This is a genomic window from Amycolatopsis sp. La24 (assembly GCF_029087445.1).
Classification (GTDB): domain Bacteria; phylum Actinomycetota; class Actinomycetes; order Mycobacteriales; family Pseudonocardiaceae; genus Amycolatopsis; species Amycolatopsis nivea.
The window spans coordinates 279,437-334,341 of the sequence record NZ_JARACH010000001.1 but is presented as its reverse complement, the minus strand read 5'-3'; the positions used below and the strand labels follow the sequence as shown (position 1 = coordinate 334,341).

Sequence of the window (54,905 nt, the reverse complement as noted above, 5' to 3'; positions counted from 1 at the left end):
CGGTCGAGGCCGAGCAAGGCCGCGACCTCCCGCGCGTTGTCCACCCGATCGCCGGTGAGCAGCCCGATCGTGGCGATCCCGGCCGCCCGCAGCCGGCGCGTCGTGCGGGCCGCGTCGGGGCGGACCCGGTCCTTCGCCAGCAGCGCCGCCACCGGCTCGCCGTCGCACTCGACCCAGAGCACGGACGCCAGGTCGAGCCGTCCCCGGCGCGCGGCACTGCGCGCCCAGGCCGGCGTCTCCCGGCCGGCGGCCGGCCTGCCCACCCGGACCAGCCGCCCGCCGACGCGCCCGGCCACCCCGGAACCGGGCACCTCGCCGACCTCGACCGCCGGGACGCGTTCGATCCCGGCCGATTCCGCGGCCCGGACGACCGCCGCGGCGAGCACGTGCGGCGAGTAGTACTCGACGCTCGCGGCCAGCCGGAGCACCTCCTCGACGGGGTGCCCCGGCGCGCACACCACGTCGGTCACCTCCGGCCGCCCGGCGGTGACCGTGCCGGTCTTGTCCATGAGCAGCACCCGGGCCCGGCCAAGCGACTCCAGCGCGGCACCGTCCTTGACCACGACCCCCGCCCTCGCGGTGCGCGACATCCCCGCGGTCACCGCGATCGGCACCGCCAGCAGCAGCGGGCACGGAGTCGCGGTCACCAGCACCGCGACCGCCCGCTCCGCTTCGCCGCTCAGCAGCCACGCCGCACCGGCCATCAGCAACGCCGCGGGCAAGAACCACACGGCCACCCGGTCAGCCAGCCGCGCGACCGGCGCCGTCTGCGCCGCCGCCGACTCGGCCAGCCGGACCACCCCGGCGTACGTGCTTTCGTCCGCGCTCGCCGCCGCCGTGATCTCCGCCGCGGCCCCGGCGTTCACCACTCCGCTGCGGACCGCGTCCCCGGCGGTGCGCGCGACCGGGAGCGGTTCCCCAGTGAGGGCCGACTCGTCGAATACCCCGCCGGTGGCGAGCGTCCCGTCCACGGGAACGACCTCGCCGGGCAGGACGACCACCGCGTCCCCCGCGGCGACTTCGCCCGCCGGGACCTCGCGAAGGTCGTCCCCCGCCCGCACGTGCGCCGTTTGCGGCACCCGGTCCAGCAGCGCGGTCAGGTCCCGCGCGGCGCGGCGCTGTGCCCGCGATTCGAGCACCCGCCCGGTCGCAACCATCACCGCGACGACCGCGCCGGCGAGGAACTCGCCGACCGCGAGGGTCGAGGCGAGCGCCAGCACCGCCAGCGAATCCGCGCCCCAGCGCCGGTGCCGCAGATCCTCGGCCACCCACGAGACGGCGGGAGCCAGCGCGACCGCGGTCGCCGCCGCCCAGCAGCCGCCGGACCCGGGTTTCCCCCACCACCAGAGAATTCCTCCGGCTGCCAGCAACACAGCCACTGCGGCGAGCAACAGCGCTTCGCCCGGCAGCCGCTTCCCTTGAAGTGTCATGACGCCTCCCGGCCGCACGATGCGCCGAAGGCCTCCGGCCGGGAAAGGGCCGAAGGACCCCGGTTCAGTCCACAGTGGACGGAATCAGTCCGCGTGCAGGACAGCGGCTCCGGTGACCCGGTCCGCCGCCAAGTCCGTCAACGCCTCCGCCGCCGCGGACAGCGGATAGGACATCGTCCGGACGTGCAGCCGGTGCGCAGCCGCGAACTCCAGGAACTCCCGCGCGTCCGCCCTCGTGTTCGCGGTGACGCTGCGCACTTGCCGCTCCTGGAAGAGATGGTGCTGATAATTCAGCACGGGTATGTCCGAAAGATGGATACCCGCGATCGAGAGTGTGCCGCCTCGGTCCAGCGCCGCCAGCGCGACCGGCACCAGTTCCCCGACTGGCGCGAACAGGATCGCCGAATCCAGCGGCTCCGGCGGTGCCTCGGCCGCGTCGCCCGCGGAAGCGGCACCGAGCTCGAGCGCCAGCTTCCGGGCTTCCGGGCTGCGGGTCAGCACGTGCACGGTCGCCCCGCGCGCGAGCGCCACCTGCGCGGCGAGATGCGCACTGCCGCCGAACCCGTAAATGCCGAGCCGGCCGCCTTCGGGGACCTCGGCCCGCTTCAACGCCCGGTAGCCGATCACCCCGGCGCACAGCAACGGCGCCAGCTCCTCGTCGGAGTAGCCGGCGGGCAACCGATGCGCGAACGCGGCGGGGACGACGGCGTACTCGGCGTATCCGCCGTCGGCGTCCCATCCGGTGTACCTCGACTCCGGGCACAAGTTCTCCTTGCCGGACACGCAATAGCGGCAAGCGCCACAGGTCCCGCGCAACCAGGCGATGCCGACCCGGTCCCCCGTCCGGAAGCCGCCCGCCCTCGCCTCGACCACCTCGCCCACGATCTCGTGGCCGGGCACCACTCCGGCGCGGTGCACTGGAAGATCGCCCTCCGCCACGTGCAAATCGGTCCGGCACACCCCGCACACGCGCACCCGCACCAGCAGTTCGCCGGCTTCTGGCTCCGGGACCGGCATCCGTTCCCGCACCAGCGGCCGGCCAGCCATCGGACCGGGCGCGCGCACCCGCCAGGCCCGCATTTCCGCCGTCATCGCGGCTCCTCTCGTCCGCAGTGCCCCGTCCAGGATGTCGGCGGGCCGGATCCGGGACGACGTCCGCAGGTCCCGCCCGCCGGGGACGTTCGGCTCTTCTCTGCGGCGCCGCGGTTGCGCAGAGTCGTGCCATGACTGCTCCCCAGCGTGCGGCGTAGGCCAGGATGTCCCGCACCGCCCGTCCCGGGCCGCCTCCGGACCCGCCCGCGCACAAGCCCGAAGAGCACCACAACGGCGGCCTCATCGGGCTCCTGCTCACCGCGGCGGTTCTCGTCACCGTGGTGCTCATCGCCGGTCCCTCGCTGTGGACCTCGTCAGTCCCGGCGCTCGCCTACACCGAGCTGCTGTCCAGAGTAGACGCCAACCAGGTCGCCGAGATCACGGTCGGCGGCGACGGCGCGGTCTCCGGGAACTACCGCGACGGCGGCAAGTTCACCAGCCAGCTCCCCACCGCGCTCGGCGATCCGCGGCTCGACGCCAAGCTGCGCGAGAAGAACGTCGCCGTCACCGGCGCGAAGACCAGCAGCGGCGATTCGGTCTTCACCGCTCTGCTGGCGTATCTGCCGATCCTGGTGATCTTCGGACTGTTCTGGTGGGCGGGCCGGCGCGCGCGGCAAACTCTCGGCGCGGGCGGGCTCGGCGGCATGGGAGGCATGGGCGGCATCGGCGGGTTCGGCCGGTCGAAGGCCAAGATCATCGAGGCTCAGCGACCCGGCACGAGGTTTGCCGACATCGCCGGGTACGAGGGAGTGAAACAGGAGATCGCCGAGGTCGTCGACTTCCTGCGCGATCCCTCGCGGTACGCCGCCGCCGGGGCCAAGGGCCCGCGCGGGGTGCTGATGGTCGGGCCGCCCGGCACCGGGAAAACCCTCCTCGCCCGCGCGGTGGCCGGCGAGGCGAGCGTGCCGTTCCTGTCCATCACCGGGTCCGCGTTCGTGGAGATGTTCGTCGGCGTCGGGGCTTCCCGGGTGCGCGACCTGTTCTCCGAGGCCCGCGATCGCGCGCCGTCGATCATCTTCATCGACGAGATCGACGCCGTCGGCAGCCGCCTCGGCATCGGCGGCGCGGGCGGGCACGAAGAGCGCGAGCAGACGCTGAACCAGCTGCTGGCCGAAATGGACGGTTTCGACCAGAGCGGCGGCACCGTCGTGCTCGCCGCGACGAACCGGCCGGAAACCCTCGACCCCGCGCTGCTGCGCCCCGGCCGGTTCGACCGGCAGGTCACCGTCCCGTTGCCCAACCAGGCCGAGCGGGCTGAGATTCTCGCGGTCCACATCGACGGAAAGCGGCTCGATCCGGACGTCGACCTGACGGTCGTCGCCCGCGGCACGCCCGGGTTCTCCGGCGCCGATCTGGCCAACCTCGTCAACGAGGCGGCGATCAACGCCGTGCGGGACAACCGGACCGTGCTGACCGCGGACGACCTCGCGACCGCACGGGACCGGGTCCTGCTCGGCCGCCGAGACGCCTCGAACGCGCTGCTTCCCGAGGAGCGCCGGTCTGTCGCCGTGCACGAGGCCGGGCATGCTCTCGTCGCGGCGCTGTGCGAACACGCCGACCCCGTGGCGAAGGTGACGATCCTGCCCGCGGGCATGGCCCTCGGCGCCACCGAGCAGCTGCCGGAGGCCGAACGGCGGCTCTACTCCGAGAGCTACCTCGCCGATCTGCTCACGGTGCGCCTCGGCGGACGGGCGGCCGAACTGGTCGCGCTGGGAGAAGCGTCGACTGGTGCCGCCAACGATCTCGCGAGCGCCACCGCGATCGCCGCGAAAATGGTCACCGAGTTCGGGCTCTCCCCCGCGCTCGGCCCGATCGGCTACAGCCGCGGCGGAGCCCCCGCCGTCGCCGACGACGGCCCGGCGCTGCTGGGCAGGCCGTACTCCGAACAAACGCAACGCGTGGTGGACCAGGAAATCGGCCGCCTCGTGCGGGAGGCCGAGGCCCGGGCGGTCGCCCTGCTCGAACAGCACCGCGACGCGCTCGACCGGCTCGCCGAGCGGCTGCGCGAAGAAGAGACCGTCGACGGCACGGCCGTGCAGGCTGCTCTGGCGGCCAGCCGAACCGCGCCCGAGGATTTGGCCGAAATCCCGGCCGCAGTGCCGCGATAGGTGCCGATCCGGTGCCTAAAGTCCCCGTGCGGCAAGGAGAACCGCTCGCCGCCGGGAGCCGACGGGCCCTCCGGAACGGGCAGTGCGGCCCTCGTGGACCCGAGCGTCGAAGCGGAAGCTCGGACGCAACGAAAGCGAGGCGACCATGAGCATCGACCGCATTTCCCCGGACCGCCCTCCCGCGCCCTCGACGACCGTCCCGGCCGGACTGCGACGCAACCGCCACGACCGGCTCGCGCTGGTGCCGGACGGTCGCGTCGACGCCCGGTACGCCGATCTCCGCGACCTCCGTCTCGCGCTCGCGCTGACCGAGGAAGACGCCCGCGAGGAGACCGATCTCGACCCGTTCGACCGGATCACCTGCCGGACCCATCGCCGCTGGCTCCACCAGTGCGTCTCGTCCCCGCACCACGCGGTGCCGCTCAGCGGCCACCGCTGGTGCCGCCCGTGCGGCCGCCCGCTCGACGCGGCCGTCGACGAACTCTCCGGCGACGTGCGGTTCTCCTGCCCGCGCTGCGGCCAGACCCCCGACAACCGCGCCACCCGCCAGCTGACCCGCGCGTGCCGGGCGAGCATCGCCGCGGCCTTCGACCGCTCGTCCGGCCGCGACCTGTGCGCCTGAGCGAACGGAACCGCGCGGCGCGGCGAACCTGTGCGCGGCTCTGGCCTCCGTCCACAGAGGGCGGAGCCGGGGACCTTCGACCCTTTTCCGGCACCCGCCCGAAGCGCAGCCTGGAGACAGGCAGCCGGGCGCCCGATTCCCCCTGACCGTCGCGAACTGGCGGCCAGGGCGAGCGCGGGAACGCCATTCCGGGCATAGGCGGAAGCCCGCCCGGCCGAACCGCCGGCGCCGAGAAATCCGCCGTGCCAGGCGGCAGCAGAAACGAGAACCGATGAGCGGCCAGCAAGCGACCACCGACGACGAATACCTCCTGCACTGCGGAATGAGCGGCTACCTCGACGCGGTGAGCGTCGCGGCAGGCGTCGGCCCCGAATCCGCCACGATGGACCTCGACTCGCCGATGTCGGCCTACCTCGCACTCGACGGGCAGCTCGCGGTCCATCCCGGACGCGACACAGCGCTGGTCTGGGACGAACGGCACGGCTGGTCGTTCACCATCGAAACCCATTCCGGCGAAGACCTGCTCGTGGTGGCCTACCTCGGCGACGACCTGGTACCGCCCCCTTCCCGCGTCCGGGAATTCGTCCGCGCGGTCCGCGCCCTGACCCGGCGCACGCCGCCGCCCGCGCCGCCGGAGCTGAACCGCGGGCGGGCCGACCTCCTCGCCCGGCTTCTCGGCTACCGGACTCCGCAACCGCTGGCCAGCCAGTGACCCCGCTCGAGCGGGAGCGGAGACGCAAGCGGGCCGGCACAGCCAAGCTGGTGCTTCCCGCGCGCAGCGGGGCGCTCAGGTGAAGATGATCTGGCCGCCCGCCGCTTTGGCGTAGAATTCGCCGACGGTGATGATGTCCCGCACCTGCTCGATCAGATCGTCCTTTTCGAGGCCGAACAGGTCGACCGACGCCTTGCACGCGTACAGCCCGGCCCCGGTGTCGGAAATCATTTCGAGGAATTCCGGAATGGCGGGGATATCGAGCTTTTCCATCTTCCGTTCGAGATACTGCGTCATGACCGACGACACGCCGGGCAGTCCGCCCGCCCACGTGGCCAGGTGCAGGCCCGGATTGCCGACGGTCGCCAGCTTGATGTGGTCGTGCCGGGCCTTGTGCACGGCGTCCAGCCCGAAAAAAGTGAAGAACAGATCGGCTTCGATGCCTTCCGCGCGCGCCCCGTTGGCCATGATCAGGCCGGGGTAGATCGCGTCCAGCGAGCCTTTCGAGACGATGACGGAGACCTTTTCGATCATGCCGGGATTCCTCCTCAGATGCAGCCGCGCGGTTTCGGGATTCCGGCGATTTTCGCGGCGAGCTTGGCCGGGCCCTTCGGGAAGAGCCGGTACAGGTCTTTGATCGTCACGCCGGAAGTGCGCCCGAGCGCCCGCACGGTCGGGCCGGTGCCCTTCTCCGCGTATTCCCGCCGCATGAACTCGATGACCTTCCAGTGCTCGTCGGTCAGCGCGTCGATGCCGGATTCGCGGGCGATCTCCGGAGCCATCTGTTCGGTCCAGGACTCCGGCTCGGTGAAGAAACCCTCGTCGTTGACAGGCACCTCGGTGCCCGCGTAGGTCGCGGTGGGCATGAGCGTCCTTTCTGGTCAGTGTTCCGCGGGCGCCGGGAACTCCTTGCCCGCGCGGGGCATCTCGGCGGCGATGCCGGGGATTTCCCGGCCGGGCAGCAGGCTGTGCCAGTACAGCCACGAGAACATCAGCTTGCCGAGGTGGTTCAGCCGCGATTCGCGCAGCAGCGGAAGTCCGGCCGACGCCGGGAAATGACCGGGCAGCGGTTCGGTGTCGTAGTTGAAGTCGATGAGCATCGCCTTGTGGAAACCGCTCTCGATGAAGCAGTTGGTGTGTCCGTCGAATCCGGGGTCGAGCGGACGGCCGGCGAGGTACCGTGCGACGTTGCGGGCCAGCACCGCGCCCTCGAAGTGGGTGACCGAACCGGCCTTGGACGCCGGCACCCCGGCGGCGTCGCCGAGCGCGAAGATGTTGCGGTACGCCGTGGACTGCAGCGTGTGCGGATCGACGGAAACGAAGCCGAACTCGTCACCCAAACCGGGCGATCGGTCCACATAGGACGCTCCGCTGTGCATCGGCACCACCACCGCGAGATCGAACGGGACCTCGCGGCCGTCGTAGGAGACCAGCCGACCGCCCGCGCCGTCGACCTCGCCGGTGTTGAACTCCGTCACCAGTTCGATGCTCTTGTCCTCCAGCAGACCGGCGAGCGTCTTCGCCGCCACCGGCTTGGTGAACGCGGAATCGAGCGGCGTGACATAGGTGATCCGCACTTCGTCGCGGATTTCCTGTTCGGTGAAGTACCAGTCGGCGAGGAAGCAGAATTCCAAGGGGGCGACCGGGCATTTGATCGGCAGGTCGATCACGTTCACCACGAGGCGCCCGCCGGTGAACTCGTCGAGCGCGGACGCGAGCGCCATCGCCCCGGCGTAGTCGTAGAAGGTGTGCACCGTCTCCCGCCAGCCCGGGCCGGTGAGTCCCTCGGTTTCCTCGGGCACGAGCCGGGCGCCGGTCGCGATCACGAGCGCGTCGTAGGCGAGCATCGTGCCGTCCGCCAGACGGACTCGCGCGGCTTCGGCGTCGACGTGGTCTACCGCGCTGCGGTGGTACTCGATTCCCCGGTGCAACTGCGCCGGGCGGGACCGGACGAGGTCCTCCGGCTGGGCGAGGCCGAACGGCACGAACAACAGGCCCGGCTGGTACACGTGGTCGTTGTCCTGGTCCACCACGGTGATCCGGACCTGATCGCCCAGACCGCGCCGCAGCCGGTTCGCGGCCAGGGTGCCGCCCGTCCCGCCGCCGAGAATCACGATGTGCTTGGTCACCGCTCCAGTCTCGAAGCGGCCCGCCGGTCCGGTTAGGGTCTTCGGTCACCGGCGGGGGCGACCAAGGAGGGCCGGTTACCGCAGCGCGACAGTCAGCAGCACGACCGCGTCTCCCAGCGCCTGCAGCCCGTGGCGTTCCGGCGGAACGACGGCCAGCTGCCCGCGTTCCAGCGTCCACTCCGCACCCTGGGTGTGCAGCCGCACGGTGCCGGCGACGACCTGGAGCGTGGCCGCGGGCGGCGAGTCGTGCTCGGCCAGCTCGGCGCCGTCCCCCAACGCGATCAGCGTCGCCCGCTGGGAGGTTCCGGACACCAGCGTCCGCGCGGCCCGCCGTGATCCGTGCGCGCCGGCTTCGACCTGCAATTCGGCGGCCACCGCGTCGATCGAAGACACTGCCGGGTGATCGGTCATCGCTTCTGCTCCCTCCTCGGCGGGCCCCCGCGGCCGAGCGTCACCGAGTGCCGCGTGGGGCGGCGTTCTCGCTGAACTTACCCTGCCACGATGCCTGCGCACCGGAATCGCCGATGCGGTAGACGTCGTAAAGGGTCGCGCCGGCGACCAGGACCGCGACGACCGCGATCGCCGTCGTGACCTTCGTCGAGGCGGGCGCCAGGTAAGTCTTGCGGCGCACGGCGGTGGCGACCGCGGCGTTGTCCTCGGCGGCCCCCACGTCGGTTTTGTCCGTCACCGTCGCGTTTTCGCGCTGGCGCCACCACACCACGAGCGCGAGCACGGCCACCGGGATCGCGACCCAGAGCGCGGTGTCGCCCAGTTCGGTGTGGTCGCGCAGCAACTGGGTCCGCGGAACCCGCCGCTCGAGCCATTCGCCGGCGTTCGTGGTGATCGGAACCAGGATCAGCGCGAGCACGGCCAGCACGGCGTTCGGCGCGGCGAGCCTGGCGCGCGCTTTCGGCCAGACGCTGCTCAGCACCAGCAGCAGCGCGCTCAACGGCAGCAGTACGACAATCGCGTGCACGAGCAGGATGTGGGCGGGCAGGCCGTTCACGGTCGTCATGATGTCCTTAATCCGGTGGAATTTCGCGATTCAGCGGGAACTCTGCGAAAGCGTGCTTACTTTGGCACGGCGCGGGCCGGTTCGCACCGGGCGGGTCATCGGCGCCCGCCCGCCGCCAGCCGCAGCGCCAGGGTCGGGCAGGCGGCGACCGCCCGGCGCGCGTCGGACAGCACCGGGCCCGGCACCGGCCGGTCGACCAGGATCGGGTAGCCCCACTCGTCGAGGTCGATCAGTTCGGGCAGCAGTTCGGCGCAGATTCCGTGGGCCCGGCAGGCGATCGGGTCGACCCGCAGCTGCCGGGAGCGTCGTTCGGGCACGGTCACGTCCAATCGCCGCTTCGGTTGTTCCATTCCGGCAAGGGCAGCGCGGGGTGCGCCGCCCACGCGCACGGACGGCCGGCGAGGTGGGCTCGCAGGTCGTCGGCGAAACACCGCAGCGCGCTCGCGGCCAGCCGGACGGCGCCGTCGGGATGGGCGCACGCGCCGCGCCCGGGAATGACCGAGAGCCGCGTGCGGAGCCGTTGTCCGGCCAGCGCCGCTGCCCGGCCGCCGAGCACCAGGGAGGTGAAATCGTCGGCGATGGCGGGTAGTCCGAACATGCACGGCCCGCATTGGCGGGCGGACTCCCCCGCCAGATAGCGCAGCACCCGAGCGGTTTCGGCGAGACCGCAGGCGCGCGCGGGCAGCACGGTCAGCGAGGCGACGCCGAGTGCCGCGCCCGCCGCGCGAAGGTCCTTATGGGACAGCCGGATGCCCGCCGCGGCGGGCGCGGGCAGCCAGGTGCCGCCGTATCCGCCGAACAGGATCGCCTGCGGCGTTCCGGCCGGGCCTCCCGCCTGGTCGAGCACCTCCGCGACCGGGGTGCCGAACGCGGTTTCGTACACCCCCGGCCGGGCGACTCCGCCGCCGGCGGTGACCAGCGTGGTGCCGGGCGAGTCCCGGGTGCCGCAGCCGCGGAACCACTCCGAGCCGTAGCGGGCGATCAGGGCGAGATGGGCGAGCGTTTCGACGTTGTCGACCAGGGTCGGCCGGCCGCGCACCCCGCGCTCGAAAGGACGGGGCGGTTTCGCGGTCGGCCGGGCGTCGCCGGTCTCCAGGAAGTTGACGAGCGCGGATTCCTCGCTCGCCACGTACCGGCCGGGCGCCTGGACCAGCCGGATCGGGATCTCTCCGCTCGGCCGCTCGGCCAGCGCACCGGCGACGGAGCCGGCGATCGGATCGGCGCGGTGCACGCACAGGATGATCTCCGTCGCGTCGGTCGCCGTCGCGGCGAGCACCGCCCCGTCGATGACCAGGTGCGGCGCGACGGTGAGCAGTGCTCGGTCCTTTCCGCTCGCCGGTTCGCCCTCGCAGCCGTTGGCCACGACGACCGGCCGACGGCCGCGGGCGACGGCACGCAGCTTGCGGCCGGTGGGGAAACCCGCCCCGCCGCGCCCCCGCAGCCCCGAAGCGTCCACTGTGGACAGCAGCAGGGCCCTGCCGTTCCGTCCGGCGTAGCGTTCGACGGGCAGCGCACCGTACCGGGCGCTGTGCTCGGCGAATCCGGCGGACTGGCGGGCTTCCAGCCAGCCCGCGAGAAGACGGCGCGGGCGGGCCGGGTCAGGCGGCGGCAGCGGCCCGCTGGCCGTCCGGGGATGGCGAGCGGTCGTCATCACAGGCCTCCCAGGGTGCCGCGCCGGGCCTCGGTGTCGGGATGCCGCACCGTCGCGCGCCACCCCACGGCCGCCGCGGCGGCGAGCACGCAGGCCACCAGCAGCACCCGGACCCAGCCCAGCCGGGAGTCGGCGCCGCCGATCTCGAAGCCGTGCACCACGGCCGCGGGCCAGGAGAGATACGCGGCCCAGTGCACGGCTTTCCAGACCTTGGCGTTGATCCGGGGACGGAGCAGGCTGGACACGACCACAGCGACGAGCAGATCGAACGCGACGGCTCCGATGCCGAGCGACACCGGGTGGTACGCCGAGACGAACGGGACCACCACGCTGATCCACCGGATGCCCGCGTACGTGTCGATGATCGCGGTCGCGATGTGGACGGCCAAGAAGGCAAGCGTGATCAGGGACAGATTCCGGTGGAAGGCGGCGACGGCGAACCTCGGCCACCTCGGCGACGCGAGCCGGGCGCTGGAGATCGCGCCGAGGACCACCACGGCCGTGAACAGCACCAATGCGGCCAGTCCTGTCGCCCGGCTGACGTACCACAACGCGCTCATGCCGGCGCCTCTTCCGGCCATCCGGCGACGCGGACGACGCGCCCGTCCGAGGCGACCAGGCGAGCGGGCAGCCGGCGTTCCGCGAGCCACGCCGGAGCGAGTTCGCCGAGCACGACGGCCGCGGTGCTGGCCGTGTTGGCGTCCGCGCACGTGGCCGCCGCGACGGTCACAGTCCGCCAGCAGGGATCCGGGATGTCCCCGGTGCGCGGATCGACGATGTGGTGCACCGTCCGCCCGGCTCGCCGCCAGGTGCGGCACACCGTGCTGGACGTGGCCAGTCCGCCGCTGGCCACGGCGATCACCGGGTCGCGGAGAGGATCCGCCGCGGCGTGGTCCTCGCCGACCACCACCGGCCATCCCCCGGCCGGTGCGCGTCCCGCGACAGCGACGTCGCCGCCGAGCCCGACCAGCACGCCGCAGCCGAGTTCGCGCGCGAGCACGGTGCTGGCATGGTCGGCTGCCCAGGCCTTCCCGGTAGCTCCCAGGTCCAGCCGCACGCCGCGCGGGACGACGACCTCGCGCCGGGGCCAGTCGGCGGTGATCCGCCACCAGCCCGGAGCCTCGCCCGCCGGCTTGACCGGTGCCGCGAGATCGCGATCGATCGCGGAGAAGTCCCGGTCGTAGCCGAGGTCGCACACGGCTTGGCCGACGGTCGGATCGACCAGCCCGCCGGTCGCCTCGGCGGCCCGCAACGCGACCTGCAGCGCTTCGGCCAGCAAGGGGCTGACCCGCACGGGAGAACCGGCGTGGCGGTGCAGCTCGGCGATCTCCGAATCGTCGCGAAACCGGCTGCACGTCTCGTCGACGGCACGCAGTTCGGTCCGGAGCAGGTCCGTCGCGATCGGGAGGCGGTCCGGCTCGGTGACCACCAGTTCGGCCGTGGTGCCCAGCGCGCGGAACCGGATGCTCGCGAGCGGTTCGGCGGCCGTGGTCATGAGCCGCCCGAGCGCGCGGCACTGTGGTGCCGGCGACCGACGACCGGCGGCTGCGCGGGCGGGCTGACCGCCGGAGGCGCGCTGCTCTCCGGGATGCTGTCCGGGGTGCTGTCCGCGGAGGTCTGCGGCGGCGGGATCGCGGACGGCGAGGAGGTCACCGGCGGAGAAGCCGGTGCGGTGGTGTCCGCCGTCGCTTGCTGGGCGAGCGTCACGCCGAAGACCGTGGCCAGCGCCGCGCCGCCGAGACCCGCCGTCCACGTCGCCGTCGAGACGCTGCGGCGGCCGCGGGCACGGGCCCGGACGCGTTGCCGGTGATTCACGCGGGTCTCCTTCGGGCCGGGGAGGTCTGCTGCCCAGTTTCGACGGGAGTCCTGGGGAAAATCTGGGAATCCGGGCCGCGGATGCCGCGGGCCGCGCGGGCAGGCACGATTGCGGGATGGACACTGCGCACCGCGGCTCCGGCCGGGTCCTGCTGGTCGAGGACAACGCCGAACTGGCCGAGCTCCTGACCGAACTGCTGTCCGACGAGGGCTACGAGGTCGAAACCGCCGCGGACGGGCAACGCGGCCTGCACCTCGGCCTGGTGCGGCAGTACGACGTGGTGATCCTGGACCGGGGCCTGCCCGCGCTCGACGGCCTCGACGTTCTCGCCCGGCTGCGCGGCAAAGGCGTCACGACGCCGGTGCTGGTGCTTTCCGCGCTCGGCAACCCCGCGGACCGCGTCGCCGGCCTGGACGCCGGAGCCGAGGACTATCTGCCCAAACCGTTCGACGTGGACGAACTGCTCGCCAGGCTGCGCGCGCTGCGCCGCCGTCACCTCGACGTCGCCCGGGTGCTGCCGGTCGGCACGATGCGGCTGAACCTGGACACCCGCCAGGTCGAGCCGGGCCCCGGGGCGGGCGAGCCGGTCCGGCTGTCCGAACGGGAATGCGCGCTGCTGGCGACGCTCGCGGGCAGGCCCTCCCGGGTCTTCACCCGGCGGGATCTGCTCAGCCTGGCCTTCCCGGAGGCCGACAGCGAGGCCGTCGTCGACACCTACGTGTCGTACCTGCGCCGAAAGCTCGGGCGGCCGGTCATCGCGACGGTCCACGGGCGCGGATACCAGCTGGGCGCGCCGTGAGCCGCCCGCCGGCTTCGACCGAAGCGAGGCTGCTGCGACGCGCGACCTGGCGACTGGGCTTGCAGGTCGGGCTGTCCGTCGCCGCGATCGTCGTGCTGCTGTCCGGCCTCGCGGTGTTGATGGTGCTGCGAAGCCAGCAAACCGGCGTGGCCGCCCTGCTGCAGCAGGCCGCCTCGCAGGCCGACGATGTGCAGGACCCGCCCGCCGGGGTCTGGCTCGCCATCCAGGGACCCGGCGGCCTGGCGGCGACGCCCGGCGCACCGGCCGTCCTGCCCGATCGGGCGGCGCTGGCGAACGTCGCGAAGACCGGGACCGCGCAAACCGACGAGGTCCGCGGCGAGCGAGCCGGCTACGAGGTCTACACCGAGCAGCGCGGCACGCAGACCGTGCAAGCGGCGCTGGACCTGCGGGCGAACAACGACGAACGCGAGCGGTTGCTCGCCGCCATGCTCTTCAGCGGCGTAGTGGGGCTGCTGCTGGCAGTGGGCGCGGGTGTGTGGTTCGGGCGGCGCGCGGTCGCGCCGCTGGCCACCGCGCTGGGCATGCAACGACGGTTCGTCGCCGACGCGAGCCACGAACTCCGCACCCCGTTGACCCTGCTGTCCACGCGCGTCCAGGTACTGCGCCGGCACCTGCGGCGCGGCGACTCCCGAGAACGGCTGACCGCCGAAATCGACGGGGTCGTCGCCGACGCCGGGCACCTCACCGACATCCTCGAAGACCTTCTGCTGGCCGCCGACGTCCGCGCGGACGGACTCACCGCGACCCTCGACCTCGTGGAACTCGCCGCCCGGGCGGCCGCCGCCGGAACCCCGGCCGCGGCCGAGCGCTCGATCGTCATCGAGGCGCGTCCGACGGTGCCGACGCTGCTCGTGCGCGGCACTCAGGGCGGCCTCCTCCGCGCCGTGACCGCGTTGGTCGACAACGCCGTCACCCACGCCCGTTCGGCGGTCACCATCACGACGAAGCAAACCGGAACCACCGGCGTCGTCGAGGTTTCCGACGACGGGCCCGGCATCGACCCCGCGGTCCTGCCGGGATTGTTCGAGCGATTCTCGTCCGCCCGCCCCGAATCCTCGCCGCGCCGCCACTACGGCCTCGGGCTGGCGCTGGTGAGCGAAATCGCCGACCGGCACGGCGGCCACGTCACGGCCGGAAGCAACCCCGGCGGCGGAGCGCTGCTGACCTTGACTCTGCCGCTGGCCGGACGCGATTCCCGCGCCGCTCCCGGCTGATCAGCCGATTCTGGGCAGGGAGCCGGCGGCAGCGAAGCCGCGGTCCGTCCTCGTTGCCGCAGAACGTCTTCCGCGGTCGACGACGCGCGATGAGGTCCACCCCGTCCGGCACCGAGATACCTCCGCTGAGGATCTCGACCGCTGGCCGGCTGGATGCTCGTCGGCGACGCCAGCAGCGCGGCGGACACCGGCGCGGCCCTTCGTCCTCAGCGGCGAGGACATTGCGCCCTGCCGTTCCCCCGACGGCAAGAGGAAGAATCGAAAGCGCGAGAGCCGCGAGCGGGCCACCCCCACGATTCGGCAGCAGCGCTCTCGCCTCGAGCGGTGGCGGCGGCATGGGGCTCTTCCCCTCGTCCCCGGCCCCTCCGCTGCCGCCGCTCCCTGCGGAGAACACCGTCACGGCCGTCCGTTCCGCTTGTGCAGCAGCCAAGCGATGGCGGGCGCCAGTGACTCTTCCCGCGGAATCGTGGTGGATTCCCGACAGGACTGCGCGTACGCGCGCATGGCGGCCCGCAGAGGCCGAAGGTCACTTCGACCCGTGACGAACGCCCGGTGAACGGTCCGCCTCCTTCGCCGAAGCTGGGTGGCGTACGGCCGGCACCAGGGTGGTGTCGCAGCGGGACAGTCCCGCCGAGCCGACCGCCCGAAGGAGTCGCATTGCCCACTCGACCAGTGCCGGCCAACGACCGCGTTCCCGGGCACGGACCGCTGCTCGGCGTGCGGCGGCTGCTGACCAAGGAGACCGTCGGCGACCACGGGCGCACCCTGCACCAGATCGACGCGAACGCGTGGGAGTCGTTCTACCGCGACCGGTGGAGCTACGACCGCGTCGTGCGTTCGACGCACGGGGTGAACTGCACCGGTTCGTGCTCGTGGAACGTTTTCGTCAAGGACGGCCTGATCACCTGGGAGCACCAGGCGACCGACTACCCGGGCACCGGGCCGGACAGCCCCGACTACGAGCCGCGCGGCTGTCCCCGGGGTGCGTCGTTCTCCTGGTACGAGTACTCGCCGTCGCGGGTGCGCCATCCGTACGTGCGGGGTTCGCTGCTCACGATGTTCCGGGCCGGGCTCAGGCGGTTCGGCGACCCGGTCGCGGCCTGGGCGGACATTGTCGAGGACCCGCGCAAAGCCAAGGCCTACAAGGAACAGCGCGGCCGCGGCGGGTTTGTCCGCGCCACCTTCGACGAGGCGACGACGATGATCGCCGCCGCACACGTCTACACCACCAAGACCTTCGGGCCCGACCGCGTGGTCGGGTTCTCGCCGATCCCGGCGATGTCGATGGCGTCCTTCGCCGCGGGCACCCGCTACCACGCGCTGCTCGGTGCCACGCTGCTGTCGTTCTACGACTGGTACGCCGACCTGCCGGTCGCTTCGCCGCAGGTGTGGGGCGACCAGACCGACGTGCCCGAGGCGGGCGACTGGTGGAACTCCACCTACCTGGTCATGTGGGGCTCCAACATCCCGGTCACCCGCACCCCGGACGCGCATTTCCTCGCCGAGGCGCGCTACCGCGGCGCGAAGGTGGTCGCGGTCAGCCCGGACTATGCCGACAACGTCAAGTTCGCCGACGACTGGCTGGCTCCGCACCCGGGCACGGACGGGGCGCTGGCGATGGCCATGGGGCACGTCGTCCTCACCGAGTTCTTCCGCGACCGCCAGGTGCCCTACTTCGCCGACTACGTGCGGTCCAACACCGACCTGCCGTTCCTCGTGACGCTGCGGGAACGCGAGCCCGGCGTCTACGCCACCGACCGCTTCCTCACCGCCGCCGATCTCGGCGACGACGGCGAAGGAGCGCGGCACAAGACCGTCCTGCTCGACGACGCCACCGGAAACCCCCTGGTGCCCAACGGATCCCTGGGTTTCCGTTACGGCGCCGAGGGCGAAGGCCGCTGGAACCTCGACCTCGGCGACGTCGTGCCCGCGCTCGGCGTGCTCGGCCACGCCAGCGGCCAGGTCGCCGTCGACCTCGCCCGGTTCGACATCGGCGAGACCGAGGGCGGCGCCACCATGCGGCGCGGCGTGCCCGTCGTGCGGGTCGGAGAACACCTCGTCACCAGCGTCTTCGACCTGCTCATGGCCCAGTACGGCGTCCAGCGCGGCGACCTGCCGGGCGAGTGGCCCACCGGGTACGACGACGCCGACGCCCCGCACACCCCGGCCTGGCAAGAGCGGATCACCGGCGTGCCGGCGGCGCTGGCCGCCCGGATCGGGCGCGAACTGGCGCGCAACGCCGAACGCAGCCACGGCCGGTCGATGATCGCGCTCGGCGCGGGCGCGAACCAGTGGTTCCACTCGGACATGACCTACCGCGCGCTGATCGCACTGGTCACCCTCACCGGCTGCCAGGGCGTCAACGGCGGCGGCTGGGCGCACTACGTCGGGCAGGAGAAGGCCCGGCCGCTCACCGGGCAGCAGCACCTGAGCTTCGCCTTCGACTGGCAGCGCCCGATGCGCCACCAGGCCGCCACGCCGTTCTGGTACCTGCACACCGACCAGTGGCGCTACGAGAAGGTGCCCGCCGACGAGCTGGCTTCCCCGCTCGGCGAGGGCAGGCTGGCCGGGATGGCCTTCGCCGACACGGTCGCGGCCGCGCAGCGGATGGGCTGGTCGCCCGGCCACCCCGCGTTCGACCGCAACCCGCTCGACCTCGCCGACGAGGCCGCGGCCGCCGGAGTCAGCGCGGCCGAGCACATCGTCGGCGAACTGCGGGCGGGACGGCTGCACGCGGTCGCCGACGACCCCGACGACCCGGCGAACTTCCCGCGCTGCCTGACCCTGTGGCGGGCCAACCTGCTCGGCTCCTCGGGCAAGGGCAACGAGTTCTTCCTCAAGCACCTGCTCGGCGTGGATTCCCTCGCCTCGGCCGACGAATGCGGCACGGACGAACGCCCGCGCGACGTGAAGTGGCGGGACGACGCGCCGACCGGCAAGCTCGACCTGCTCACCACGGTCGACTTCCGGATGACCAACACCGGCCTGCACTCCGACCTCGTGCTGCCCGCCGCGACCTGGTACGAGAAGCACGACATCTCCACCACCGACATGCACCCCTTCGTGCACGCCTTCTCCCCCGCGGTCGAGCCGCCCGGGGAGGTGCGCACCGACTACGACGCGTTCCTCGCACTGGCGGACAAGGTCAGCGAGCTCGCGGTCGCCCATCTCGGCACTCGCCGCGACGTGCTGGCCGCGCCGCTGCAGCACGACACTCCCGACGAACTGGCCACGCCGTCCGGGCGGGTCCGGGACTGGGGCCGCGGCGAATGCGAGCCAGTGCCGGGCGTGACGATGCCGAAGCTGATCGAAATCGAGCGCGACTACACCCTCCTCGGGGCCAAGATGCGCGCGGTCGGCCCGCTGCTGGACAAACTCGGCACCACCACCAAGGGCATCACCGTCGACGTCGCCCCGGAACTGGAATACCTGCGCCGCCGCAACGGCGTCATCGCCGACGGCCCGCTCGCCGGTCGGCCGTCGCTGTCCACAGCGGACCGGATGTGCGAAGCGATCCTCGCGCTCTCCGGCACGACCAACGGCCGCGTCGCCCACGAAGGCTTCCTGCAGCTGGAAAAGCAGACCGGGCAGCAGTTCACCGACCTGGTCGAGGGCCACGAAACCGAGCACGTCACCTACGCGGCCACCCAACAGGCCCCACAGCCGGTGATCACGAGCCCGGAATGGTCCGGTTCGGAAAAGGGCGGCCGCCGCTATTCGCCGTTCACCATCAACGTCGAGCGCCGCAAGCCGTGGCACACGCTCACCGGACGGCAGCAGTTCTTCGTCGAACACGACTGGATCGCCGAACTCGGCGAGCACCTGCCCGGCTACCGGCCGCCGCTGAACATGGCCCGGCACTTCGGAAAGCCCGGCGACCTCGCCGACGGCGGCGTCACCGTCCGGTTCCTGACCCCGCACGCGAAATGGTCGGTCCACTCGATGTACCACGACAACGAACTGATGCTCGCCCTGTCGCGCGGCGGGCCGGTGCTCTGGATGAGCGTCGAGGACGCGGCGAAGATCGGCGTCGCCGACAACGACTGGGTCGAAGCGGTCAACCGCAACGGCGTGATCGCCGCCCGGGCCGTGGTCAGCCACCGGATGCCCGAGGGCACGGTGTTCCAGTACCACTCGCCCGAGCGCACGGTGAACGTCCCGAAGACCGAAAAAACCGGCCGCGGCAAGGGAAAACGCGGCGGCTACCACAACTCGATGACCCGGCTGCTGATCAAGCCCACGCATCTCGCCGGCGGGCACGCCCAGCTGACCTACGCCTTCAACTACTACGGACCGATCGGCAGCCAGCGCGACGAAATCACCGTCGTGCGGCGGCGCAGCCAGGAAGTGGAGTACTGACATGCGCATCCGCGCTCAAGTGGCGATGGTGATGAACCTCGACAAGTGCATCGGCTGCCACACCTGCTCGGTCACCTGCAAGCAGACCTGGACCAATCGCGAGGGCACCGAGTACGTCTGGTTCAACAACGTCGAGACCAAACCCGGCATCGGCTACCCGAAGCACTACGAGGACCAGGAACGCTGGAAAGGCGGCTGGAAGCTCGACGCCAAGGGCAGGCTGGTCCTCCGCTCCGGCGGCCGGGCGAAGCGGCTGTCGCGGATCTTCGCCAACCCGGACCTGCCGTCGCTCGAGGACTATTACGAACCCGCCACCTTCGACAAGGACATCCTCCTCGACGCGCCGGCCGGGTCGGCCGACACGCCGGTCAAGCAGCCGCGTTCGGCGCTCACCGGCGAGCCCATGCGCCTGGAGTGGGGCGCCAACTGGGAGGACGGTCTCGGCGGCGCGCCCGAACGGGCCGGAACCGACCCGAACATCGCGGCCATGGACCCCGAGGCCGCCGCGCGGGTGAAGTTCGAGTTCGAGAAGACGTTCATGTTCCACCTGCCGCGGATCTGCGAGCACTGCCTGAACCCGGCGTGCGTTTCCGCCTGTCCCTCGGGCGCGATGTACAAGCGCGAGGAGGACGGGATCGTCCTGGTCGACCAGGACCGGTGCCGCGGCTGGCGGATGTGCGTGAGCGCGTGCCCGTACAAGAAGGTCTACGTCAACCACGCCACCGGCAAAGCGGAGAAGTGCACCTTCTGCTTCCCGCGGATCGAAGCGGGCCAGCCGACCATCTGCTCCGAAACCTGCGTCGGCAGGCTGCGCTATCTCGGGCTGGTCTTCTACGACGAGGACGCGGTACTGGCCGCGGCCTCGGTGGAGGACGAGCACGAGCTGCTCGCCGCGCAGCGGGCGGTGTTCCTCGATCCGCACGACCCCGAAACGTTGCGGCTGGCGTATGAAGCGGGCCTGCCGGAGGAATGGGTGCTCGCCACGCAGGCGTCGCCGGTGTGGCGGCTGATCAGCGAGTACCGGATCGCGTTGCCGCTGCATCCGGAGTATCGCACGCTGCCGATGGTCTGGTACGTGCCGCCGCTGTCCCCGGTGCTCGACGCGGTCGGGGCCGCCGGACGCGACGACACCGACGCCGACGACGTTTTCCACACCATCCGCGACCTCCGGATCCCGGTGGAGTACCTGGCGGAGCTGTTCACCGCAGGCGACTCCGAGGCGGTGGCCGGAGTGCTGATGAAGCTCGCCGCAATGCGCTCCTACATGCGGGCACGCACCCTCGACGGCACTGTTGCCGAGGAACTGTGCGAGGCCGTGGGAATGCCGGGCGAGCAGATCGAAGCGATGTACCGGCTCCTGGCCATCGCCAAGTACGACGAGCGCTACGTCGTGCCCGCGGCCTACGACAAGGACGCCGCGGCCCTCGAAGCGCAGGCAGCGTCCACTTCGGACTGCTCGCTCGACTGCACGGGCGGGCCGGGGATGACCGAACCGGCAGCCACCGCCGAGCGATTCCACCTCGTGTCCGAAGACGAGCGAGTCCGTCCAGGGCGCCGCGGCCTCCTCAGCCGTCGCTCCGACGGCAGGCTCGGGCTGACCATCGACCCGGCGGGAGGCACGGCATGACGGTCGATCCGGCGGACCGGACCCGGTTGTTCGACCTCGCCTCGGTCCTGCTCGCCTATCCCGACGCCCGGCTGTTCTCCGCGGCGGACGAACTCCGCGAGACGGTCGCGGCGATCGCCCACCCCGAGGTCCGCGACCGGATGACGGGATTCCTCGACTGGTTGCTCACCACTGAGACGCTTGCCGTCGAGACCCATTACGTGCGCACGTTCGACCTGCGGCGGCGCAGCGGGCTGTACCTGACCTACTATCTGCACGGCGACACCCGCAAACGCGGCATCGCTTTGCTCACGCTCAAACAGCGCTACCGCGCGCACGGCCTGCGCCTGGCCGAGGGCGAACTGCCCGACCTCCTGCCGGTGGTCCTGGAATTCGCCGCCGCCGCGGGTCCCGGAGACGGCGAGGCCCCGCTGCGCCAGCACCGGCGCGGCCTGGAATTGCTGCGCTGCGCGCTCGAAGAGGCCGGTTCGCCGTACCGGCACGTCCTCGACGCCGTCGTCGCCGCGCTGCCGCCGCTGACCCCGGACGACCGGGCGGCGGTCGCCGCGCTCGCCGTCGACGGCCCGCCGGTGGAATCGGTCGGGCTGGCGGCTTACGGAGCCGATGTCGACGCGATCGGCTTCGGCCCCGAACTCAACTCTGGCTCGTGTCCTTCCCTGGAGAGTGCCCCGTGACCACGTTCGTCTGGATCGTGCTGCCCTACGCCTGCCTGGCGGTGTTCGTGCTCGGCCACGTCTGGCGGTGGCGCCACGACCAGTTCGGCTGGACGACGCACACCAGCCAGTTGCTGGAAAGCCGCATTCTGCGGTGGGCCTCTCCGCTGTTTCACCTCGGCGCGTTCGGCGTGATCGTGGGACACGCGGGCGGCCTGCTGGTGCCGTCGTCACTGACGAGCGCGATCGGTGTCCCCGAAGGGCTGTACCACGCCGTCGCGGTGTGGGGCGGCACGCTCTCCGGGCTCGTGCTGGTCGCCGGGCTGGTGCTGCTGATCGCACGCCGCGTGGTCAACGGCCGGGTGCGCCGCGCCACGACCACAATGGACAAAGTCCTGTACGTCGCGCTCGCCGCGATGGTGGTGCTCGGCATGACCGCGACGGTCGGCGTCAACCTGTTCGGACACGGCTACGACTATCGCGAGACCATCGCCGTCTGGTTCCGCAGCATCTTCTGGTTCTCCCCGCAGAGCCACCTGATGATCGACGCCCCGCTGGTCTACCAGATGCACGCGGTCGGCGGATTCCTTTTGCTCGCGCTGTGGCCGTTCACGCGGCTGGTGCACGTGTGGTCGGCGCCGCTGGCCTACCTGTGGCGGCCGTACGTCGTCTACCGCGCCCGTCGCGGCGCGCCGCCTGCACCGCAACCGGCTCCGGCCGTCGTGCGAGACCGGGCGACCGAAGAGAGGCAAACCCTTGCCTGAACCGACGGTCGCCGATGTGGTCGTCCGGCTGCCGAAAACCTTGCCCGCCAAGGCTTCCGTCGTCGAAGCCAGGGCTTGTTTCGCCGACGACCACGTCCACATGCTCCTGTTCACCGAGTCCGGCCGACTCCTGGGCACGCTCGTTCGCGAAGACCTGGACGAAACCGCATCCGGCCCCGCCCTGCGGTACGCCCGGCTGACGGGCCGGACCGTCTCCGCCGACCTGCCCGCCGAGGACGCGCGCCAGCTCCTGCTCCGTCGCGGGCAGCGGAGACTCGCCGTCGTCGACCACGACGGCGCACTGCTCGGACTGCTGTGCCTCAAACGCCACCGCACCGGATTCTGCAGCGACGCCGACGTCGCCGCGCGGGCCGCGGAGCCTCTGCGGTGACCGCACCGACGACGCGCCGCAAGGCTCCCGTCGTTCCGCCGCAGCACGGAGCCTGGGGATTTCTCGGCCTGCCGCTTCTGCTCGGAGTCGCGGCAGGCGGCTGGTCCGCCTGGCTGATCCCGTTCGCGGTGGCCTGGGTGTCCGCCCATCCGGCGGGCTGGGCCGTGACCGGGCTGCTCACCGCACGACGGCCCAGCCGGTTCCGCCGGGCCGCGCTGCTGTGGACTCCGGTGTGCGTAACAGCGGGCGCGGTCGTGCTCAGCGCGCGTCCCTGGCTGATCTGGGCGCTGCTCGGCTATCTGACGCTATTCGGAGTCAACCTCGGGTTCGCGCGAGCGCGCCGCGAACGGTCGATGGCCAACGAGCTCGTCCTGATCGCCGAGTGCGCGCTGCTGGTTCCGGTCGTGGCCGGAGTGGCCGCCGGGAGCCAGCCCTGGGCAGCCATGACCGCCGCGCCGGTGCTCGCCGCCGCGGCGCTCGCCGCCGTCGCTCTCATCGGCTCCACGCTGCACGTGAAGTCGCTGATCCGCGAGCGCGCCAATCCCGCGTATACCGCCGCAGCGCGCGCTTTCTCGCTCGCCGCCGTCGTCGCGACGCTCGCGCTCGCGATAGCCACCGGCTGGTGGTGGCCGGTGGCCGCGTTCGTGCTGCTCGCCGCTCGCGCCGCCTGGTGGCACGACCCGTCGTGGCGGCCGTCGCGGATCGGGATGGTCGAGCTCGCCGGACTGGTTTCCGTTGCCACTGCGGGATTTCTCACCTTCTAGTCCGGAGTGGACGGTGAGGACCTTCGGCCCCCGCCCGGGGAAATTCGGCTCTGCTGCCGATCCCCGCCGGAGCCGGAAACTGGACGGGCCCTCGCCGACCGGCGGGCGCTCGCACGACACGAATGAGGCGTCGATGACCTCGACACAGGACCGCCCGGCCGGAGCCGGCAGACCCGCGCTGATGCTGACCCTCGCGACCGCCGGGTTCGCGCTCAACTTCTGGGCCTGGGCACTGCTCAGCCCGCTCGGCCCGCTGTTCAAGGACTCCTTGAAGCTGACCGCGTTCGAACAGGCCCTGATGGTCGCCGTCCCGGTCGTGGTCGGCTCGCTCGGCCGGATCCCGGTCGGCGCGCTCACCGACCGCTACGGCGGCCGGATCATGTTCCCGGTGCTCTCGGCCCTGACCGCGCTGCCGGTGCTGTTCCTCGGCCTCGCCGGGCGTTCGTCGCTGCTCGCGCTCCTGATCGGCGGCTTCTTCCTCGGCCTCGGCGGCACGTCGTTCGCGATCGGCGTCCCGTTCGTCAACGCCTGGTTCCCGCCCGAGCGGCGCGGACTCGCGATCGGCATCTTCGGCGCGGGCATGGGCGGCACCGCGATCAGCGCGCTGACGACCGTCCCGCTGGTCAGGGCCGGAAGCGTCGCGACCCCGTTCCTGATCACCGCGGCCGTCCTCGTCGCTTACGCGATCCTCGCCGCCGTCCTGCTGCGCGACGCACCCGACCGCACGGTCCCGACGGAACCGCTGGCCCAGCGGATGCGCCAGACCCTCCGGCTCGCGGTGACCTGGCAGGCCTCGGCACTGTACGCGATCGCTTTCGGCGGCTACGTCGCGTTTTCGGTCTACCTCCCGGCCTACCTCAAGACCGGTTACGGACTGGCCCAGAGCGACGCCGCCAACCGGATGGCCGGTTTCGTCCTCTTCGCCGTGGTGATGCGCCCGATCGGCGGCTGGCTTTCGGACCGCTTCGGCCCCGTGCGCGTGCTCGTCGGCGTGTTCGGCGCTGTCGCGGCGTGCGCCGCAGTACAAGCGTTCAGTCCCGGCCTGATGCCGCTCGGCACAATGGCATTCCTGGCAATGGCCGCGGCCCTCGGAGCGGGGAGCGGCGCAGTGTTCGCGATGGTCGCCATGCTCGTCCCGGCGAACAAGGTCGGTTCGGTGACCGGAGTCGTCGGAGCTGCCGGAGGCCTGGGCGGCTTCATTCCGCCGCTGGTGATGGGAGCGCTCTACGGCGGCCTCGGCTCGTATGCGCTCGGCCTTGCCGCACTCGCGCTGGTCGCCGCCGCAGCCCTCGCGTTCACCGCAACGGTGGCGAAGCGGTCGTTGCAGCAGCACTTCCGTGTGGAGAAGGCCGGTGTGTGAGTACTGCGGCTGCCAGGCTGTGCCCGCGATCGCAGAACTGACCCGGGAGCACGACGAGGCGGTCGCGTTGATCAGCCGCACCCGCACCGCGCACGGCGCGAACGACGTCGCAGCGATGGCAAACCTCGCCCGCCGGATCGCCGAAGTCCTCGGTCCACACACGACAGTCGAAGAGCAAGGCCTTTTCCCAGCGCTGCACGACGAGTTCCCGGACCACCTCGCGGCGCTGGCTGATCAGCACCGGCAGATCGAGCACGTGCTCGGCGAGGCCGCCGACGGGACACCTGCCGACCCGGCGTGGCCCGCGCGGCTGATGGCCACGCTGCACCTGCTGCGCGAACACATCCTCGCCGAGCAGGACGGCGTCTTCCCCGCCGCGCTCAGCCGGCTCGACCCGGCCCAGTGGGAGGCCGTCGACGCGGTACGCCGAAACATCGAAGCCGGGTTCTCGACGCAGTACAGGGCGTGTCCAGGCTAGGGGCAGGCATAGCTGCGGGGAGAGGCGACGCTGATGCTGGCCGCCGGAGTGGACATGAAGGTGATCCAGCACATCCTCTGCGCACCCCGCCCGCGCCTCTCGGGCTCACACCAGACCACAATGGACAGTCCCGCACCGGAAGACCCGCTCCCGGACAGCACAAAACCCCAGGTCACCGAGCCCGGTGACCTGGGGTTCGAGAGTGGGCCGCCAGGGATTCGAACCCTGAACCCGCCGGGTAAAAGCCGGCTGCTCTGCGCGATTGAGCTAACGGCCTGAGCTGGGTGCTGCCCGTCGAGGGTTCGAACCTCGGTTTCCGCGTCCAGAGCGCGGCGTCCTGCCAGTTGGACGAACGGGCATCGGCTCCCGGTCCAGGAGTCGAACCTGGGCCAGCGGATCCAAAGTCCGCTGTCCTGCCTGCTACACCAACCGGGAACGACGGTTGCCGAAGTCGGATGCCCGCGGGTCGAACGCGGTGTCTCCTGGCCCCGAACCAGGCGGGGTCGCCACTGCCCCTCGCATCCGGCGGAAAGCCCCGGCGCCCCCTCGGCGCCGGGCCCGTACCCCTGCCAGGACTTGAACCTGGGGCCTCCGCATTCGTAGTGCGGCGCTCTGTCCGACTGAGCTACAGGGGTGTGCGTCCGGCGCCAAGGCACCGGACCGCGAGCGGCCGGAGGGCATCGAACCCTCTGCTTCGGTTTGGAAGACCGACGTGTCCGCCGAGTTCACCACGACCGCAGGAAGCGCCCTGGGCTCGGGCGCGGTGGTGAAGGAGGGAGTCGAACCCTCATTGCCGCGAAGGGCGCCCGGGTTACAGCCGGGTGGGGCTGCCACCGCCCCGTCTTCACCGTGCGGGTCCGGCGGCGGTTGGCTGCCGGACCCGGCGCTCGTCCTGGCCGCGGGTGAGGCGACGGGGACGAGTCTCGGAAATGTCTTGCTTCGCTGTGCAGTTGTCAAAGAACCGCCGCCCGGAAATCGGCAGCAGCAGTTGTGAAAAAATGCGAATTGATTGCGCGAAGCCGCCCTGACAAGAGAAGCCGCCCGGATCGGTTTCCCGATGGGCGGCTCCCTGTGCGTGCAGCGATTGCTGCGTCAGGTCAGGGAGCGGATACCGCCCAGGATTCCGCCTTTGCGGCTGATGTGGCGCTGGTGGAGCGGCGCACGCTGGACAGCGCGGAGGGCGGCCGGATACTGGCCTCGCATCTCCCGCGTCCGCATGTTCGTCATGTCCGCTCCTTCATCCGCTGTGGTGGAATCATCTTCACCTACCGCGAAGGCATGCGTCAATCTTATTTTCCGCAGAACAGTTTCCAGCCGGTCTTTCCGAAGAAGAAGGGTTGTGCTGTAATGGGCGAGTGCACTTCAACCCTTACGGTGGCGCGGGCGCGCAAGTAGCCGCCGACCTGGCGACCCTTGCCCAGCGCGACGACGTCACGGCCGCCGAGGTGCGGGCCGCGGGGCAGGCTCGCGACATGGTGCTGCCGCGCATCACCGCGGACGAGGCGGGGCGGATTCTCGCGTGGGGGCGGCGACTGCATCAGGTGTTCGTCGCGGAGACGACCGGTGCGCGGATCGATCTGCTCAACGAGTTGCTCGCCGTCGCCGCGTGTCGGCCGAATATCGCCAGTCACGACGGGAAAGCGCCGCATCTGCACTACTCCAGCGAGGGCGCGGGGGTGGTCGAGCGGTTCTACGCCTACACGGCGGGCGGGCTCGCGCATCTGGTGTGCGAGGAGCCGCACCGCCTCGGCGTGTGTGCGCGTGAGGGGTGCGGCGTCGCGTTCGTGGACACGTCGCGCAACGGACGCCGACGGTTCTGCTCCACTCGCTGCGGCACACGGGTCAACGTTGCCGACCATCGCGCACGGCAGCTCGCGGGCTAGGCCACAGATGAGGCGGCAGCCGCGCCGACTGCTCGCTGCGGCACGCGAGCCGACGTGGCCGACCATCGCGCGCGCCAACTTGCGAGCTAGACCGCCGATCAATGAGCACCCGCGGCGAACGCGGACTAGACCACCCGTCAGTCAGCAACCGCCTCGAACGACTGCAGTTCCGGGTACTTCGGCGCGATCGTGTCGCCGGAGGACTCGCCGCGCAGGCGTCGGCCGATCCACGGCAGCGCGTGTTCCCTGCCCCAGCGAAGGTTTGCCGCGCGCTGTTCCCGGGTGGACAGGCGGGGGCGCGGTCCCAGTGCGGCGTGCGTGAGGCTGTGCTGCACGCCCAGCGCGTCGAGGACGGCGATGGCGATTTCGGTGTGCCCGGCGGCATTCAAGTGCAGCCGGTCCGGGGACCACATGCGACGGTCGCGCAGCTGGCGCATCGACCACATGTCCACGAGCAGCGTCTCGTGCCGCGCCGCGATGCCGCGGACGTGTTCGTTGTAGATCGCGACCCGCCCGCGGATCTGGCGGAACAGCGCGTCCTCGACGCCGTCGACGCCGGTGAACAGCAGCACCTGCGCGCCGGCCGCGCGGAAGCGGGCCACGGCGCGTTCGTAGGAGTCGGCGAGGCTGTCGATGTCGACGCGCGGCCGCATCAGGTCGTTGCCGCCCGCGTAGACGGTGACGAGGTCCGGCTTCATCGCCAGTGCCGGTTCGATCTGCTCGTTCAGTACCTGCGGCAGGAGCTTCCCGCGCACCGCCAGATTGGCGTACTGGAATCCCGGCTCACCGGCGGCCAGCACCTCGGCGACCCGGTCGGCCCAGCCGCGCACCCCGTTGCGCGCGGACGGATCGTCGTCCCCGACGCCTTCGGTGAACGAGTCGCCAATACAGACTAAGCGGTTGGTCATTGCCTCAGTTTAGGCCCGGCTCCCCCGCCCTGGTCACGGCGCCCGCGGACAGCAGCGTAGCTCCCGCGAGACCGCCCCAGAGCGCGCCAGGCCCGAGCGGAGCGAGTGCGGTGAGCACTGCCGGGGAGACCGCGAGTCCGATGCCGGTCGACAGTTCGAAGCGGGCGGCCGCCTGCCCGAGCAGGCGTGCAGGTGCGAGGGCCAGGACGAAGGCGGTGGCGCTGCCTGCGTAGATGATCTCGCCGATGGTGCAGACCACCGAGACCGCGGCGATCGCCGGTGCCGCCCAGCCGGATCCGAGCAGGGTCGCGGCGAGGAAACCGAGGTAGGACACCGTCAGCACGATTCCGCCGGTCGCTAGTGCGGTTCGCCGGGAGATCCGCGAGAGCAGGACGGTGACCGGCACTTGCAGGGCGACCACGAGCACCGTGTTGGCCACGAAGATCGCTGCCGACCACACTGGGGACGCGTGCAGATACGCGGTCAGCACCAGCGGTAACGCGATTTCCGGGACGTTGAGGCAGAACGCGTAGACGACGTTCGCGCCCAGCAGCGCGCCCATCCGCGGCGCACGCTCGAGGGTCGGCTCCGCCGTGACGGCCGGGGCGCGCAGGCGCACTGACCAAGCCAAGCCTGCGGCGACCAGGTACGCGATTCCGGTGCCGATCGCCATGGTGCGCAACGCATCCGAGCCGCCTGTCAGGCAAGCAGTCGCGAGCAACGCGCCGATGCCGAGCGCTGCGTTGCGGAGGGAACGGCCGGCGGCGAGGGCGGCGTCGCGTTCCCGGTCGGCGGCGAGCGTCGCGACGAGCGCAGCGTGCGCTGCTGGCCAAGCCTGGTTGCCTGCGGAGAGAAGGATCGCCGCGCCAACGAACGGCCACATCTCCCCCGTCGGCGCGGCCAGCAGGATCGCGACGCCGAGTGCGCGCACCAGCATCGAAGCGGCCACCACGGTGGTGCGCGCACCGCGATCGAGCCACCGTCCCACGAACGGCATGCAGCCGAGCCCGACGAGCACGCCTGCGGTCATGGCCGCGCCGGTCGCGGGCGCGGACAAGCCCAGCACGGTCACGCCGTAGATCAGGAGAAACGGGCGCAACAGGCCGGTGCCGAGCGCGTCGACGGCCATGGCGGCCGCGTAGCGCGGGCCGCCGGAGACGCGGATCAGCGCGCTCGGCCGGATCTTGGTGGTCATGGCGCTCGACAGTGCCGCGCGAGCCTCGGGCGGAGCACGCCGATTCGCAGTTTCCGTCAACCGGCGAAGTCCCGGACCGCTCGATCGGCGACGCTGGTGCGGTGCCGTTGAGGATCGACATCGCCGGACTGCCGGCCGAGCAGGTGCGGTTCGCCGCGTCGCCGCTCGCGGAGCTGACCGCGATGCTGCACGTGCTCGCCGAACCGGGCCATCATCCGCGGCTCGCCGCGTGGGCGGGCGAGGTTTGGGCCGGTCTGCGTCCCGAACTGGCCGAACGCGTGCGAGAGGCGGATTCCCTGTGGCGGTCCTCGCAAGCCGACTTCCTGTTGCCCGGACGTCCGCGCCCGGCTCTCGCCGAGGAGCTGGCTGACGTCGACGCGATCGACGACGAAACCTATGCGACCGCGGCGCTCGTCTCGACCTGCGGCAGCACCCGGATCGCGACCCGTTCTCCGCTCACCGACCCAGCATCGCGCGAACGCGCCCTCGACCTCGCCCAAGCGCGCGGCCCTCGCCAGGAAGCGTTCGCCGAAAGCCTCCTGACAGATCCCGCGGCCACGCGCGCCCGGATCCGCGACACCCTCGAGCAATGCGCCGAAGCGTTCTTCGACAGTGCTTGGGCCGGGCTGGAACCACAGCTCTCCGCAGATCTGCGGCGCAAGCAGGATCTATTGCGGCACAAGGGAATCCGCGCGGCGCTCGATGCGGTGTCCAGTGCGGTCGCCTTGTCGGAAGACGGCTGCCGCATCGTCGTGGACAAGCTGCAGGACAAAGCGACCGCCGCCCGGGAAAGCGTCACCTTCATTCCCAGTGTCTTCGGCAGTCCGCACCTGGTCGTGGTGCACGCGGCGGGCTGGCGGCCGGTGGTGCAGTATCCGGTCGCCGACATCGCTCCGGTGCCGCTGGAGACCGTTGAACTGCGGCTCGACGCGCTCGCGCATCCGGTGCGGCTGCGCCTGGTCCGCACACTGGCGCGCAGCCCGCACACCACCAGCGAGCTGGCGCACAACTGGGATCTGTCCGCGCCGGAGGTGTCCCGGCATCTCGCGGTCCTGCGCCGCGCGGGCCTGCTCACCACGAAGAGACAGGGCCGGTACGTGCGCTATTCGCTCGACTTGCCGCAGTTGTCCTCGCTCGGCACCGATCTGCTGGCCGCCGTGCTGCGCTGACTCAGGTGCGGAGGCCGTCGAAGAGGATCGCGATGGTGCGGTCCCGCAGCGCGCGGTCGGACCCGACGTGCTCGGCGGCCTTCGCGGTGCCGATGATCACCGGGATCAGTTCGGTGGTGGTGACGTCGCGCCGCACCGCGCCGCTGTCCTGGGCGCGGCGCAGGAGCACGCCGAGGGATTCGCGCAGCCGCTCCCCGATCACCGAACCCGTGCTGGGGACGCACACCCCGGCCGCGGTGAGTGCTTCGAAGTAGGCGTTTTTGGCGCTGGACATCTCGATCCAGCTGGTGAGGAAGGTGAAGAACGCGGCCCCGGCGTCCTCGGCGTTCTGCGCGACGACGGCGTCGGCCTCGTCGACGAACCGGTGCAGCCGCGCGTAGAGCACGGCTTCCAGGAGTGCTTCTTTTGTGGGGAAGTGCCGGAACACCGTGCCGATGCCGACGCCGGCCTCGCGCGCGACCTCTTCGGTCGGCGCACCGGTGCCCTTGGCCGCGAAGACCGTCTCGGCGGCTTCGAGCACCTTCGCGCGGTTTCGCCGCGCGTCGGCGCGCAGCGGTTTGTCCTCCGTCACGGCTGTGATGGTAGTCGCGCGTGCTGGCCGCGCGGCGCCCGATACTGGTCCGTCCGGCGTGCCGCAGGGGCGGAAACAACCCGTCCGGAGCAGGCGTCAGGAATCGTCAAACCTCTGCCAGTCGTTCACACTGTAGTGTGACGACCGTCACGAGAGGTGCACGACCATGACTCTAGGCGACAACGAGGTCACCCAGTCAGTCCAAGCGTCGACCGGCGACCGGCGGGTGCAGGTACGCCGGGCGGCCCTGGCCGGGTCGATCGGAACCACCATCGAGTGGTACGACTTCTTCCTCTACAACACCGCCGCCGCGTTGGTCTTTCCCCATCTGTTCTTCCCCGCGTCGTCGGCCTACGCCGGGGTGATGCAGTCGTTCGCGACCTACGCGGTCGGTTTCGCGGCCCGCCCGGTCGGCGCGGCGATCTTCGGCCATTGGGGCGACCGGCTCGGCCGCAAGGCGACGCTCATCGTGACGCTCCTGCTGATGGGCCTTTCCTCGGCCGTGGTCGGCCTGCTTCCCGGCGCGGCGACCATCGGCATCGCCGCCCCGTTGATCCTCGTCCTGCTGCGCCTGGTGCAGGGCATCGCGATCGGCGGCGAGTGGAGCGGTTCGGTGCTGCTGGCCATGGAATGGGGCGACCAGCGACGACGCGGCCTGCTGGCGAGTTTCGCGCAAGTCGGCGTCCCGGTCGGGCTCGTGCTGGGCACCGGCGGGATGACCCTGCTGTCGGCGACGCTGTCTCCGGAAGCTTTTTCCTCGTGGGGCTGGCGGATCCCGTTCCTGCTGAGCCTGGTGCTGGTGGCGATCGGCCTGGTCATCCGGCTGCGAATTCTGGAAACGCCGATGTTCGCCGCGGCGGTCGCGGCCAAGCGCACGTCGAAAGCCCCGGTGAAGGACGTGGTCCGGCACCACTGGCGGGAAATCCTGTTGTCGGCCGGGTTGCGCTTCAGCGAGCAGATGCCGTTCTACCTGTTCACCAGTTACGTCCTGGTCTATGTCGTGCAGCGACCGGAGTTCAGCAAAACGTTCGTGCTCAACGCGGTCCTGGTCGGGGCCGCGGCGGAACTGGTGCTGATCCCGCTGTTTTCCCAGTTCTCCGACCGGATCGGGCGCAAACAGGTGTACCTGACCGGCGCGGTGCTGACCGGGGTGATCGCGTTCCCGTACTTCACGGTCCTGACCCACAGCGGGCACGGGATGATCTTCCTCGCCGTCATCGTGTCCCTTGTCGCGCACTCGATGCAGTACGGCCCGCAGGCGGCGCTGATCGGCGAGAGTTTCCCGACGCATCTGCGCTACGGCGGGGCGGGGCTGGGATATCAGCTGGCGTCGGTGTTCGCGGGCGGTCCCGCGCCGCTGCTGGCGACCTGGTTGCTGCACACCACCGGCACGCCGTACTCGATCTCGATTTACATCGTCGCGTCGGTCGTGGTGACCGTGGCGTGCGTGATCGCGCTGCATGATCGCTCGAAGGCCAACATCGACGACGTCGGCGTGTACGCGCGCTGACCAGAGCCGCGTAGTCCGGACGTCACCGGACTACGCGGTAACGGAGGTGGGTGACGCCGCGGCCTTCGAGCCGCCGCACGGGTTCGAGTTCGACGCGGCCGAGCCCGGTCGGTTCGAACAGCCGCCGTCCCGCGCCCAGCAGTACCGGAATCAGGTGCAGTTCGATCTCGTCGAGCTGGTCCGCGGCCAGGAGTGCCTGCGCCGCGCCCGCGCCGTGGACCAGCACGGGCCGCTCCCCCGCTTTGGCGCGGGCTTCGTCGGCGCACGCGTTGACGTCGGTGTAGAACTTCGCGCTGCCCGGCGGCACGTCGCCCGGGTCGACATGGTGGGTGAGCACGTGGATCGGGACGCCGTCGTGGTGGTCGCCGTGCCACCGGTTGGCCAGCTCGAACGTGCGGCGTCCGGAGATCACCGCGCCGGTCGCGGAGGCCTCGGCGTACACCTGCCCGTTGATCCCCTCCTCCGCCCGGTCGTCGAGCCAGTCGAACAACCGGAATCCGTCGCGGCCGAACTCCTGGCCGGGCCGGTCGTCCGGACCGGCGATGTATCCGTCGACGGACACGGACATGTACAGCCGCACTGGGGTTCTGCTCATTTCCCGATCTCCTTTTCGAGGAAGTCGACGATGGTCATGCCGTCGGCGTGGTGAGCGGGCCACTGGACGAGTTCGATCCGGCGGGCGGCCAGCGCGGCGAGCGTGTCGGCCATCGACTCGACCTGCACGACCAGGTGGCTCACGCCGGTGCCCGTCTCGTAACCGATCGCCGGGTAGAACGCCAGCGACCGATCGAGGTCGGTCACCCGCAGTCCTAGGTGCAATGTCCGCATTACGGTGCCTCCGTCGCGCCTGGCCTTGCGGTGAGCCGCTCTCACCAGTGCGTCGAACGCGCCACGCCGGATTCGACAACCGGGGGCGAGATTCTTTTCCGGCGGCAGGCACAGAAAAAAGGGACTGCCACCCCGAAAATCGGAGTGGCAGCCCCTGTGTGTGACGTGATCAGCGCTGCGGCGGCGGTCCGCCCTGCGGTCCGCCGAACGGGCCTTGCTGCGGGAACGGTCCGCTGCCCGGTCCGGGGCCCTGCGGTCCGCCGAACTGCTGCGGCGGCGGGCCCTGGTACGGCCCGCCCTGCGGCGGCCCGGCCGGGGGCTGCGGCTGCGGCAGCGACTGCTGCTGCTGAGCAGGCGGCGGCGCACTCGGCTGCGGGCGCTCCGGCGGTGCGGGCGGCTCTTCCTCCTGCACCGGCTCGGGAGCCTCCCGCTTCGCCGGAGCCCCGCCGATCGCCCGGCGCGACTCGCCCGAGGACGCGCCCAGCGGGCCCTCTACTTCCTTGCGCGCCACCGCTTCCGCGGCGGCGACCGCCTCGGCGACCTTCGGGTCGCTGGTGGTGTCGAACCAGCCGGCGACCTCGTCGTCGTCGAGGTCCGGCTTGGCGGGCGTGTCGTCCTTGGGCGGTTCGTACCGGAACACGCCGTCGTCGCCCGGGGCGCCGAGTGCGCGGGCGAAGCCTTCGAGGGCCTTGCCGTAGTCGCTCGGGATCATCCAGACCTTGTTGGCGTCGCCCTGCGCCATCTGCGGCAGGGTCTGCAGGTACTGGTAGGCAAGGACTTCCGGCGTCGGGCGGCCGGCCTTGATCGCGGCGAACACCTTCTCGATCGCCTTCGCCTGGCCCTGTGCCTGGAGGTAGCGGGCGGCTCGTTCACCCTGCGCGCGCAGGATCCGCGACTGCCGTTCCGCCTCGGCGGCGAGGATCGCGGCCTGCTTCTGGCCTTCCGCGGCGAGGATCTGGCTCTGCTTCTGGCCTTCGGCCGTCTTGATCGACGATTCCCGCTGGCCTTCGGCGGTGAGGATCATCGCGCGCTTCTCCCGGTCGGCGCGCATCTGCTTCTCCATCGAGTCCTGGATGGAGGCGGGCGGCTCGATCGCCTTCAGCTCGACGCGGGCGACGCGGATGCCCCAGCGGCCGGTGGCCTCGTCGAGCACGCCGCGCAGCTGGGTGTTGATCGAGTCGCGGGAGGTCAGCGTCTCTTCCAGGCTCATGCCGCCGACCACGTTGCGGAGCGTGGTGGTGGTGAGCTGCTCGACGCCGATGATGTAGTTCGAGATCTCGTAGACGGCCGCGCGCGAGTCGGTGACCTGGAAGTACACGACGGTGTCGATGTTCACCGTCAGGTTGTCCTCGGTGATCACCGGCTGCGGCGGGAACGACACGACCTGCTCGCGCAGGTCGATCCGCGCGCGCACCTTGTCCAGGAACGGGACGAGGAAGGTCAGGCCGGGCGAAGCGACCGTGCGGAACCGGCCGAGCCGCTCGATCACCGCCGACTGGGCCTGTGGCACCACCATGATCGCCTTGACCACCGTGATGATGACGAACAGAGCCAGCAGTGCGACCACGACGATCGCTATTGTCGACAAGAGCGTTTCCCCTTACCTAGTACCGTTTTTCCTCGGACGGAACCTCACGAGACGATGTCCACCACGGCCGTGGCGCCGGAGATCTCGACGACCGTGACGCTGGTGCCCGGAGCGATCGGCGGCTGCGATTCGTGCACGGCGCGCGCCGACCACACCTCGCCGCCGATTTTCACCTGGCCGGCATCGTAGTCCACAGTGGACACCACGACGGCCCGGGCTCCGACCAGCGCGTCGATGCCGGTGGGGATGGCCGACCCGGCCAGGAAGCGGCGTTTGAGCGCCGGGCGGGCGAGCGCGAGCAGCCCGACCGAGCTGACCGCGAAGACGGCGACGTCGATGTAGATGTTGCCGGTCAGCGCCTCCGAGCCGGCTCCGAGCAGCGCGCCGACGCCGAGCATGATCAGCACGAAGTCCCCGGAGATCACCTCCGCGATCATCAGGACGATGCCGATGATCAGCCAGATCAGAGCCGCTGCCATGCCCTCATGCTCTCAGATCGCGTCGTTTCGCACCGGGCAAACTACTCGACGTGACCGACGCGTGACCTTGGATTTTTCCGGCATACCGGACACTACGGAGCGTCGTCACCCGGTTCGGTCACGAAGTCGATGAGCCGTTCCACCGCGCCGATCAGCGGCGTTTCGAGATCGCGGAAGCTGCGCACCCCGGCGAGCACACGCTGCCATCCCTCGTACGGTTCGCCCCAGCCGAGCGCGTCGCAGATGCCGGTCTTCCACTCGACGCCGCGCGGGATCTCCGGCCAGGCGCGGATGCCGACCGACGCGGGTTTCACCGCCTGCCAGACGTCGATGTACGGGTGGCCGGTGACCAGCACCTGCTCGTCGCGGATCTGCCCGACCAGCCGGGATTCCTTGCTGCCCGCGACGAGATGGTCGACCAGGACGCCGAGCCTGCGGCCGGGTCCGGTGCCGAATTCGGCGATCCGGTCGGCGAGCACGTCGACGCCGTCGAGCGGTTCCACGACGACGCCCTCGACGCGCAGGTCGTGTCCCCAGACGCGTTCGACCAGTTCGGCGTCGTGCTTGCCCTCGACCCAGATCCGGGAATCGCGCGCGACCCGGGCCTGCAGCCCCTGCACGCGGACCGAGCCGGACGCGGAAACCTGCCGCGCGGGGGCGGCGGTCTTCTTGACCGGCACGAGCGTGACCGGTTTGCCTTCGAGCAGGAACGCGGCGGGCGCGAGCGGGAACACCCGGTGGCGGCCCTTGGCGTCCTCGAGGACGACGTTGCCGTATTCGATCTTCACCACCGCGCCGCAGTACCCGCTGGCCGGGTCTTCGACCACGAGCCCTGGTTCGGCCGGGACCTCCGGCACTTTCCGCTTGCGGGGGCCGGACAGCACGTCGTGATAGCGCACGGTCGGGCACGTTATCGGCGCAGCGCCGGGGCGTCCCGCCGCCACGCCGGGGACGGGCGGCCGATGCGCCGGCTTGACGTGGAGCGCGCTCCAGCTCCTAGCGTCGGCGACGTCAGCCGTCGAGGTGCCGCCCGGGTCCGCCGGGCAGGAGGAGCAACCGCATGATCACCCGAACCACGCTCGGCTCGTCCGGTCTTCGCGTCAGCGCGATGGGACTGGGGTGCATGGGGATGAGCGAGAGCTACGGCGCCTCCGACTGGGACGGCGGCCTCGCGACCATCGACCGGGCCCTGGAGCTGGGCGTCACGTTCCTGGACACCGCCGACGCCTACGGTGCCGGGCACAACGAGGTGTTGGTGGGCCGCGCCGTCCACGGCCGCCGGGACCAGGTGCAGCTGGCCACGAAGTTCGGCATCGACCGCAGCGCCGGCGACCGCGCGCGGCGCATCCGCGGCGCCCGGGACTTCGTGCTGCGCTCGTGCGACGCGTCGTTGCTGCGGCTGGGCGTCGACGTGATCGACCTGTACTACGCGCACCGCCCGCCCCAGGACGTGGAGATCGAAGAGACCGTCGGGGCGATGGCCGAACTGGTCCAGGCGGGCAAGGTCCGGCATCTGGGCCTGTCCGAGGTCGACGGCGAGCTGCTGCGCCGGGCGCACGCGGTGCATCCGATCGCCGCGGTGCAGAGCGAGTACTCGCTGTGGACGCGCGACGTCGAGGCGGTCACCCCGGTGATGGCCGAGCTGGGAGTCGGGCTGGTGCCGTACTCGCCACTGGGGCGGGGGTTCCTGACCGGGGCCCTGGACCGCTCCGCGTTGGGCGAGAAGGACTTCCGGCGCACCAATCCCCGCTTCGCCGGCGAGGAGGGCGACGCCAACGAGAAGATCGCGCAGACCGTGCGCGAGGTGGCCGACCGGCTGGGCGCCACGCCGGCTCAGGTGGCGCTGGCCTGGGTGTATGCCCAGGCCGAGCGGCTCGGGGTGGCGGTGGCGGCGATTCCAGGCACCCGCAGCCCGGCCCGGCTGGAGCAGAACGCGGCCGCGCTGGAGATCGTTCTGGACGCCGAGGCGCTGGCCGCGCTGGAGCCGCTGAGCGACCAGGTCAAGGGCGAGCGCTACACCCCCGCGCACACCGCTGAGGTCGCCCGGGGCTAGCCGCTTGGTCGCGAGGGTTCAGCCCGGCAGGAGTCTTCGGGTCGGACGGTCCGGCTCAGCGAGCCATCCGCAGCACCGCGTCCGTGAACGGCGTCGGTCCGCCGCGGCGGAGCGGGCCCATCGCGACCAGCGGGGCGAGCGCGACGCACCAGGCGCGGACCCGGTCGCCGTCGAGGTGCGGGAGCTCGGCGATCCCGTCCTCGACGGCGCCGCCGTGGGCCATCGGCAGCACCGCCCAGTCGACGGCGTCGAAAGCTGGATCGCCGACGCACGGGCGCGGGTCGATCGCGACCGCGCCGCGTTCCGGTCCGGCGTCCAGGACGTTGCCGGGGTGCAGGTCACCGTGCACGAGGGCGATCGGGCCGCTGGCCGCCAGTTTCTCGGACCGGGCGAGGCCGGTGCGCAGCGCTTCCAGCGGCAGGTGCGCTTCGGCCGGGGATCCGGCGAGGCGTTGCTCGGCGAGGCCGAACATGAAGCGGACGCGTTCGAGCTGGGTCGGGAACGGCCCGGCGGCGGGGACGCCGTGCACGTCGGCGAGCAGTTCGCCGATCTGGTCCCAGGGGACGTCGGCGCCGCGTCCGGTGAACGTGTCGCCGGGTTCGAGTCCTTCGAGCAGGACGGCGCCGTGGTCGAGGTCGGCGTCGAGGATCTGCACGACCCGCGACAGCCCGGCCCAGGAGCCCAGAGCGGTCGCCTCGGCGGTCGCGATCGCGCGGTCCGGGCAGAGTTTGAGCACCTTCAGCGCGCCCTCGCCGTCGCGGCAGAGCAGGGTGCGGCCGGTGTTGCCGGGCCGGGCCTCGGAGACGGTGAGGCCCCACTGGCGGCAGAGCCGGTCGACCAGTGCGGGCAGCGCGTCGCACCAGGCTTCGGCGACGGGGCCGAACCGGGTGACGAGGCGGGCGCGGGCGTCCGCGTCCATCAGGGCGGTGTCCATGGATTCCGCCATCAGAACAGCGGCCAGGGGATCGCGCGCCAGTCGTCGCCGGGCTCGGGGAACACCGCCTCGGCGAGCAGGTAGTCGGTGCGCTGCGAGAGCGCCCGGATCTCGAAGGCGGTCAGGTGTTCGCCGAGTTCCGCGCCGAGGCGGCCGTCGAGGTCCGCGCGGAGCTTCCGCAGTTTCTCGACGGCGTCCTCGGGCAGGTCCTCGCCGATCCAGCCCCACAGCACGGTGCGCAGCTTCGGGTCGGTGTGCAGGCAGATGCCGTGGTCCACGCCGTAGACCCGGCCGTCGGTGCCGGCCAGCAGGTGCCCGCCCTTGCGGTCGGTGTTGTTGACGACGATGTCGAGGACCGCGAGTTCGCGCAGGTCCGGGTGGTCGGCGTGAACGAGCACCGCCGGTTCGCCGAGCCGGTCGTGCGCGTGCAGCACGGTGCGCCAGCCTTCGGGGACCTCGTCGGGCGCGCAGACGTCGACCACTTCGGCGTCCTCGTCGGTCTCGACCCACAGCTGGACCATGCCGGGCCCGAACGGGCCGTCGCGCAGCACGGTCGGCGGGATCGTGCCGAGGCCGCAGGCGTCGGAGATCATCGCGGTCGCGACCTCGCGGCCGGCCAGCGTGCCGTCCGGGAAGTCCCACAGCGGCCGCTCCCCCGACACCGGCTTGTACACGACGCGGCCGGTGACGCCGTCGAGTTCGATCGCGCAGAACAGCGTCACGTTGGAGGCGTCGACGAGCCTGCCTTCGACGTCGATGCGCCCGCGGGAGACGAAATCGCGGGCGGCGGGGTCGGCAGGTCCTGGCGCGGTGCTCGCCACGGCCGCCCTCAGTCCTCGGTCACGTCGACGTCGCGCCGGTACCCGTTCTGCCGCGGGCAGATGTGCCCGGCCGGGTCGAGCGGTTCGCCGCACAGCGGGCACGGCTTGCGGCCGGCGTTCACGACGCGGTCGGCGCGTTCGGCGAAAGCGCGGGCGGCGACCGGGGTGAGGAACACGCGGACCGCGTCCGGGCCTTCCTCGGTGTCGTCGAGCACGACGGTCTCGTCGATCTCGCCCTCGGTGATCGCGAGGAGCTCCACGACGACCGCGCCGGAGTCGGCGTCCCAGCCGAGCCCCATCGTGCCGACCCGGAACTCCTCCTCGACGGGCACCGTGAGCGGGTCGGTGTCGACCTCGTCGTCGGGGGCGTGGCTGGGCACGTCGGCGCCGAACCGGCTGGCGACTTCCTCCAGGAGCGACCCGAGCCGCTCCGCGAGGACGACGACCTGCTGTTTTTCGATCGTGACGCTGATCGTCCGCACGTCCTCCGTCGCCTGGAGGTAGAAGGTGCGGTCGCCGGGCTCGCCGACCGTGCCGGCCACGAACCGGTCGGGCTTGCGGAAGACGTGGATTACGCGTGACATAGCGTCTTCGACCCTAGGCCACGGACGCATGATCGGCATCCGCCGCCCCGGGTTGAGGGACCTTCGCGCGCGTTTCCTGCGCGGTGCGTGCGGATCCGGACACGCAGCGGATCCTCGTTAGGCTTTCCGGGTGCCTCGCATCTCTCCTCATGGAACCTGGACCTCTCCCGTCACAGCGGCCGACGCCGCGGCCGCAGGCGGCGGCGCGCAATGGCTCGCCGCGGTCGACGGCGCGCTCTGGTGGGCGGAGGCGCGGCCCGCCGAAGGCGGCCGGGTCGCGCTCGTGCGCGCGCTTCCCGGCGGCGGCGTCGAGGACGTGCTGCCCGCCCCGTGGAACGTCCGGAACCGGGTGCACGAGTACGGCGGGCGGCCGTGGCTCGCGGTCGGCGGCGTCGTGGTGTTCACGCACTGGGCCGATCAGCGGGTGTACGCGCTCAAGGACGGCGAGGTCGCCCCGCTGACGCCGGAACCGGCCACGCCGCAGGGCGTCCGGTACGGCGATCTCCGGCCCGGGCGCGAGGGCGAGGTGTGGGCGGTCCGCGAACGCAGCACCGGGCCGCGGCGCACGGACATCTCCCGCGAGCTGGTCGCGATCCCGCTGAACGGCTCCGCCGAACGGGTGCTCGTGGAGGGGCACCGGTTCTTCACCGCGCCGCAGCTGTCGCCGGACGGCGCGCACGCCGCGTGGCTCGCGTGGGACCACCCGGCGATGCCGTGGGACGGGACCGAGCTGTTCGTCGCGCCGGTGGCCGCGGACGGGTCGTTCGGGGACGCGCGCGTGCTGGCGGGCGGGCCGGAAGTCGCGGTGTGCCAGGTGGCGTGGGAGTCCGCGGACCAGCTGCTCGTGCTCGCCGACCCGGACGGCTGGTGGAACCTGCACCGGGTCGGGCTCGACGGTTCGGTGGCGAACCTGGCGCCGGCGGAACGCGAGCTGGGCGGGCCGATGTGGAAGCTAGGCACCAGCTGGTTCGCTCCGCTGGGCGGCGGGAAGCACGCGGTCCTCGACTCCGGCAAGCTCGCGATTCTGGACGAGAGCGACGGTTCGGTGACGCGCGTCGACACCGAGCTGACCGTGTGGTCGTCGAGCGGGCTGGCCGCGACGCCGGACGGGATCGCCGGGATCGCGGGCGGGCCCCGGCACGAGAGCGCGGTCGTGGTGCTGGACCCGGACACCGGGAAGTGGCGCGCCCTCGCGCCGCAGCCGGCCTCGCTGCCGCCCGCGGAGTACCTGCCGGTGCCGCAGGAGCGCGTGTTCACCGGACCGGACGGCGCGGAGATCCCGGCGTACGTGTTCCCGCCGACGAACCCGGACTTCGCCGCGCCGGAAGGCGAACTGCCGCCGTACGTGGTGCATGTGCACGGCGGGCCGACCGGGCACAGCGACGAATCGCTGGACCTGGACTTCGCGTACTTCACCAGCCGCGGCATCGGCGTGGTCGCGGTGAACTACGGCGGCTCCACCGGATACGGGCGGGCGTTCCGCGAGCGGCTGCGGGAGCAGTGGGGCGTGGTGGACGTGCGCGACTGCGCGGCCGTCGCCGAAGCGCTGGTCGCGGAAGGCATCGCCGACCGGGCCCGGCTGGGCATCCGGGGCGGCAGCGCGGGCGGGTTCACCTCGGCCGCGTCGATCACGATGACCCGCACCTACGCGGCGGCGACGGTGAAGTTCCCGATCCTCGACTTCACCGGATGGACCGGCGAGGGCGGGGAAACGCACGACTTCGAATCGCAGTACCTGGTGAGCATGGTCGGCCCGTATCCGGAGGCCGCCGAGAGGTACCGGGAGCGCTCGCCGATGACGCACGTGGGCGCGCTGGCCGGGCCGGTGCTGTTCCTGCAGGGCCTGGAGGACCAGATCTGCCCGCCGGAGCAGGCGGACCGGTTCGTCTCCGAGATCGACGGCAGCGGGATCCCGCACGCGTACCTGCGGTTCGAGGGCGAGCAGCACGGGTTCCGGAAGGCGGAGACGATCGTCGCCGCGCTGGAGGCCGAACTTTCCTTCTACGGCCAGGTGTTCGGCTTCGAAACGCCGGACGTGCCGCGGCTGGAGCTGTCCCGATGAGGCCCGCGAGACTTTCCGCTGGGGACACGGTCGCGCTCGTCGCGCCGTCCGGGCCGGTGCCGCAGGATCTGCTGGACGCCGCGTTGCCGGTGCTGGGCAGCTGGGGCGTGAAGGTGCGGGTCGGGGCCGGGGTGCGGGCTTCGGGCGGGTCGTATCTGTCCGCGCCGGACCAGGCTCGGGCGGCGGAGTTCGCCGAGGCGTGGCTGGACCCGGAGGTCCGGTGCGTGCTGGCGGCGCGCGGCGGGTACGGGACGCAGCGGATGATCGATCTGGTGGACTGGGCGGCGCTGCGGGCCGCCGGTCCGAAGGTGCTGGCCGGGTCGAGCGACGTGACCGCGCTGCACCGGGCCGTGCACACGCATCTGGGCCTCGCGTCGCTGCTTTCGCCGATGCCCGCGAGCGTGCTGTTCGACGAGCCCGCGGCGGAACACTTGCGGCGGACGTTGTTCGAGCCGGACCACGCGCGGGTGCTGCGGGCGCGGGAGCCGGACGTGGTCGTGCCCGGCCGCGCGCTGGGCGTGCTGGTGGGCGGGAACCTGTCGCTGCTCGCGTCCGGGATCGGCACGGCCGAGCAGGGCTCCGCGCGCGGCGGGATCGTGCTGCTGGAGGACGTGACCGAGAGCCCGTACCGGATCGACCGGATGGTGACGCAGCTGCTGCGCTCGGGCTGGTTCGAGGGCGCGCGCGGGATCGTGCTGGGCTCGTGGGCCGCGTGCGGCGACCCGGCGGAGGTCCGCGAGCTGCTGGCGGAACGGTTGTCGCCGCTCGGGGTCCCGGTGCTGAGCGGGTTCGGTTTCGGGCACGTGGCGGGGTCGCCGACGGTGCCGCTCGGCGTTTCGGCCTCGCTCGACACCGAACTGGGCACGCTGACCCTCGACTCCCCCGCGCTGGACTGAGCATGCGACTGTCCACTGTGGAAACCCGGGCCCGGTTCGCCGCGGCGCGGGTGGCCCGGCTGGCCACAGTGGACGGTCGCGGGGTCCCGCATCTGGTGCCGGTGACGTTCGCGGTGCGCGAGGACACGGTGGTGTTCGCGGTCGACCACAAGCCGAAGACCACGACGTCGTTGCGGCGGCTGGCGAATATCGCGGAGAACCCGGTGGTGTCGTTCCTGGTCGACGAGTACGACGAGGACTGGTCGCGCTTGTGGTGGGCGCGCGCGGACGGGGTGGCGCGGGTGGTCGCCGATGCTTCGCGGGACTCGTACGTCGAATGGCTGGCCGCGAAGTATCCGCAGTACGCGGAACGGCCGCCGGAGCATGCGGTGGTGGTGACCGAGGTGCGGGCCTGGCGGGGCTGGGCGGGGTCGTAACGCTGGACCGGAGTCCGGCGATCTTTCTCCCGAATGGGGGGGATCATGCGTATTTCCGTCGCGGTGACCGGTCTTGTCCTGCTGGTCGCGGGCTGTGCCGCGGAAACCCCGGCAGCGCCTTCGGCGCCGAGTGCGGGCCCGCCGTCCAGTTCGGCGACCAGTTCTGCGCCGGTGTCCGCTTCGGCTTCGGCTGCTCCGGTCGCGAAAGACCTCACGAAGTATCTGCCGAGCGATGAGCAATTGTCCGCGGCCCGGGTCCGCATCCAGCAGCACCGGACGCGCGTCTCCCCCGGCACTTCGCTGCGCATCGTGCGGGCGTGCGGCGCGGACCAGCCGTGGGATTCCGCCGCGCAGAACGGGGTGCAGGCGGTGTCCGTGACCGACCAGATGCAGATCGACGAACTGCTCGCGGAGTACCGGGGTTTCTCCGGCGAGCAGGTCGTTTCCGGTCTCCGTACCGCGCTGGACTGCGGGAGCGCGGTGGTCGAAGGACGGCGGCTGGCGGTGAAGTCGCGGTTTTCGGTCGCCGGGGTCGCGGACCCGCACTTCGGTTTCTGCGGTCAGTTGAACGCGCGGGTGGCCGGGTGCGTCCTGGTGTTCGCGCACGGCAACCGCGTGCTCGCGCTCACCGCCGCTGGCTGGCTCGCGAGCGCCGAGGAACAGCAAGCCGAACTGAAGCGGCTGGCTCCGACCTTCACCGCCGCGTTCGACCAGGATTGACGTGCGAAGGCTCATCACGCTGCTGGGGCTCGTCCTGCTCGCCGGAGGTTGCGCGAGCTCCCCTCCCCCCGCGTCGTCTTCCGCGGACGAGCTCACCCGATACCTGCCGGACGAGAAGCAGTTGAGCGAGGCGGGCGCCAAGCAGAAGCAGGCTCCGTCGTCGTTTGCCGTCAAGTGGATCACGCCGCTGCACGTCGTGGCGGCGTGCGAGGGCAAGCAGCCGTGGGAGTCCGCCTTGCGCAGCAACGTGCAGGCGACTGCCAGCGCCGGGGAGCTGGATGTCTGGCAGCTGGCTGCGCAGTACGAGGGGTACTCCGGCGAGCAGATGGTCACCGTCCTCGAGGAGTCGCTGAGCTGCAGCAAGTACCCCGATCTGGCCACGCGGTTCTCCGTTTCCGGTCTCGCCGACCGGCACCTGGCGTTCTGCCGCCGGTTCCGGGAGCCGAGGCTGACCAGTTGCGTGCTGGTGCTCGGCCGCGGAGACCGGCTGCTCGCCGTCCGGACCGGCAGCAGCAGCGTCGCAGCGCCGGTGCTGCAGGCCAAGCTGAAGCAACTGGCCCCGATGTTCGCCGCGGCGTTCGACCGGGACTGACGATGGCGAAACGGCGCTACGTGGCGCGGGGCGTGCCCGGCGGGTACCAGGTCTGGGACAACCGGGCCCGCCGCTGGTGGGGCGAGGCGTTCCAGCGGTGCCCGGACGATCTGGTGGCCGCGCTCAACCGCCATGCGGACCACGCGACCGTCGCCGCGCTGGTCAACCGGTACCGGGCGCTCAAGCGCTGACCGGTGCTCGCGGGGTCGTCACGCGGAGCCGGGAGCTGGCGATCTTTCTTGGGACGCGGCCGCGCGGGACGGCGCGCAGGCGTACTCCACAAAGGACACTCTGTGGATCCGGCAGCGGCTCGCCGAGTACGCGGGCGATACCGGCGAGCAGGTCGTCTCCGCGCTGGACAAGGCGCTCGGCTGCGGGAAAACGGTGTCCGGGGACCACGATCTCGCGGTCGTGACCCGGTTCTCCTCGCACGGCAAAGGCCTGCCCGACGACGCCGAGCTCACGGTGAAGGCCCGGTCCCCGGCGCCGCTGATCCGCAGCTCGGGTTCTGCGGCCAGTTCGCGGACGCCGTCAGCGGGTCTGCGCCAGGTCGCCGAAATAGCCGGTCCGCCACAGGATCCTGGTGCGGACTTCGGTGATGCGCCAGCCTTTCCCGGTTTCTCGCAGGTCCGCGGTGACGACGCCGCCCGCGGTGAACGCGCGGTCCCCCATCCGCACGGTGACCGGGCGGTCTTTCCACAGGTGGATCGCCACGAGATTCGCCCGCACCTCGGCGGTGGCACCGTCGAGGTCGACGTCGTGGCCGGTGAGCAGGTGCTGGCTCGCCTCGAAGCGGGCGAAGCTGCGGGCGTGGCTGTCCGCGATGTCGGCCGGTCCGGCGATTTCGGCGCCGCCCGGGCGCACGATCTTGCCGTCCGGCGCGAAGATGCGCTGGAAGCGAGGGGCGTCGAACTGCCGCTCGTCGACCGCGCGGTAGTAGCTGTTGAAGGTGCGGATGATGCGGGACGTGGCGAGCAAGGCGTCGAGTTCGTGTTCCTGCACCGGCTTCTCCCCTCGGGGTTCCGCTGTCATCGTCCCGCGCCGGCCGGTCGTGGCATCATGCTGTGACGGCGGTCGCACTCCCGGTGCGGGCCGGGCGGGGGGCGTTTTGGGGTGTGCGATCGCGGTCGTCATCGTCGTGGTGCTGATCGCCGCGGCGGTCAACAGCGACGTCGACCACGCGGTGACCGGCGGGTTCAACGTCGTCGTCTGGATCGCGTTGATCGGCGGCGGGCTGTGGCTGGCGTCGAAGGCGTATGAAAAGAACAAGACGACGGTCGCGGCGAACGCCAAGTCCGCCAAGGACAAGACCCGCAGCGAGCGGTATTCGCGGGCGACCGAATGGCAGCGCGCGACCCGGGCGGCCAAGCTGCCCGACGCCCGGCCTCCGGGTCCGCTGAAGCTGTCGCTGGACGGCACGGTGCGCGAAGCCGTGTCCGACGCCGACAGTGCCCGGCGGGCGATCCGCGACGTGCTCGCGGCGATCCCGGTCCGCATCGCCGAGGAAGCCCGCGCCCGCGCGAAGGCGCTGCGCCCGCCGGTCGAGCGGCTGTGCGAACCGGGGCGGTACTTCCAGGAAGAGGAAGACTGGGGCCGCTACAACGTCTGGTGGGGGCCGGAGCGCAGCGGCACCCGTCCGACCCGCGAGGTGGTCGCGCAGGTCAAGGACCTGCTCGGGTGGGCGGCCGCCCGCCGGAATCTGGTATCGGACATCCATCCGGGAGCCGAGCGTCTGCTGGCGACGCTCACCGGCGCGCTGGCCCAGCGGTTCCGCGACAGCCTGCAGACCCGCTACGGGCGGGCCGACGACGGCGCGGGGATCGCGGTCCTGCCGCCCGGCGAATGGGAATCCCTTCTCGGCGACCTGCACGCCGCGCTCGTCGCGGTCGCGGACGGGCTGGCCGCGCTCCCCCGGCCCAAGCTGCTTCCGCTCATGCACCGGCCCAAGGAAGCGCGGTTCAAAGACCACGTGACGGGCGAGGCGATGGAGCAGGACCTCCGGGAGTTCCTCGCGGACACCGCCAAGCTGCGGGAGCGGGCGCTCACCGGGTCGTGGCCCGCGAAGTTCCGCTCCGGCTGGCAGCTGGACGGCGGGGTGCTGGACGGGTTCGTGACCGAGGAGATCCGCCGCCGGCTGGCCAGGGGCACCGAGGGGTTCCCGTGGGTCGCGCAGTGGAACACCGGCCAGCTCAGCCACGGCGGCTTCGCCCGCGTCTACCTGGCTTACGTCACCATCGCTCTCGCCTATCTGACGGAGGTGCTCGGCAACATGGCCGACTACAAACGGGATTCCGCGCCGCAGTCCGGCCACCGCATCGAAATCGGCGGCGACGTGACGCACAGCAACTTCATTCTCAACAGCACGGTGCGGGACATCACGACCGTGCTGGCTCCGGTCGCCGGACGGGACGACCGGCTGGCCGAGGCGATCGAGGCGCTTTCGGCCGCGGTGCGCGAGGATCCGGATCTGCCGGAGGACGAGCGCGAGGAACTCCTCTACCACGTCAAGGACATCGCCGAGGCGGCTGCTGAACCCGGGGAGAAGCAGAAGCGCGGCCGGGCGAAGCTGGCGTTGAGCGCGGTGGCCGAGGCCGCCAAGAGCGGGGCGCAGCTCGCGCAGACCGTCACCGCCTGGCACGACGTGCTGAGCAAGATGTTCTGACACCGCGGGGTATCCCGGTCAGGGGCAGGCGGCGGGCTCGGCGGCGCGCCAGGATGGCCTGGTGAGCAACGGAAGCAACGAACTCGGCGGTTTCCTGCGCAGCCGTCGCGAGCGGTTGACGCCGGAGGCCGCGGGCATCGCGCCGGGCGGCACGCGGCGCGCGGTTCCCGGGTTGCGCCGGGAGGAACTGGCCGAGCTGGCCGGGGTCAGCGTCAGCTACTACACGCGGCTCGAGCAAGGGGCCAGCAGTAGTGCCTCGGACGCGGTGATCGACGCGCTGGCCGCGGCCTTGCGGATGGATCCGGCCGAGCACGAGCATCTGCGGGCGCTCGCGGCGCCGCGGCGGGCGGTTCGGCCGCGGTCCCGACGGACGAAGCTCAGGCCCGCGGTGCGGGATTTGCTCGCGGCGATGCCCGCCATGCCGGCTGTGGTGGTCGATCACCGGGCCGATGTGCTGGCGTGGAACCGGCTCGGGCACGCCCTGCTGGCCGGGCACGTCGCGTTCGACGCGCCGGACGAGCGGATCCGCCCGAACATCGCGCGGATGCTGTTCCTCGACCCGCATCATCGCGCGCTGTACCGGGATTGGGCGGACAAGGCGTCGGTCACCGTCGCGGCGCTGCACCAGGCGGCCGCGCGGCATCGGGACGATCCGGTGCTGGAACAGCTGGTCGGGCGGCTGGCCGTGGAGAGCCCGGAGTTCGCGCGGATGTGGGCGAAGCGGCCGGTCCGGACCTGCTCGTACTACGTGCGCGAACTCGACCATCCAGTGGTCGGACGTCTGACGCTCGCGAACGAGACGGTCACGCTGCCGGACGACGATCAGCAGCTCGGCCTGTTCTACGCGCTGCCGGGCGCCGCGGACGCCGACGCGCTCGCGTTGCTGGCCCGCAGCTGTGCGGAACCCTTGGCGAAGGAGAAGGTGCGATGAGAATTCTTGTGGTCGGCGGGGCCGGGACGATCGGAAAACGGCTGGTGCCGGAGCTGCGGTCGCGCGGGCACGACGTCGTGGTGGCCGGGCGGACGTCGGGCGAGGTGCGGGTCGATCTGGCCGAGCCGGAGACGATCGCGGCGATGTACCGCGAGGTCGGTGCGGTGGACGCGGTCGTGAGCATCGCCGCGCACGGCGCGTTGGACGAGTTCGCGAAGCTGACGTCGGCGGAGCTGCACGAGAACATGCGGGCCAAGTTCTACGGTCAGGTCGAGCTGGTCCTGCAGGGGCAGCATCGCGCGGCGGACGGCGCTTCGTTCACGCTGACGTCCGGGATTTTCGCTGACGAGGCGTGGCCGCACGTCACCGGCGGCGGGGTGATCAGCGGGGCGCTGCACAGTTTCGTGCTGTCGGCGGCGATCGAGCTGCCGCGCGGGATGCGGGTCAACGCGGTGAGCCCGACGATGGTCGGCGATTCGGCGGACGAGTTCGGCGGGCATTTCCCGGGGATGCGCCCGGTCCCGATGGACGAACTGGTGCGGCACTACGTGGACTGCGTCGAAGGCGACCGCACGGGGACGGTCGTGCGGGCCTACGCTTGACCGCCTTCGGCAGGACTCCTACCTTTGACTCACCAGACATCGGATGTACTGCGCCGCCGGCCGATGTGCCCCTTTCGTTCCTGTTCGGAAAGGACACTCCGCGATGCCGGATTCCCGTGGTTTCCCGCGCCGTGCGGCGCTGCGCACGATCGCCGGGGCAGCCCTCGCTGTCCCGCTCTCGGCCGGGCCGCTGGCCCGTTTCGCCGCTGCCGCGAGTCCGTTGTGGCATCCCGATCCGGTGAAGGACGGGCTTAAGGCGTTCGAGGGCGTCGAGGCGGATCGGGGCGGTCTGCATCCGGACCGGAAGTACGTGGTGGTGGAGGGGAATCACTACCGGTTCACCATCTGGCGCGACGACCGCGACACCACGGGCGGCGGGGATCGGCAGCGGACCGAGACGAAGGGCATGGTGCAGAACGGTTCCGCGTTGAAGATGCGCGACGGCGAGACGTGGACGCTGTCCTACGAGATGTTCATTCCGGCGAGCCTGCACGGCACGAGCCGGTTCACGCACATCTTCCAGACCAAGACCCCGGCGACGAACGACGGGCCGTGGGTGACGCTCGATCTGGTCCGGGACGGCGGGGTGGAGATGATTTCCGCTCGCGCGTACGCGAATCCGGGTTCGCCGTCGATCGCGGCGGCGAAGCTGGCTCCGTTGCGAGAGAAGTGGATCACGGTCGAGTGGACGCTCACTCCGGGCGAGGCGGGAGCGGCGGCGTGCGTGATCCGCAGCGGCGCCGGTGCGGGCGCGCCGATCGCCGCGCAGGGGCGCAAGACCGGGGTGAAGCTGCCGGACCAGGGCGACTACGTGCGGCCGAAGTGGGGCATTTACCGTTCGGTCGAGAGCGATCCGGCGGACATTCTCGACACGTACCTGCTGTTCCGGAACTACCGCGCGAACCGCGCGTAGCCCCGGGTGCGGTGGTCCCGGTGCGGGACCGGGACCACCGGCTCAGGAGGATTTGGCGGGGGTTTCCGGGAGGAATTCCTCGTCCTTGGGCTTCCGCCAGGCGGCGACGAGGCCGAGCGGGTCGGGGCGCAGCAGGGACGCGGCGGCGTAGAGGCTGACCACGACGACGATCGCGATGAACCACCAGTCGTAGAGCGCCTGCTCGCCGGTCGGGTAGTACACGAGCGTCACGAACACCGAGATCGCCACGATCGCCGACAGGTTCCGCCGTTCCCACGGGAACGCGGAGATCAGCACGAAGCCCCAGGTGAGGTACCACGGCAGGGTCGGCGGCATGAGGATCGCGACGGCCAGCAGCGTGATCGCGGCGCGATAGACGGCTTCCTTGCCGCCGCCGCGGGCGAGCCACCACTGGCGGACGCCGAACACGACGAGGCCGACCATCGCGATGGCGCGGGCGACGGTGACGAACGGCGAGGGCTGGACGTTGGCGATGAGGTGGACGAGGTTGTAGACCGCCTCGCCGATGCCGCTGGGGAAGTTCAGCCAGTTGGTGATGAGCTGCGGGGCCTTGAGGCCGGACCACCAGCCGAGGTTGAGCGAGCCGAGCGAGAGCCAGGTGCCGACGACGAACACCGGCAGGAACAGCCCGACGGACGCGGCCCCGGCCTTGAAGAAGTTCTTCGTCTTCGACGGGCCCTTCATGTCCGCGGCCCACATCCAGACCATGAACGGGAGCGCGACGGCGGCGGTCGGCTTGATCAGCATGCCGACGGTGACGAGCACGACCGCGAGGACGTGCTTGCGCTCGAGCGCGGCGAGCATCCCGATGGTGAGGAAGCCGAGCATCATCAGGTCGTTGTGCGGGCCGCCGAAGAGGTGGATGACCATCATCGGGCTGGCGACCGCGACCCAGAGCGCGACCGGGAGCTTCCCGCCGAGGTGCTTGACCAGGCGGGGCAGCGCCCACAGCGTCATGCCGAGCCCGACGAGCAGCACGACCCGGGTGAGGATGACGCCGGCGATCATGTGGTCCTGGGTGATCGCGACGATGCCCTTGGAGATCAGCAGGAACAGCGGCCCGTACGGGGCGGGCGTGGTCTGCCACAGCGGGTGCACGTTCTGCACGACGTTCGGCAGCACCGGCAGTTCGGCGGGGCCGTTGGCGTACGGGTCGAGCCCGTAGAGCAGCTGCGCGCCCTGGCCGAGGTAGGAGAAGACGTCGCGGGTGAACAGCGGCGGCGACACGATCAGCGGCGCCATCCAGCACAGCGCGGCGATCAGGATCGGCTTGCTGCCGATGCGCCCGGCGAGCGCGTAGCGGCCGAGCCGCACCCACGCCCACACGACGAGGCCGAAGCCGCTGTAGAGCAGCGCGTTGGCGAGCGCCCGGCCGTGGCCGTAGCGGACCCACGAGAGCGGGCCGTGGCCGAGGACGGGGTCGCGGATGAGGATGCCGCCGGCGCCGAGCGCGGCGAGCATGAGGAGGGCGCTTCCGACCGTGCCCATCGCGATGGTCCGGTAGGGGAAGCGCGCGGGCGTCAGGAACTGCCGGTCTAGAGTGCCGGCGTTCGGCTGCGCGTCGTCGGTAGTAGTGGCCATTTCGATCCAGAAGATTACCGGGTGCAGTCGGCTGGGCCCGCACGGGCTCCGGGCGCGGCCGGTTCGGCGCGCGCCCGGGGAGGGGCCGCGGTCAGCGTTCGGCCGCGGTCCGCTGCGCGGTGCCCCCGGGGAGCGCCGCGAGCAGCGACTTCGTGTACTCGTGCCGCGGTTCGAGCAGGACTTGTTCGACGGTACCCGTCTCGACGAGTTCGCCGCGGTACATCACCGCGACCCGGTCGGCGATGTTCCAGGCCAGGCCGAGGTCGTGGGTGATGACCAGCGCGGAGAGGCCGAGCCGGCGGCGCAGCCGGAGCAGCAGCGCGAGGATCTCGCCGCGCACGGACGCGTCGAGGGAGGCCACCGGTTCGTCGGCGAGCAGCAGGGACGGTTCGAGCGCGAGGGCTCCGGCGATGACGACGCGCTGGCGCTGGCCGCCGGACAGTTCGTGCGGGAGCCGGTCGAGGTATTTCTCCGGCGGGCGCAGTTCGGCGGATTCGAGCGCTTGGAGCACGACGTCGCGTTCGTTCGGCAGCCCGTGGATGCGGGGGCCTTCGGCGACCGCCTCGTAGACCGTGTGGGCCGGGTTCAGCGCGCTCGTCGGGTCCTGGAGCACGAGCTGGACTTCCCGCCGGTACGCGCGCAGCCCGGCTCCGGACGAGGGCACCGGCTTGCCCGCGTAGCGGACTGTGCCGGAGTCGGGTTTCTGCAGGCCGAGCAGGGTGCGGGCGAGGGTGGTCTTGCCGGAGCCGGACTGGCCGACCAGCGCGACGATCTCGTCCCGGCGGACCTCCAGGTCCACCCCGTTGACCGCGTGGATCCGCTTGCCCTTGCGGTCGCGGAACGACACGTGCAGGTTCTCGGCGGCGAGCAGCGGCGCGTCGTCGGAGCCGGCGCGTTCCTCCGGTTCCGGCGGCAGCGGGGTCGCGGTGGCCGGGGCGTAGCGCGAGACCGGGTCGCCGACCGTCGGGAAGGCCGCGGCGAGCGCTTTGCTGTGGTCGTGCTGCGGCGAGGCCATCAGCTCGGCGCTGGGCCGTTCCTCGACGAGTTCGCCGTCGTACATCACCGCGATGCGCTCGCAGGTGGCGGCGAGCACGGACAGGTCGTGGCTGATCATGATCAGCCCGATGCCGCGTTCGGCGACCAGTTTCGACAGCACGGACAGCACCTGGGCCTGCACGATGACGTCGAGCGCGGTGGTCGGCTCGTCGGCGATCACCAGCCGCGGTTCGCAGGCCAGCGCCATCGCGATCATCACGCGCTGCTTCTGGCCGCCGGACAGTTCGTGCGGGTACGCGCCCGCCCGCGAGCGCGGCAGGTCGACCTGTTCGAGCAGTTCGGTGACGCGGGCCTGCACCTGCGCTTCGGAGAGGGTTTTGCCCTCGGGCGCGTGCAGCCGGATCGGTTCGGCGATCTGCTCGCCGACGCGGCGGACCGGGTTGAGCGCGTGCATCGCGCCCTGGAACACGACCGACGCCTCGGCCCAGCGGACCGTGCGCAGCCGTCCCCAGCGCATGTCGTTGACGTTCTCGCCGTCGAGCAGGATCTCGCCGGTGATCTTCGCGCTGCGCGGCAGGAGCCGGAGCACGCTCATCGCGACGGTGGATTTGCCGGAGCCGGACTCCCCCGCGACGCCGAGCGTGCCGCCCGCGTCGAGGGTCAGGTCGACGCCGCGGACCGCGGGGACGTCGCCGCCGCCGGTGCGGTAGGTGACGCCGAGGTTTTTCAGTTCGAGCAGCGCGGTCACGAGTGCCGTCCTTTGAGCCGCGGGTTCAGCACGGTTTCCAGCCCGCGGCCGACGAGGGTGAACATCAGCACGACGAGCACGATCGCGATGCCCGGCGGGAGCAGGTTCCACCAGGCGCCGCGGGTGACCGCGCCGTTGTTGAGAGCGGTTTCGAGCATCGCGCCCCAGGAGATCGAGGTGGGGTCGCCGACGCCGAGGAACGAGAGGGTGGCGTCGGCGATGACCGCGTTGCCGACCACGAGCGTGGTGTTGGCGAGCACGAGCGGGGCGACGCCGGGCAGCACGTGCTTGGCGATCACGTGCAGGTGGCCGCCGCCGAGCGCGCGGGCGCGTTCGATGTAGGGGCGGCTTTCGATGGTGAGCGTCTGGGCCCGGACCAGTCGCGCGGTGCTCGGCCAGGCGGTGACGCCGATGGCGAGCACGATCGTCCAGATCCCGCGCGGCAGCACGGCCGACAGCGCGATCGCCAGCACCAGCGACGGCAGCACCAGGAAGAAGTCGGTGAACCGCAGCAGGACCGCCGACACCCAGCCGCCGAAGTGCGCGGCGGCGATGCCGATCAGGGTGCCGATGAACACGCTGAGCACGGTCGCGCAGAACCCGACGAGCAGCGAGATCCTGGTGCCCCACAACGTCATCAGCAGCACGGAGCGGCCGTCGATGTCGGTGCCGAGCCAGAATTCGCCGTCCGGCGGGCTGAGCGGTTTTCCGGTGACGCGGGTGACGTCGAGCCCGCTGGAGTCGCTGATCAGCGGCAGCGCGATGGCGAGCAGGACGGTGAGCGCGAGCAGGAAAAGCCCGGCGAGCGCGGCTTTCTGGGTGGCGAACTCGTGCCAGGTGCGGGCGATTCCGGCGCGGCGGCGGCGCCACGCGATCGCGCGGGCGCTTTCGGCGGCGGGCGAGGCGGTGGTCATGCGGCACGCACCCTCGGGTCGAGCACGCGGTAGAGCAGCTCCGCGAACAGGTTCATCAGGACGACGGCGCTGGCGAGGACGATGAAAACCCCTTGCAGCACCGGCAGGTCCGGGCCGTGCAGCGCGTCGTAGGTGAGCTGGCCGAGTCCGGGCCAGCTGAACACCGCTTCCACGGTGACCGCGCCGGCGACCACCATGCCGAACTGCATGAAGATCAGCGTCACGGTGGGCAGCAGCGCGTTCGGGACCGCGTGCCGCCGCCGGACGAGGTCGTCGCGGAGGCCTTTCGCGCGGGCGGTGGTGAGGTAGTCGGCGTTCATTTCGCCGAGCAGCGACGAGCGCATCACCAGCATGTACTGCGCGTAGAACACCGCGAGCAGCGTCAGGCACGGCAGGATCAGGTGGTGCAGCACGTCGAGGCTCTGGGCGAAGAAGCCGGGTCCGGCGTCGGGCGAATGCATGCCGCGGCTGGGGAACAGGCCGTTGGTGGCGACGAGCAGCAGCAGGCCGAGCCAGAACTGCGGGACCGACCAGAGCGTCAGCGCGATCCCGGTCTGCGCGCGGTCGAAGAAGCTGTCGCGCTTCCACGCCGCGCGGATGCCGAGCCACAGCCCGAGTGCGACGGCCAGGATCGTCGCGCTGCCGACGAGCAGCACGGTCGGCCACAGCCGTTCGCCGATCATGTCCAGCACTGGGCGGCGTTCGATGTAGGACTCGCCGAAGTCGCCTTGGAAGAGGCCGGCGAAGTAGTTCCCGAACTGCGCGAGGATCGGCTTGTCGATGCCGAGCCGTTCGCGCAGTTCGGCGATCTGGCCGGGGTCGGTCGGGCGTTCGCGGGCCATGAACGCGACCGGGTCGCCGGGCAGCAGGCGGAAGAGGAAGAACCCGAGGACGATCACCAGGAAGACGCTGGCGACCGCCTCGGCGATCTTGGTCAGGACGAACCGGAGGGTCCCGGTCCCGCCGCGGTGCTCGTCGGGGTCGGCGAGCACCGCGGCCTGGTCGGGCGCGAGGGTTTGGCTCACGGTCTGCTACTCCCGGTCGTCGGCGGACTTGCCGCGGCGGGACAGCGCGATGCCGCCGCCCACGAGCACGACGAGCACCACCGCGCCGACGACGATCCACACCGTCGTGCCGGAGCCGCTGTCCGAGGAGGCGGCCGACGCGTCGGCCGGGACCGCGCCGTACACGCCCCAGTAAGCGGTCTGCTCGAGGATCGAGCCCTCGGGCTGCGGCTGCTTGCCGAAGGAGGAGAACTTGTCGGAGCGGTAGGCCTCGAGGGCGTCGTCGTAGTCGTAGACGACGTTCACGGCCTGGCTGTAG

The 54,905-nt window shown here is 71.5% G+C and carries 57 protein-coding genes and 6 tRNA genes (2 of these 63 running past the window's edge); 28 read left to right on the top strand and 35 right to left on the bottom strand.

Features of this window, described 5'->3' with window-relative positions; translation table 11 throughout:
* A protein-coding gene (locus tag PUT80_RS01730; RefSeq protein ID WP_275290843.1) for a heavy metal translocating P-type ATPase crosses the window boundary here: on the bottom strand, positions 1–1,430 show its 5' portion. It extends 844 nt beyond the left edge of the window; 1,430 of the gene's 2,274 nt are visible here — the first part of the coding sequence; its start codon is at positions 1,428–1,430; its stop codon lies beyond the left edge, outside the window.
* 84 nt (positions 1,431–1,514) lie between these two features.
* Positions 1,515–2,510, bottom strand: a complete 996-nt coding sequence (locus PUT80_RS01725; RefSeq protein ID WP_275291092.1) for a zinc-binding alcohol dehydrogenase family protein — start codon at positions 2,508–2,510, stop codon at positions 1,515–1,517.
* A gap of 176 nt (positions 2,511–2,686) precedes the next feature.
* Between PUT80_RS01725 and ftsH the strand changes: the two genes are divergently transcribed.
* The 3 genes from ftsH (at position 2,687) to PUT80_RS01710 (ending at position 5,964) form a co-directional block, all read left to right on the top strand.
* Positions 2,687–4,630: an ATP-dependent zinc metalloprotease FtsH gene (ftsH, locus tag PUT80_RS01720; protein ID WP_275290842.1), complete on the top strand. Its 1,944-nt coding sequence runs from the start codon at positions 2,687–2,689 to the stop codon at positions 4,628–4,630.
* A 145-nt stretch (positions 4,631–4,775) separates the two neighbouring features.
* Positions 4,776–5,252 (top strand): hypothetical protein, encoded by a 477-nt coding sequence (locus PUT80_RS01715; protein ID WP_275290841.1) that lies wholly within the window; start codon positions 4,776–4,778, stop codon positions 5,250–5,252.
* A gap of 271 nt (positions 5,253–5,523) precedes the next feature.
* A complete protein-coding gene (locus PUT80_RS01710) occupies positions 5,524–5,964 on the top strand; it encodes a DUF6292 family protein (protein WP_134732199.1) in 441 nt (146 codons plus the stop codon).
* A gap of 75 nt (positions 5,965–6,039) precedes the next feature.
* On the opposite strand, the gene PUT80_RS01705 is transcribed toward PUT80_RS01710, so the two are convergent.
* From PUT80_RS01705 to PUT80_RS01660, 10 genes are all read right to left on the bottom strand, one after another.
* Positions 6,040–6,498 carry a DsrE/DsrF/DrsH-like family protein gene (locus tag PUT80_RS01705; protein ID WP_134661449.1) on the bottom strand — a complete coding sequence of 153 codons (459 nt, stop codon included), beginning with the start codon at positions 6,496–6,498 and terminating at the stop codon, positions 6,040–6,042.
* 14 nt (positions 6,499–6,512) lie between these two features.
* Entirely contained in the window at positions 6,513–6,830 is a 318-nt protein-coding gene (locus PUT80_RS01700; protein ID WP_134732201.1) for a TusE/DsrC/DsvC family sulfur relay protein, read from the bottom strand.
* Positions 6,831–6,845: 15 nt separating this feature from the next.
* A complete protein-coding gene (locus PUT80_RS01695) occupies positions 6,846–8,093 on the bottom strand; it encodes an FAD/NAD(P)-binding oxidoreductase (RefSeq protein ID WP_275290840.1) in 1,248 nt (415 codons plus the stop codon).
* 75 nt (positions 8,094–8,168) lie between these two features.
* Positions 8,169–8,504 carry a hypothetical protein gene (locus PUT80_RS01690; RefSeq protein ID WP_037806023.1) on the bottom strand — a complete coding sequence of 112 codons (336 nt, stop codon included), beginning with the start codon at positions 8,502–8,504 and terminating at the stop codon, positions 8,169–8,171.
* 40 nt (positions 8,505–8,544) lie between these two features.
* The gene (locus PUT80_RS01685; protein WP_275290839.1) at positions 8,545–9,108 is read right to left on the bottom strand and encodes a DUF2231 domain-containing protein; all 564 of its coding nucleotides are present in this window, start codon (positions 9,106–9,108) and stop codon (positions 8,545–8,547) included.
* A 95-nt stretch (positions 9,109–9,203) separates the two neighbouring features.
* Positions 9,204–9,458 (bottom strand): ferredoxin, encoded by a 255-nt coding sequence (locus PUT80_RS01680; protein WP_238606274.1) that lies wholly within the window; start codon positions 9,456–9,458, stop codon positions 9,204–9,206.
* Entirely contained in the window at positions 9,428–10,759 is a 1,332-nt protein-coding gene (locus tag PUT80_RS01675; protein WP_275290838.1) for an NADH-ubiquinone oxidoreductase-F iron-sulfur binding region domain-containing protein, read from the bottom strand. Before PUT80_RS01675 ends, PUT80_RS01680 begins: the two co-directional genes overlap by 31 nt.
* Positions 10,759–11,319, bottom strand: a complete 561-nt coding sequence (locus tag PUT80_RS01670; protein ID WP_134661454.1) for a ferric reductase-like transmembrane domain-containing protein — start codon at positions 11,317–11,319, stop codon at positions 10,759–10,761. The genes PUT80_RS01675 and PUT80_RS01670 overlap by 1 nt, the downstream gene beginning before the upstream one ends.
* Complete coding sequence (locus PUT80_RS01665; protein WP_275290837.1) at positions 11,316–12,254, bottom strand: FAD:protein FMN transferase; 939 nt, start codon at positions 12,252–12,254, stop codon at positions 11,316–11,318. The genes PUT80_RS01670 and PUT80_RS01665 overlap by 4 nt, the downstream gene beginning before the upstream one ends.
* Positions 12,251–12,574, bottom strand: coding sequence for a hypothetical protein (locus PUT80_RS01660; protein WP_134661456.1), 324 nt, complete (start codon positions 12,572–12,574; stop codon positions 12,251–12,253). The genes PUT80_RS01665 and PUT80_RS01660 overlap by 4 nt, the downstream gene beginning before the upstream one ends.
* A gap of 116 nt (positions 12,575–12,690) precedes the next feature.
* Here PUT80_RS01660 and PUT80_RS01655 point away from each other — a divergent pair, with 116 nt between their 5' ends.
* The 10 genes from PUT80_RS01655 to PUT80_RS01610 all read left to right on the top strand — a co-directional run bounded on the left by PUT80_RS01655 (position 12,691) and on the right by PUT80_RS01610 (position 25,005).
* On the top strand, positions 12,691–13,374 hold the full coding sequence (locus tag PUT80_RS01655) for a response regulator transcription factor (RefSeq protein WP_134661457.1): 684 nt from the start codon (positions 12,691–12,693) through the stop codon (positions 13,372–13,374).
* Positions 13,371–14,609: a HAMP domain-containing sensor histidine kinase gene (locus tag PUT80_RS01650; protein ID WP_275290836.1), complete on the top strand. Its 1,239-nt coding sequence runs from the start codon at positions 13,371–13,373 to the stop codon at positions 14,607–14,609. The genes PUT80_RS01655 and PUT80_RS01650 overlap by 4 nt, the downstream gene beginning before the upstream one ends.
* A 657-nt stretch (positions 14,610–15,266) precedes the next feature.
* On the top strand, positions 15,267–18,968 hold the full coding sequence (locus PUT80_RS01645) for a nitrate reductase subunit alpha (protein ID WP_275290835.1): 3,702 nt from the start codon (positions 15,267–15,269) through the stop codon (positions 18,966–18,968).
* A gap of 1 nt (position 18,969) precedes the next feature.
* A complete protein-coding gene (gene narH / locus PUT80_RS01640) occupies positions 18,970–20,595 on the top strand; it encodes a nitrate reductase subunit beta (RefSeq protein WP_275290834.1) in 1,626 nt (541 codons plus the stop codon).
* Positions 20,592–21,269 (top strand): nitrate reductase molybdenum cofactor assembly chaperone, encoded by a 678-nt coding sequence (narJ, locus tag PUT80_RS01635; protein WP_275290833.1) that lies wholly within the window; start codon positions 20,592–20,594, stop codon positions 21,267–21,269. Before narH ends, narJ begins: the two co-directional genes overlap by 4 nt.
* A complete protein-coding gene (gene narI / locus PUT80_RS01630) occupies positions 21,266–22,012 on the top strand; it encodes a respiratory nitrate reductase subunit gamma (protein WP_275290832.1) in 747 nt (248 codons plus the stop codon). The genes narJ and narI overlap by 4 nt, the downstream gene beginning before the upstream one ends.
* The gene (locus PUT80_RS01625) at positions 22,005–22,403 is read left to right on the top strand and encodes a CBS domain-containing protein (RefSeq protein ID WP_275290831.1); all 399 of its coding nucleotides are present in this window, start codon (positions 22,005–22,007) and stop codon (positions 22,401–22,403) included. Before narI ends, PUT80_RS01625 begins: the two co-directional genes overlap by 8 nt.
* On the top strand, positions 22,400–23,167 hold the full coding sequence (locus tag PUT80_RS01620; RefSeq protein ID WP_275290830.1) for a YwiC-like family protein: 768 nt from the start codon (positions 22,400–22,402) through the stop codon (positions 23,165–23,167). The genes PUT80_RS01625 and PUT80_RS01620 overlap by 4 nt, the downstream gene beginning before the upstream one ends.
* A 133-nt stretch (positions 23,168–23,300) precedes the next feature.
* On the top strand, positions 23,301–24,527 hold the full coding sequence (locus PUT80_RS01615) for an MFS transporter (RefSeq protein ID WP_275290829.1): 1,227 nt from the start codon (positions 23,301–23,303) through the stop codon (positions 24,525–24,527).
* Between the two features lie 19 nt (positions 24,528–24,546).
* Entirely contained in the window at positions 24,547–25,005 is a 459-nt protein-coding gene (locus tag PUT80_RS01610; RefSeq protein WP_238606261.1) for a hemerythrin domain-containing protein, read from the top strand.
* Between the two features lie 203 nt (positions 25,006–25,208).
* Here the strand turns inward: PUT80_RS01610 and PUT80_RS01605 are convergent.
* From PUT80_RS01605 to PUT80_RS01580, 6 genes are all read right to left on the bottom strand, one after another.
* Positions 25,209–25,281 (bottom strand) — tRNA-Lys (locus PUT80_RS01605).
* Positions 25,282–25,292: 11 nt separating this feature from the next.
* Positions 25,293–25,364, bottom strand: a tRNA-Gln gene (locus PUT80_RS01600).
* 4 nt (positions 25,365–25,368) lie between these two features.
* A tRNA-Gln gene (locus PUT80_RS01595) sits at positions 25,369–25,440 on the bottom strand.
* A 126-nt stretch (positions 25,441–25,566) separates the two neighbouring features.
* Positions 25,567–25,640, bottom strand: a tRNA-Arg gene (locus PUT80_RS01590).
* Positions 25,641–25,670: 30 nt separating this feature from the next.
* Positions 25,671–25,743, bottom strand: a tRNA-Gly gene (locus PUT80_RS01585).
* A 26-nt stretch (positions 25,744–25,769) separates the two neighbouring features.
* Positions 25,770–25,854: transfer RNA gene (locus tag PUT80_RS01580), tRNA-Tyr, on the bottom strand.
* Positions 25,855–26,076: 222 nt separating this feature from the next.
* Here PUT80_RS01580 and PUT80_RS01575 point away from each other — a divergent pair.
* Entirely contained in the window at positions 26,077–26,400 is a 324-nt protein-coding gene (locus PUT80_RS01575) for a hypothetical protein (protein ID WP_275290828.1), read from the top strand.
* Complete coding sequence (locus tag PUT80_RS01570) at positions 26,361–26,888, top strand: CGNR zinc finger domain-containing protein (RefSeq protein WP_275290827.1); 528 nt, start codon at positions 26,361–26,363, stop codon at positions 26,886–26,888. The genes PUT80_RS01575 and PUT80_RS01570 overlap by 40 nt, the downstream gene beginning before the upstream one ends.
* 137 nt (positions 26,889–27,025) lie before the next feature.
* Here PUT80_RS01570 and PUT80_RS01565 read toward each other — a convergent pair whose 3' ends face one another.
* A complete protein-coding gene (locus PUT80_RS01565) occupies positions 27,026–27,796 on the bottom strand; it encodes an SGNH/GDSL hydrolase family protein (protein ID WP_037806006.1) in 771 nt (256 codons plus the stop codon).
* A gap of 4 nt (positions 27,797–27,800) precedes the next feature.
* The gene (locus tag PUT80_RS01560) at positions 27,801–28,991 is read right to left on the bottom strand and encodes an MFS transporter (RefSeq protein WP_275290826.1); all 1,191 of its coding nucleotides are present in this window, start codon (positions 28,989–28,991) and stop codon (positions 27,801–27,803) included.
* A 101-nt stretch (positions 28,992–29,092) separates the two neighbouring features.
* Here PUT80_RS01560 and PUT80_RS01555 point away from each other — a divergent pair, with 101 nt between their 5' ends.
* On the top strand, positions 29,093–30,160 hold the full coding sequence (locus tag PUT80_RS01555; protein ID WP_275290825.1) for a DUF5937 family protein: 1,068 nt from the start codon (positions 29,093–29,095) through the stop codon (positions 30,158–30,160).
* A 1-nt stretch (position 30,161) separates the two neighbouring features.
* On the opposite strand, the gene PUT80_RS01550 is transcribed toward PUT80_RS01555, so the two are convergent.
* Positions 30,162–30,731, bottom strand: a complete 570-nt coding sequence (locus PUT80_RS01550) for a TetR/AcrR family transcriptional regulator (protein WP_238606060.1) — start codon at positions 30,729–30,731, stop codon at positions 30,162–30,164.
* Positions 30,732–30,897: 166 nt separating this feature from the next.
* On the opposite strand from PUT80_RS01550, the gene PUT80_RS01545 reads away from it, so the two are divergent.
* Positions 30,898–32,241, top strand: a complete 1,344-nt coding sequence (locus PUT80_RS01545; protein WP_275290824.1) for an MFS transporter — start codon at positions 30,898–30,900, stop codon at positions 32,239–32,241.
* A 22-nt stretch (positions 32,242–32,263) separates the two neighbouring features.
* Here PUT80_RS01545 and PUT80_RS01540 read toward each other — a convergent pair whose 3' ends face one another.
* From PUT80_RS01540 to PUT80_RS01520, 5 genes are all read right to left on the bottom strand, one after another.
* A complete protein-coding gene (locus tag PUT80_RS01540; protein WP_275290823.1) occupies positions 32,264–32,836 on the bottom strand; it encodes a dihydrofolate reductase family protein in 573 nt (190 codons plus the stop codon).
* Positions 32,833–33,042, bottom strand: a complete 210-nt coding sequence (locus tag PUT80_RS01535) for a hypothetical protein (RefSeq protein WP_275290822.1) — start codon at positions 33,040–33,042, stop codon at positions 32,833–32,835. Before PUT80_RS01535 ends, PUT80_RS01540 begins: the two co-directional genes overlap by 4 nt.
* Before the next feature lie 196 nt (positions 33,043–33,238).
* The gene (locus tag PUT80_RS01530; RefSeq protein ID WP_134661838.1) at positions 33,239–34,648 is read right to left on the bottom strand and encodes an SPFH domain-containing protein; all 1,410 of its coding nucleotides are present in this window, start codon (positions 34,646–34,648) and stop codon (positions 33,239–33,241) included.
* A 53-nt stretch (positions 34,649–34,701) separates the two neighbouring features.
* Positions 34,702–35,136, bottom strand: a complete 435-nt coding sequence (locus PUT80_RS01525) for an NfeD family protein (RefSeq protein ID WP_037805993.1) — start codon at positions 35,134–35,136, stop codon at positions 34,702–34,704.
* Between the two features lie 92 nt (positions 35,137–35,228).
* Positions 35,229–36,035 carry a DUF3097 domain-containing protein gene (locus tag PUT80_RS01520; RefSeq protein ID WP_037805991.1) on the bottom strand — a complete coding sequence of 269 codons (807 nt, stop codon included), beginning with the start codon at positions 36,033–36,035 and terminating at the stop codon, positions 35,229–35,231.
* Positions 36,036–36,196: 161 nt separating this feature from the next.
* Between PUT80_RS01520 and PUT80_RS01515 the strand changes: the two genes are divergently transcribed.
* On the top strand, positions 36,197–37,189 hold the full coding sequence (locus PUT80_RS01515; RefSeq protein ID WP_275290821.1) for an aldo/keto reductase: 993 nt from the start codon (positions 36,197–36,199) through the stop codon (positions 37,187–37,189).
* Positions 37,190–37,244: 55 nt separating this feature from the next.
* Here the strand turns inward: PUT80_RS01515 and PUT80_RS01510 are convergent, their stop codons facing one another.
* The 3 genes from PUT80_RS01510 to PUT80_RS01500 are packed head-to-tail and all read right to left on the bottom strand — an operon-like array spanning position 37,245 to position 39,528.
* The gene (locus tag PUT80_RS01510) at positions 37,245–38,123 is read right to left on the bottom strand and encodes a phosphotransferase (RefSeq protein ID WP_275290820.1); all 879 of its coding nucleotides are present in this window, start codon (positions 38,121–38,123) and stop codon (positions 37,245–37,247) included.
* Between the two features lie 11 nt (positions 38,124–38,134).
* A complete protein-coding gene (locus PUT80_RS01505) occupies positions 38,135–38,944 on the bottom strand; it encodes an SCO1664 family protein (RefSeq protein WP_275290819.1) in 810 nt (269 codons plus the stop codon).
* A gap of 8 nt (positions 38,945–38,952) precedes the next feature.
* Positions 38,953–39,528 carry a DUF3090 domain-containing protein gene (locus PUT80_RS01500; RefSeq protein WP_037805986.1) on the bottom strand — a complete coding sequence of 192 codons (576 nt, stop codon included), beginning with the start codon at positions 39,526–39,528 and terminating at the stop codon, positions 38,953–38,955.
* Between the two features lie 130 nt (positions 39,529–39,658).
* On the opposite strand from PUT80_RS01500, the gene PUT80_RS01495 reads away from it, so the two are divergent.
* From PUT80_RS01495 to PUT80_RS01470, 6 genes are read left to right on the top strand one after another with little or no spacing between them, the layout of a single operon-like run.
* Positions 39,659–41,590 carry a prolyl oligopeptidase family serine peptidase gene (locus PUT80_RS01495; protein ID WP_275290818.1) on the top strand — a complete coding sequence of 644 codons (1,932 nt, stop codon included), beginning with the start codon at positions 39,659–39,661 and terminating at the stop codon, positions 41,588–41,590.
* Complete coding sequence (locus tag PUT80_RS01490) at positions 41,587–42,486, top strand: LD-carboxypeptidase (protein ID WP_275290817.1); 900 nt, start codon at positions 41,587–41,589, stop codon at positions 42,484–42,486. The genes PUT80_RS01495 and PUT80_RS01490 overlap by 4 nt, the downstream gene beginning before the upstream one ends.
* 2 nt (positions 42,487–42,488) lie before the next feature.
* On the top strand, positions 42,489–42,902 hold the full coding sequence (locus tag PUT80_RS01485; protein ID WP_275290816.1) for a TIGR03668 family PPOX class F420-dependent oxidoreductase: 414 nt from the start codon (positions 42,489–42,491) through the stop codon (positions 42,900–42,902).
* 45 nt (positions 42,903–42,947) lie between these two features.
* Positions 42,948–43,622, top strand: a complete 675-nt coding sequence (locus PUT80_RS01480) for a hypothetical protein (protein WP_275290815.1) — start codon at positions 42,948–42,950, stop codon at positions 43,620–43,622.
* A 1-nt stretch (position 43,623) separates the two neighbouring features.
* Positions 43,624–44,214 (top strand): hypothetical protein, encoded by a 591-nt coding sequence (locus PUT80_RS01475; protein ID WP_275290814.1) that lies wholly within the window; start codon positions 43,624–43,626, stop codon positions 44,212–44,214.
* 2 nt (positions 44,215–44,216) lie between these two features.
* Positions 44,217–44,405, top strand: coding sequence for a hypothetical protein (locus PUT80_RS01470; RefSeq protein WP_134732244.1), 189 nt, complete (start codon positions 44,217–44,219; stop codon positions 44,403–44,405).
* 340 nt (positions 44,406–44,745) lie between these two features.
* Here PUT80_RS01470 and PUT80_RS01465 read toward each other — a convergent pair whose 3' ends face one another.
* Entirely contained in the window at positions 44,746–45,216 is a 471-nt protein-coding gene (locus tag PUT80_RS01465; protein ID WP_167754298.1) for a nuclear transport factor 2 family protein, read from the bottom strand.
* A gap of 106 nt (positions 45,217–45,322) precedes the next feature.
* Between PUT80_RS01465 and PUT80_RS01460 the strand changes: the two genes are divergently transcribed.
* The 4 genes from PUT80_RS01460 (at position 45,323) to PUT80_RS01445 (ending at position 49,322) form a co-directional block, all read left to right on the top strand.
* A complete protein-coding gene (locus PUT80_RS01460) occupies positions 45,323–46,876 on the top strand; it encodes a hypothetical protein (protein ID WP_275290813.1) in 1,554 nt (517 codons plus the stop codon).
* 61 nt (positions 46,877–46,937) lie between these two features.
* Positions 46,938–47,807 carry a helix-turn-helix transcriptional regulator gene (locus PUT80_RS01455; protein WP_275290812.1) on the top strand — a complete coding sequence of 290 codons (870 nt, stop codon included), beginning with the start codon at positions 46,938–46,940 and terminating at the stop codon, positions 47,805–47,807.
* Positions 47,804–48,409 (top strand): short chain dehydrogenase, encoded by a 606-nt coding sequence (locus PUT80_RS01450; protein WP_043838809.1) that lies wholly within the window; start codon positions 47,804–47,806, stop codon positions 48,407–48,409. Before PUT80_RS01455 ends, PUT80_RS01450 begins: the two co-directional genes overlap by 4 nt.
* A 103-nt stretch (positions 48,410–48,512) precedes the next feature.
* The gene (locus PUT80_RS01445; protein WP_275290811.1) at positions 48,513–49,322 is read left to right on the top strand and encodes a hypothetical protein; all 810 of its coding nucleotides are present in this window, start codon (positions 48,513–48,515) and stop codon (positions 49,320–49,322) included.
* 42 nt (positions 49,323–49,364) lie between these two features.
* On the opposite strand, the gene mptB is transcribed toward PUT80_RS01445, so the two are convergent.
* The 5 genes from mptB to PUT80_RS01420 form a co-directional block, all read right to left on the bottom strand.
* Complete coding sequence (mptB, locus tag PUT80_RS01440) at positions 49,365–50,924, bottom strand: polyprenol phosphomannose-dependent alpha 1,6 mannosyltransferase MptB (protein WP_275290810.1); 1,560 nt, start codon at positions 50,922–50,924, stop codon at positions 49,365–49,367.
* Positions 50,925–51,015: 91 nt separating this feature from the next.
* The gene (locus PUT80_RS01435; RefSeq protein WP_275290809.1) at positions 51,016–52,668 is read right to left on the bottom strand and encodes an ABC transporter ATP-binding protein; all 1,653 of its coding nucleotides are present in this window, start codon (positions 52,666–52,668) and stop codon (positions 51,016–51,018) included.
* Positions 52,665–53,582, bottom strand: a complete 918-nt coding sequence (locus PUT80_RS01430; protein ID WP_275290808.1) for an ABC transporter permease — start codon at positions 53,580–53,582, stop codon at positions 52,665–52,667. The genes PUT80_RS01435 and PUT80_RS01430 overlap by 4 nt, the downstream gene beginning before the upstream one ends.
* Positions 53,579–54,607 (bottom strand): ABC transporter permease, encoded by a 1,029-nt coding sequence (locus PUT80_RS01425; protein WP_037805958.1) that lies wholly within the window; start codon positions 54,605–54,607, stop codon positions 53,579–53,581. The genes PUT80_RS01430 and PUT80_RS01425 overlap by 4 nt, the downstream gene beginning before the upstream one ends.
* 6 nt (positions 54,608–54,613) lie before the next feature.
* Positions 54,614–54,905: the 3' portion of an ABC transporter substrate-binding protein gene (locus PUT80_RS01420; protein ID WP_275291091.1), read on the bottom strand. 1,493 nt of this gene lie beyond the right edge of the window; only the last 292 of its 1,785 coding nucleotides appear in the window; the start codon falls outside the window, past its right edge; its stop codon occupies positions 54,614–54,616.

Excerpts from the sequence above, each read along its gene's own strand:
- PUT80_RS01725 (WP_275291092.1), bottom strand. The coding sequence starts at position 2,510 with ATGCGGGCCTGGCGGGTGCGCGCGCCCGGTCCGATGGCTGGCCGGCCG.
- ftsH (WP_275290842.1), top strand. The coding sequence starts at position 2,687 with ATGTCCCGCACCGCCCGTCCCGGGCCGCCTCCGGACCCGCCCGCGCAC.
- PUT80_RS01715 (WP_275290841.1), top strand. The coding sequence starts at position 4,776 with ATGAGCATCGACCGCATTTCCCCGGACCGCCCTCCCGCGCCCTCGACG.
- PUT80_RS01710 (WP_134732199.1), top strand. The coding sequence starts at position 5,524 with ATGAGCGGCCAGCAAGCGACCACCGACGACGAATACCTCCTGCACTGC.
- PUT80_RS01705 (WP_134661449.1), bottom strand. The coding sequence starts at position 6,498 with ATGATCGAAAAGGTCTCCGTCATCGTCTCGAAAGGCTCGCTGGACGCG.
- PUT80_RS01700 (WP_134732201.1), bottom strand. The coding sequence starts at position 6,830 with ATGCCCACCGCGACCTACGCGGGCACCGAGGTGCCTGTCAACGACGAG.
- PUT80_RS01690 (WP_037806023.1), bottom strand. The coding sequence starts at position 8,504 with ATGACCGATCACCCGGCAGTGTCTTCGATCGACGCGGTGGCCGCCGAA.
- PUT80_RS01685 (WP_275290839.1), bottom strand. The coding sequence starts at position 9,108 with ATGACGACCGTGAACGGCCTGCCCGCCCACATCCTGCTCGTGCACGCG.
- PUT80_RS01680 (WP_238606274.1), bottom strand. The coding sequence starts at position 9,458 with ATGGAACAACCGAAGCGGCGATTGGACGTGACCGTGCCCGAACGACGC.
- PUT80_RS01675 (WP_275290838.1), bottom strand. The coding sequence starts at position 10,759 with ATGACGACCGCTCGCCATCCCCGGACGGCCAGCGGGCCGCTGCCGCCG.
- PUT80_RS01670 (WP_134661454.1), bottom strand. The coding sequence starts at position 11,319 with ATGAGCGCGTTGTGGTACGTCAGCCGGGCGACAGGACTGGCCGCATTG.
- PUT80_RS01665 (WP_275290837.1), bottom strand. The coding sequence starts at position 12,254 with ATGACCACGGCCGCCGAACCGCTCGCGAGCATCCGGTTCCGCGCGCTG.
- PUT80_RS01655 (WP_134661457.1), top strand. The coding sequence starts at position 12,691 with ATGGACACTGCGCACCGCGGCTCCGGCCGGGTCCTGCTGGTCGAGGAC.
- narH (WP_275290834.1), top strand. The coding sequence starts at position 18,970 with ATGCGCATCCGCGCTCAAGTGGCGATGGTGATGAACCTCGACAAGTGC.
- narJ (WP_275290833.1), top strand. The coding sequence starts at position 20,592 with ATGACGGTCGATCCGGCGGACCGGACCCGGTTGTTCGACCTCGCCTCG.
- PUT80_RS01615 (WP_275290829.1), top strand. The coding sequence starts at position 23,301 with ATGACCTCGACACAGGACCGCCCGGCCGGAGCCGGCAGACCCGCGCTG.
- PUT80_RS01565 (WP_037806006.1), bottom strand. The coding sequence starts at position 27,796 with ATGACCAACCGCTTAGTCTGTATTGGCGACTCGTTCACCGAAGGCGTC.
- PUT80_RS01560 (WP_275290826.1), bottom strand. The coding sequence starts at position 28,991 with ATGACCACCAAGATCCGGCCGAGCGCGCTGATCCGCGTCTCCGGCGGC.
- PUT80_RS01545 (WP_275290824.1), top strand. The coding sequence starts at position 30,898 with ATGACTCTAGGCGACAACGAGGTCACCCAGTCAGTCCAAGCGTCGACC.
- PUT80_RS01540 (WP_275290823.1), bottom strand. The coding sequence starts at position 32,836 with ATGAGCAGAACCCCAGTGCGGCTGTACATGTCCGTGTCCGTCGACGGA.
- PUT80_RS01525 (WP_037805993.1), bottom strand. The coding sequence starts at position 35,136 with ATGGCAGCGGCTCTGATCTGGCTGATCATCGGCATCGTCCTGATGATC.
- PUT80_RS01515 (WP_275290821.1), top strand. The coding sequence starts at position 36,197 with ATGATCACCCGAACCACGCTCGGCTCGTCCGGTCTTCGCGTCAGCGCG.
- PUT80_RS01510 (WP_275290820.1), bottom strand. The coding sequence starts at position 38,123 with ATGGACACCGCCCTGATGGACGCGGACGCCCGCGCCCGCCTCGTCACC.
- PUT80_RS01500 (WP_037805986.1), bottom strand. The coding sequence starts at position 39,528 with ATGTCACGCGTAATCCACGTCTTCCGCAAGCCCGACCGGTTCGTGGCC.
- PUT80_RS01490 (WP_275290817.1), top strand. The coding sequence starts at position 41,587 with ATGAGGCCCGCGAGACTTTCCGCTGGGGACACGGTCGCGCTCGTCGCG.
- PUT80_RS01485 (WP_275290816.1), top strand. The coding sequence starts at position 42,489 with ATGCGACTGTCCACTGTGGAAACCCGGGCCCGGTTCGCCGCGGCGCGG.
- PUT80_RS01480 (WP_275290815.1), top strand. The coding sequence starts at position 42,948 with ATGCGTATTTCCGTCGCGGTGACCGGTCTTGTCCTGCTGGTCGCGGGC.
- PUT80_RS01470 (WP_134732244.1), top strand. The coding sequence starts at position 44,217 with ATGGCGAAACGGCGCTACGTGGCGCGGGGCGTGCCCGGCGGGTACCAG.
- PUT80_RS01450 (WP_043838809.1), top strand. The coding sequence starts at position 47,804 with ATGAGAATTCTTGTGGTCGGCGGGGCCGGGACGATCGGAAAACGGCTG.
- PUT80_RS01445 (WP_275290811.1), top strand. The coding sequence starts at position 48,513 with ATGCCGGATTCCCGTGGTTTCCCGCGCCGTGCGGCGCTGCGCACGATC.
- mptB (WP_275290810.1), bottom strand. The coding sequence starts at position 50,924 with ATGGCCACTACTACCGACGACGCGCAGCCGAACGCCGGCACTCTAGAC.
- PUT80_RS01430 (WP_275290808.1), bottom strand. The coding sequence starts at position 53,582 with ATGACCACCGCCTCGCCCGCCGCCGAAAGCGCCCGCGCGATCGCGTGG.